General features: G+C 54.4%; 52 protein-coding genes and 6 tRNA genes (1 of these 58 running past the window's edge). 50 read left to right on the forward strand and 8 right to left on the reverse strand.

Features of this window, described 5'->3' with window-relative positions; all coding sequences use genetic code 11:
• Nucleotides 1-12 precede the first annotated feature (12 nt).
• The 14 genes from FRY98_RS07950 (at nucleotide 13) to yajC (ending at nucleotide 9,061) form a co-directional block, all read left to right on the forward strand.
• Nucleotides 13-89, forward strand: a tRNA-Asp gene (locus tag FRY98_RS07950).
• 26 nt (nucleotides 90-115) lie between these two features.
• Nucleotides 116-191, forward strand: a tRNA-Lys gene (locus tag FRY98_RS07955).
• A gap of 18 nt (nucleotides 192-209) precedes the next feature.
• Nucleotides 210-284, forward strand: a tRNA-Gly gene (locus FRY98_RS07960).
• Nucleotides 285-290: 6 nt separating this feature from the next.
• Nucleotides 291-367, forward strand: a tRNA-Arg gene (locus FRY98_RS07965).
• A 12-nt stretch (nucleotides 368-379) separates the two neighbouring features.
• Nucleotides 380-459 (forward strand) — tRNA-Leu (locus FRY98_RS07970).
• A gap of 5 nt (nucleotides 460-464) precedes the next feature.
• Nucleotides 465-538, forward strand: a tRNA-Pro gene (locus FRY98_RS07975).
• Between the two features lie 722 nt (nucleotides 539-1,260).
• A complete protein-coding gene (locus FRY98_RS07980) occupies nucleotides 1,261-1,947 on the forward strand; it encodes a BofC C-terminal domain-containing protein (RefSeq protein WP_225039179.1) in 687 nt (228 codons plus the stop codon).
• Between the two features lie 241 nt (nucleotides 1,948-2,188).
• Nucleotides 2,189-2,692, forward strand: a complete 504-nt coding sequence (gene ruvC / locus FRY98_RS07985) for a crossover junction endodeoxyribonuclease RuvC (protein WP_148451251.1) — start codon at nucleotides 2,189-2,191, stop codon at nucleotides 2,690-2,692.
• On the forward strand, nucleotides 2,689-3,306 hold the full coding sequence (ruvA, locus tag FRY98_RS07990; protein ID WP_148451252.1) for a Holliday junction branch migration protein RuvA: 618 nt from the start codon (nucleotides 2,689-2,691) through the stop codon (nucleotides 3,304-3,306). Before ruvC ends, ruvA begins: the two co-directional genes overlap by 4 nt.
• Nucleotides 3,307-3,336: 30 nt before the next feature.
• Nucleotides 3,337-4,344, forward strand: a complete 1,008-nt coding sequence (gene ruvB / locus FRY98_RS07995; protein ID WP_148451253.1) for a Holliday junction branch migration DNA helicase RuvB — start codon at nucleotides 3,337-3,339, stop codon at nucleotides 4,342-4,344.
• A gap of 64 nt (nucleotides 4,345-4,408) precedes the next feature.
• A complete protein-coding gene (locus tag FRY98_RS08000) occupies nucleotides 4,409-6,505 on the forward strand; it encodes a SpoIID/LytB domain-containing protein (RefSeq protein WP_148451254.1) in 2,097 nt (698 codons plus the stop codon).
• Between the two features lie 7 nt (nucleotides 6,506-6,512).
• The gene (gene queA, locus FRY98_RS08005; RefSeq protein ID WP_148451255.1) at nucleotides 6,513-7,544 is read left to right on the forward strand and encodes a tRNA preQ1(34) S-adenosylmethionine ribosyltransferase-isomerase QueA; all 1,032 of its coding nucleotides are present in this window, start codon (nucleotides 6,513-6,515) and stop codon (nucleotides 7,542-7,544) included.
• 23 nt (nucleotides 7,545-7,567) lie between these two features.
• The gene (gene tgt / locus FRY98_RS08010) at nucleotides 7,568-8,707 is read left to right on the forward strand and encodes a tRNA guanosine(34) transglycosylase Tgt (RefSeq protein WP_148451256.1); all 1,140 of its coding nucleotides are present in this window, start codon (nucleotides 7,568-7,570) and stop codon (nucleotides 8,705-8,707) included.
• A 36-nt stretch (nucleotides 8,708-8,743) separates the two neighbouring features.
• The gene (gene yajC / locus FRY98_RS08015; RefSeq protein WP_148451257.1) at nucleotides 8,744-9,061 is read left to right on the forward strand and encodes a preprotein translocase subunit YajC; all 318 of its coding nucleotides are present in this window, start codon (nucleotides 8,744-8,746) and stop codon (nucleotides 9,059-9,061) included.
• Between the two features lie 63 nt (nucleotides 9,062-9,124).
• Here the strand turns inward: yajC and FRY98_RS08020 are convergent, their stop codons facing one another.
• Nucleotides 9,125-9,937: a phosphatase PAP2 family protein gene (locus FRY98_RS08020; protein ID WP_148451258.1), complete on the reverse strand. Its 813-nt coding sequence runs from the start codon at nucleotides 9,935-9,937 to the stop codon at nucleotides 9,125-9,127.
• A 77-nt stretch (nucleotides 9,938-10,014) separates the two neighbouring features.
• On the reverse strand, nucleotides 10,015-10,407 hold the full coding sequence (locus FRY98_RS08025) for a TIGR04086 family membrane protein (protein ID WP_148451259.1): 393 nt from the start codon (nucleotides 10,405-10,407) through the stop codon (nucleotides 10,015-10,017).
• Between the two features lie 168 nt (nucleotides 10,408-10,575).
• Between FRY98_RS08025 and FRY98_RS08030 the strand changes: the two genes are divergently transcribed.
• Nucleotides 10,576-11,310: a DUF421 domain-containing protein gene (locus FRY98_RS08030; protein ID WP_148451260.1), complete on the forward strand. Its 735-nt coding sequence runs from the start codon at nucleotides 10,576-10,578 to the stop codon at nucleotides 11,308-11,310.
• A 5-nt stretch (nucleotides 11,311-11,315) separates the two neighbouring features.
• Here the strand turns inward: FRY98_RS08030 and spoVB are convergent, their stop codons facing one another.
• The gene (gene spoVB, locus FRY98_RS08035; protein WP_148451261.1) at nucleotides 11,316-12,914 is read right to left on the reverse strand and encodes a stage V sporulation protein B; all 1,599 of its coding nucleotides are present in this window, start codon (nucleotides 12,912-12,914) and stop codon (nucleotides 11,316-11,318) included.
• A 175-nt stretch (nucleotides 12,915-13,089) separates the two neighbouring features.
• Between spoVB and FRY98_RS08040 the strand changes: the two genes are divergently transcribed.
• The 6 genes from FRY98_RS08040 (at nucleotide 13,090) to FRY98_RS08065 (ending at nucleotide 19,664) form a co-directional block, all read left to right on the forward strand.
• Complete coding sequence (locus FRY98_RS08040) at nucleotides 13,090-13,344, forward strand: post-transcriptional regulator (protein ID WP_148451262.1); 255 nt, start codon at nucleotides 13,090-13,092, stop codon at nucleotides 13,342-13,344.
• Nucleotides 13,345-13,474: 130 nt separating this feature from the next.
• A complete protein-coding gene (gene secD / locus FRY98_RS08045; protein WP_148451263.1) occupies nucleotides 13,475-14,728 on the forward strand; it encodes a protein translocase subunit SecD in 1,254 nt (417 codons plus the stop codon).
• Nucleotides 14,718-15,608 (forward strand): protein translocase subunit SecF, encoded by an 891-nt coding sequence (secF, locus tag FRY98_RS08050; RefSeq protein ID WP_148451264.1) that lies wholly within the window; start codon nucleotides 14,718-14,720, stop codon nucleotides 15,606-15,608. Before secD ends, secF begins: the two co-directional genes overlap by 11 nt.
• A gap of 97 nt (nucleotides 15,609-15,705) precedes the next feature.
• On the forward strand, nucleotides 15,706-16,662 hold the full coding sequence (locus tag FRY98_RS08055) for a cation diffusion facilitator family transporter (protein WP_148451265.1): 957 nt from the start codon (nucleotides 15,706-15,708) through the stop codon (nucleotides 16,660-16,662).
• A gap of 30 nt (nucleotides 16,663-16,692) precedes the next feature.
• Nucleotides 16,693-19,098 (forward strand): single-stranded-DNA-specific exonuclease RecJ, encoded by a 2,406-nt coding sequence (gene recJ / locus FRY98_RS08060; protein ID WP_148451266.1) that lies wholly within the window; start codon nucleotides 16,693-16,695, stop codon nucleotides 19,096-19,098.
• Nucleotides 19,099-19,145: 47 nt separating this feature from the next.
• Nucleotides 19,146-19,664, forward strand: a complete 519-nt coding sequence (locus FRY98_RS08065; protein ID WP_148451267.1) for an adenine phosphoribosyltransferase — start codon at nucleotides 19,146-19,148, stop codon at nucleotides 19,662-19,664.
• A gap of 120 nt (nucleotides 19,665-19,784) precedes the next feature.
• On the opposite strand, the gene uraA is transcribed toward FRY98_RS08065, so the two are convergent.
• Nucleotides 19,785-21,080 (reverse strand): uracil permease, encoded by a 1,296-nt coding sequence (uraA, locus tag FRY98_RS08070; protein WP_148451268.1) that lies wholly within the window; start codon nucleotides 21,078-21,080, stop codon nucleotides 19,785-19,787.
• Between the two features lie 301 nt (nucleotides 21,081-21,381).
• On the opposite strand from uraA, the gene FRY98_RS08075 reads away from it, so the two are divergent.
• The 10 genes from FRY98_RS08075 to FRY98_RS08115 all read left to right on the forward strand — a co-directional run bounded on the left by FRY98_RS08075 (nucleotide 21,382) and on the right by FRY98_RS08115 (nucleotide 33,752).
• The gene (locus FRY98_RS08075) at nucleotides 21,382-23,556 is read left to right on the forward strand and encodes a RelA/SpoT family protein (protein WP_148451269.1); all 2,175 of its coding nucleotides are present in this window, start codon (nucleotides 21,382-21,384) and stop codon (nucleotides 23,554-23,556) included.
• Between the two features lie 40 nt (nucleotides 23,557-23,596).
• Entirely contained in the window at nucleotides 23,597-24,055 is a 459-nt protein-coding gene (gene dtd / locus FRY98_RS08080; RefSeq protein WP_148451270.1) for a D-aminoacyl-tRNA deacylase, read from the forward strand.
• Nucleotides 24,056-24,140: 85 nt separating this feature from the next.
• Entirely contained in the window at nucleotides 24,141-24,305 is a 165-nt protein-coding gene (locus FRY98_RS28395) for a hypothetical protein (protein ID WP_170287061.1), read from the forward strand.
• Nucleotides 24,306-24,473: 168 nt separating this feature from the next.
• Nucleotides 24,474-24,980 (forward strand): type 1 glutamine amidotransferase domain-containing protein, encoded by a 507-nt coding sequence (locus FRY98_RS08085; protein WP_148451271.1) that lies wholly within the window; start codon nucleotides 24,474-24,476, stop codon nucleotides 24,978-24,980.
• Between the two features lie 78 nt (nucleotides 24,981-25,058).
• The gene (locus tag FRY98_RS08090) at nucleotides 25,059-25,520 is read left to right on the forward strand and encodes a hypothetical protein (protein WP_148451272.1); all 462 of its coding nucleotides are present in this window, start codon (nucleotides 25,059-25,061) and stop codon (nucleotides 25,518-25,520) included.
• A gap of 618 nt (nucleotides 25,521-26,138) precedes the next feature.
• A complete protein-coding gene (gene hisS / locus FRY98_RS08095) occupies nucleotides 26,139-27,386 on the forward strand; it encodes a histidine--tRNA ligase (RefSeq protein ID WP_148451273.1) in 1,248 nt (415 codons plus the stop codon).
• Between the two features lie 80 nt (nucleotides 27,387-27,466).
• The gene (gene aspS, locus FRY98_RS08100) at nucleotides 27,467-29,245 is read left to right on the forward strand and encodes an aspartate--tRNA ligase (RefSeq protein ID WP_148451274.1); all 1,779 of its coding nucleotides are present in this window, start codon (nucleotides 27,467-27,469) and stop codon (nucleotides 29,243-29,245) included.
• Nucleotides 29,246-29,292: 47 nt separating this feature from the next.
• The gene (locus FRY98_RS08105) at nucleotides 29,293-30,045 is read left to right on the forward strand and encodes a tRNA threonylcarbamoyladenosine dehydratase (RefSeq protein ID WP_148451275.1); all 753 of its coding nucleotides are present in this window, start codon (nucleotides 29,293-29,295) and stop codon (nucleotides 30,043-30,045) included.
• Entirely contained in the window at nucleotides 30,042-30,707 is a 666-nt protein-coding gene (locus tag FRY98_RS08110; protein ID WP_148451276.1) for a YdeI/OmpD-associated family protein, read from the forward strand. Before FRY98_RS08105 ends, FRY98_RS08110 begins: the two co-directional genes overlap by 4 nt.
• A gap of 903 nt (nucleotides 30,708-31,610) precedes the next feature.
• Complete coding sequence (locus FRY98_RS08115; RefSeq protein WP_148451277.1) at nucleotides 31,611-33,752, forward strand: HelD family protein; 2,142 nt, start codon at nucleotides 31,611-31,613, stop codon at nucleotides 33,750-33,752.
• A gap of 50 nt (nucleotides 33,753-33,802) precedes the next feature.
• On the opposite strand, the gene FRY98_RS08120 is transcribed toward FRY98_RS08115, so the two are convergent.
• Both FRY98_RS08120 and FRY98_RS08125 read right to left on the reverse strand, forming a co-directional pair.
• Nucleotides 33,803-34,528, reverse strand: coding sequence for an HNH endonuclease (locus FRY98_RS08120; RefSeq protein WP_148451278.1), 726 nt, complete (start codon nucleotides 34,526-34,528; stop codon nucleotides 33,803-33,805).
• A 140-nt stretch (nucleotides 34,529-34,668) separates the two neighbouring features.
• The gene (locus FRY98_RS08125) at nucleotides 34,669-34,968 is read right to left on the reverse strand and encodes a CD3324 family protein (protein WP_148451279.1); all 300 of its coding nucleotides are present in this window, start codon (nucleotides 34,966-34,968) and stop codon (nucleotides 34,669-34,671) included.
• Nucleotides 34,969-35,354: 386 nt separating this feature from the next.
• Here FRY98_RS08125 and FRY98_RS08130 point away from each other — a divergent pair, with 386 nt between their 5' ends.
• Entirely contained in the window at nucleotides 35,355-36,665 is a 1,311-nt protein-coding gene (locus FRY98_RS08130) for a replication-associated recombination protein A (RefSeq protein WP_148451280.1), read from the forward strand.
• 106 nt (nucleotides 36,666-36,771) lie between these two features.
• Here FRY98_RS08130 and mnmA read toward each other — a convergent pair whose 3' ends face one another.
• Nucleotides 36,772-37,905: a tRNA 2-thiouridine(34) synthase MnmA gene (mnmA, locus tag FRY98_RS08135; RefSeq protein WP_148451281.1), complete on the reverse strand. Its 1,134-nt coding sequence runs from the start codon at nucleotides 37,903-37,905 to the stop codon at nucleotides 36,772-36,774.
• Nucleotides 37,906-38,196: 291 nt separating this feature from the next.
• Between mnmA and cymR the strand changes: the two genes are divergently transcribed.
• Entirely contained in the window at nucleotides 38,197-38,616 is a 420-nt protein-coding gene (gene cymR / locus FRY98_RS08140; protein WP_148451282.1) for a cysteine metabolism transcriptional regulator CymR, read from the forward strand.
• A gap of 730 nt (nucleotides 38,617-39,346) precedes the next feature.
• Here cymR and FRY98_RS08145 read toward each other — a convergent pair.
• On the reverse strand, nucleotides 39,347-39,859 hold the full coding sequence (locus FRY98_RS08145; protein ID WP_148451283.1) for an SHOCT domain-containing protein: 513 nt from the start codon (nucleotides 39,857-39,859) through the stop codon (nucleotides 39,347-39,349).
• Nucleotides 39,860-40,081: 222 nt separating this feature from the next.
• On the opposite strand from FRY98_RS08145, the gene FRY98_RS08150 reads away from it, so the two are divergent.
• The 17 genes from FRY98_RS08150 to FRY98_RS08230 all read left to right on the forward strand — a co-directional run.
• Complete coding sequence (locus FRY98_RS08150; RefSeq protein ID WP_148451284.1) at nucleotides 40,082-40,963, forward strand: glycosyltransferase family 2 protein; 882 nt, start codon at nucleotides 40,082-40,084, stop codon at nucleotides 40,961-40,963.
• Between the two features lie 167 nt (nucleotides 40,964-41,130).
• Complete coding sequence (locus tag FRY98_RS08155) at nucleotides 41,131-42,282, forward strand: cysteine desulfurase family protein (protein ID WP_148451285.1); 1,152 nt, start codon at nucleotides 41,131-41,133, stop codon at nucleotides 42,280-42,282.
• 88 nt (nucleotides 42,283-42,370) lie between these two features.
• Nucleotides 42,371-42,892 (forward strand): PRC-barrel domain-containing protein, encoded by a 522-nt coding sequence (locus FRY98_RS08160; protein ID WP_148451286.1) that lies wholly within the window; start codon nucleotides 42,371-42,373, stop codon nucleotides 42,890-42,892.
• 14 nt (nucleotides 42,893-42,906) lie between these two features.
• Nucleotides 42,907-43,113 (forward strand): hypothetical protein, encoded by a 207-nt coding sequence (locus FRY98_RS08165; protein WP_148452582.1) that lies wholly within the window; start codon nucleotides 42,907-42,909, stop codon nucleotides 43,111-43,113.
• Nucleotides 43,114-43,356: 243 nt separating this feature from the next.
• Nucleotides 43,357-44,793, forward strand: coding sequence for a PTS mannitol transporter subunit IIBC (locus FRY98_RS08170; protein ID WP_148452584.1), 1,437 nt, complete (start codon nucleotides 43,357-43,359; stop codon nucleotides 44,791-44,793).
• Between the two features lie 89 nt (nucleotides 44,794-44,882).
• A complete protein-coding gene (locus FRY98_RS08175) occupies nucleotides 44,883-46,970 on the forward strand; it encodes a BglG family transcription antiterminator (RefSeq protein ID WP_338114594.1) in 2,088 nt (695 codons plus the stop codon).
• A 27-nt stretch (nucleotides 46,971-46,997) separates the two neighbouring features.
• Nucleotides 46,998-47,432, forward strand: a complete 435-nt coding sequence (locus FRY98_RS08180; RefSeq protein WP_148451288.1) for a PTS mannitol transporter subunit IIA — start codon at nucleotides 46,998-47,000, stop codon at nucleotides 47,430-47,432.
• A complete protein-coding gene (locus tag FRY98_RS08185) occupies nucleotides 47,432-48,589 on the forward strand; it encodes a mannitol-1-phosphate 5-dehydrogenase (RefSeq protein ID WP_148452586.1) in 1,158 nt (385 codons plus the stop codon). The genes FRY98_RS08180 and FRY98_RS08185 overlap by 1 nt, the downstream gene beginning before the upstream one ends.
• Before the next feature lie 156 nt (nucleotides 48,590-48,745).
• A complete protein-coding gene (locus tag FRY98_RS08190) occupies nucleotides 48,746-49,813 on the forward strand; it encodes an AI-2E family transporter (RefSeq protein ID WP_148451289.1) in 1,068 nt (355 codons plus the stop codon).
• 431 nt (nucleotides 49,814-50,244) lie between these two features.
• Nucleotides 50,245-52,869: an alanine--tRNA ligase gene (alaS, locus tag FRY98_RS08195; RefSeq protein WP_148451290.1), complete on the forward strand. Its 2,625-nt coding sequence runs from the start codon at nucleotides 50,245-50,247 to the stop codon at nucleotides 52,867-52,869.
• A gap of 134 nt (nucleotides 52,870-53,003) precedes the next feature.
• Nucleotides 53,004-53,264: an IreB family regulatory phosphoprotein gene (locus FRY98_RS08200; RefSeq protein ID WP_148451291.1), complete on the forward strand. Its 261-nt coding sequence runs from the start codon at nucleotides 53,004-53,006 to the stop codon at nucleotides 53,262-53,264.
• 8 nt (nucleotides 53,265-53,272) lie between these two features.
• On the forward strand, nucleotides 53,273-53,689 hold the full coding sequence (ruvX, locus tag FRY98_RS08205; RefSeq protein WP_148451292.1) for a Holliday junction resolvase RuvX: 417 nt from the start codon (nucleotides 53,273-53,275) through the stop codon (nucleotides 53,687-53,689).
• A gap of 12 nt (nucleotides 53,690-53,701) precedes the next feature.
• Nucleotides 53,702-54,019, forward strand: a complete 318-nt coding sequence (locus FRY98_RS08210) for a DUF1292 domain-containing protein (protein WP_148451293.1) — start codon at nucleotides 53,702-53,704, stop codon at nucleotides 54,017-54,019.
• Nucleotides 54,006-54,314, forward strand: a complete 309-nt coding sequence (locus FRY98_RS08215) for a DUF1292 domain-containing protein (protein ID WP_148451294.1) — start codon at nucleotides 54,006-54,008, stop codon at nucleotides 54,312-54,314. The genes FRY98_RS08210 and FRY98_RS08215 overlap by 14 nt, the downstream gene beginning before the upstream one ends.
• 132 nt (nucleotides 54,315-54,446) lie before the next feature.
• Nucleotides 54,447-55,475: an endolytic transglycosylase MltG gene (gene mltG / locus FRY98_RS08220; protein ID WP_211373287.1), complete on the forward strand. Its 1,029-nt coding sequence runs from the start codon at nucleotides 54,447-54,449 to the stop codon at nucleotides 55,473-55,475.
• A gap of 15 nt (nucleotides 55,476-55,490) precedes the next feature.
• Nucleotides 55,491-56,423: a peptidase U32 family protein gene (locus FRY98_RS08225; protein WP_148451295.1), complete on the forward strand. Its 933-nt coding sequence runs from the start codon at nucleotides 55,491-55,493 to the stop codon at nucleotides 56,421-56,423.
• Nucleotides 56,424-56,471: 48 nt separating this feature from the next.
• Nucleotides 56,472-57,671, forward strand: partial view of a peptidase U32 family protein gene (locus FRY98_RS08230; protein WP_148451296.1) — the 5' portion only. The gene runs 135 nt beyond the window's last position; only the first 1,200 of its 1,335 coding nucleotides appear in the window; its start codon is at nucleotides 56,472-56,474; its stop codon lies beyond the right edge, outside the window.

The following is a 57,671-nucleotide window of genomic DNA, read 5'->3' on the forward strand; positions in this document are numbered from 1 at the left end:
CCTAACTAGTGTGGAGCCGTGGTGTAGAGGCCTAACATGCCTGCCTGTCACGCAGGAGACCGCGGGTTCGAATCCCGTCGGCTCCGCCATTTACATCTTTAGATTTCGCTTATGCGAGCCATTAGCTCAGTTGGTAGAGCACCTGACTTTTAATCAGGGTGTCGAAGGTTCGAGTCCTTCATGGCTCACCAGTTTTATTTTTTATCTTTGCGGACGTGGCTCAGCGGTAGAGCATCGCCTTGCCAAGGCGAGGGTCGCGGGTTCGATTCCCGTCGTCCGCTCCATAATACGCGCCCTTAGCTCAGCTGGATAGAGCGTTTGACTACGAATCAAAAGGTCAGGAGTTCGAATCTCTTAGGGCGCGCCATTTTCTTTATAAGCCGGTGTGGCGGAATTGGCAGACGCGCGCGACTCAAAATCGTGAGGGAAACCGTGGGGGTTCGAGTCCCTTCACCGGCATATATCGGGACGTAGCTCAGCTTGGTAGAGCACCTGGTTTGGGACCAGGGGGTCGCATGTTCGAATCGTGTCGTCCCGATTCAAAAACAGTCATCTTCCGGATGGCTGTTTTTTTATTTGGGGCTTTAGCCGGTTGAGCTCGCGAAGCGTGCGCAGCAAAAACCACTTGCTATGCGGGTGATGTAGTGATCTTTACAGTAAAAAAAACGCCTGATGGGTTCGTGATATTAGGAGTGTTCAATGTTCAAGCTACTGTGTATAACGAAAGGAAGAGGTGGTTTAATGGCCAATGGAAGTGATATGTCACATCCAAAGAGGCGCCTAGTGTGCTTCCAAGCTTCCGACTCCAAAAAGATGCAAATCTGCAGGTATTTAAGCCGATCCTCGAGGGGAAAACGAAAAAAGATGCAAATCTGCAGGAATGTCTAGCGAGTTTAGAGAAACGAGCCGGTTTCGTCGAAAATTCCTGCAGATTTGCAGGAATTTTGAAATTTTTGGCCCCAAACAAGAAAAAAACCTGCACATATGCAGGAATTCTATATTATCGAGGTTGTCTGAAGGGGTACCAGTAATAATCGCACCCCTTCAGGGGTAGTCAAAAGCTGCAGCGGTATAGTAGCTTGAACGTAGTGAAAGCAAGCGCCTTTAGACGCGAGCCGGTAATAAGGCTTATAGCCTTAGAGCAAACCACCCGTTCACACGGGGGGGATTGCAAATATCGAGCCGAGTGACGGAAGTCGGTATATTTCAAGAATCACGAGGTCAAAATATACAATAAAACTCCGATAGAAGGGGATCCTCGTGAATAAATTTCATCCTGTAAAGTGGCTAGAGAAACGTTGGAGAGCCTGGAGGCGTACGATTCTTACCTTCTGTGCTTGCGGTATCGTTGCCTTTATGGCATGGCTCGGCTTGCCGCTTTCCGAACAGATGGAGCGCTTGATGACGGAAGAGCCGCTGGCCTTGGAAACCTTCGGCAGCTGGTATGCCCCGGACGGTGGGCAAGATACCGAACGCTGGCTCGAAGATTTAAGGGGAACGAAGCAACTCCGGATTGTTCATTTGAACCAAAATTACACCTGCGGACAAGAAAGCTCGGTTCTGGGGTTGATGCGGCCCGAGGAGATCGAGACGCTGGCCAAACAGCACCCGGAATGGAGCGGACGTTTGGCCCCCGGCGGCGACGTATGGTTTGACGAACAAGTGCAAGGCATGTCGGATATATGCGAACGCGACGGTTATGTAGGTATTGATAAGAAAGGATACCTTAGCCTTTTTGAAGGACCACCGAAAGAAGAAAAAGTCATCCGAACCTTTTTTCAGTTGGACGTGGAGACCATGGAAAGCGCCCTGCCTACCGAAGTCTTGGAGCAGTTACAAAACGGAATTCGCATCCGGGATATCGAGGAGTACAACAGCGTTTTATCCACCTTTAGCGACTATGCGGTGGAAGCATCCGAAGGAGCCATGAAGCCAGCCGGTGATTAGGGTAAGGACGCAGCCGATTGCGGTTAAAGTAGTAAAGAATTCAGGGACGTTGCGAAGCAGCGTCTCTTTTTTGTTGTACGAGTCCCCTTTGAATTTATATAAAGTTTTTCCTCAACCCCTTCAAACTTTTGTTATAATGAAGTGAATACATATGTTCGCTTTACCGGACATATCCCCGAGGGACTTGTCTTACACAATCCATCGGAGATTCGAATCGAGCAGGTTAGGGAGAGATTGGATTTTGCGCATATTGGGAATTGACCCCGGAATCGCGATTGTCGGTTTCGGTTTTATCGATAAGCAGGGAAGCAAGCTGGTGCCCGTCCAGTACGGCTGCATCCAGACAGAGGCCCATACGCCGGAGGAAGAGCGGCTGCTGCATGTGTATGAGGGCATGGTACAGCTGATCGACAAGTACAAGCCCGATGCGGTCGCTTTAGAGAAGCTGTTTTTTAATCGGAATGTAACTACGGCGATGTCGGTTGGACAAGCTCGGGGCGTGATGGTACTGGCGGCGGTGCAAAAAGGTTTGCCGGTTTCGGAATACACTCCGATGCAAGTTAAACAGGCGATCGTCGGATACGGAAAGGCGGAGAAGCGCCAGGTTCAGGAGATGACGAGAATGTTCCTGAAGCTCCAGGCCATTCCAAAACCGGATGACGTAGCCGATGCGCTTGCCGTGGCTATCTGCCATGCCCATTCCAGCACGCTAAATTCCAAGATAAATGAGGTATTGCGGTCATGATTGATTTTTTACGGGGCCAGGTTGCCCATCTTGAAAGTGAATATATCGTACTCGATGTACAAGGAATCGGTTACCGGGTCTTCTGTCCGAATCCGTATGCCTTTGCCGCCAAAAATCAAGAGATCATCACCGTTTACACGCATCATCACGTCCGTGAGGACGCCATCCTGCTGTTTGGCTTCCCGTCCAGGGAAGAACAACGCTTATTCCGTAAGCTTATTGAAGTGTCGGGGATCGGTCCCAAAGTGGCTTTGGGGATTTTAAGCGGAGGAAATCCGGATACCGTGGTTGCGGCGATTCATCAAGAGAATATTTCGTTTTTGACGAAGCTTCCGGGCATCGGCAAGAAGACGGCTCAGCGGATGATCTTGGACCTCAAGGACAAGCTGGAAGGCATGGGTGGTACCGCCTCGCTGTTTGACCCGGTACCGGCCGCCGTCGTGTCTGTGGAGGGGGTTCCGGGGTGGCCGGAAGCCCGGGAAGGATTAAAGGCGCTGGGATATACCGACGCCGAGCTGGATCGCGTGTGGAATACGTTAAAAGATCAGGTGCATGTGGATGAAGCTGTCGATTCGGTAATGAAAAAGGCCCTCAAGCTGCTGTACGCGGGTTGATCATAGGCTGAAGGAAAGAGGTGCTGACAGATGGAAGACCGAATCATTTCGGCGAATCTGATGATGGAAGACCAAGCCGTGGAGCTGAGCCTTCGCCCTCGCTATTTGGCGGAATATATCGGGCAGGAACGGATCAAGGAAAATCTGAAAATTTATATCGAAGCGGCCAAGATGCGCAAGGAAGCTTTGGATCATGTGCTTCTTTACGGACCGCCGGGATTGGGGAAAACGACGCTCGCGAATATTATCGCCAATGAACTGGGGGTCAATCTGCGGACGACTTCGGGACCGGCGATCGAGCGCCCTGGTGATCTGGCCGCCTTGCTGACGAATTTGCAGGAAGGCGATGTTCTTTTTATCGATGAAATCCACCGCCTGCATCGAACCGTCGAGGAAGTGCTCTATCCGGCTATGGAGGACTTTGCGCTGGATATTATGATCGGCAAGGGGCCAAGCGCGCGCTCTGTCCGACTGGACCTGCCGCCATTTACCCTGGTAGGCGCAACAACCCGCGCCGGACTGTTGTCCGCGCCGCTACGCGACCGGTTTGGCGTAGTGAGCCGCCTGGAGTTCTATACCCGGGATGAACTCAGCTTTATTGTGTCCCGGGGCGCCGACATCCTGGGGATCCCGATCCTGGGGAATGCCTCCGACGAAATTGCGCTCCGCTCGCGGGGAACGCCGCGGATTGCCAACCGTCTGCTGAAGCGGGTAAGGGATTACGCGCAAGTCCGCGGCGACGGCATGATTACGCCGGAAATTGCCAAAGAAGCGCTGGAAATGCTGCAGGTGGATCCGATGGGACTGGATCTCATCGACCATAAGATGCTTCGAGCCATGATCATGAGCTTCCGCGGCGGACCGGTCGGCCTGGATACGATCGCGGCGACCATCGGCGAAGAGAGCCAAACGATTGAGGATGTGTACGAACCGTATCTGCTGCAGATCGGTTATTTGCAGCGGACACCGCGCGGCCGGATGGTCACGCCGGCGGCTTATGCCCACTTGGGCCTGCCTTTGCCGGAACCGCCCAAATAAGGGGGGCTTCCCAGTTCAATCTTCGCAATGGGACAGCAACAGCAACTTGGAGGAGGAGTGCGACATGATGAACAAAACGCCGGGAACGTCCCGGAGACCTTGGGGAAAAGGTCTGTTAGCCGGGCTTTTGCTGGCCGGAGCTCTTCACCTTCCCGCTTCCGCGGATAGCGGGACAGGCGCGAATGTGAGGGTCGCTATGTTCTTGGACTTCGGGGGCACATACAAGTCGGTCGTCCCGGCGGTGACTTTGAAAGCGGAATCCGCTTGGGGAGCCGGGCCGGGGACGGCAGGCGACAACTGGATACAGCTGTCTGCCGGAGAATCCGCCCGCTTCAGCGTTTCCGGATATAAGGTAAAGGTCATGGAGAGCACGGACTGGAATGCGATTGCGGCTGCGATAAAAAAACTGCAAGGAACCGCCGATAAGCCGGTCGCAATACTACAGAAGCAAAGCGGAGGCAACCGCTATCTGATATACACCGGCCCTTACGCAAGCGCGGCGGAAGCCCAGAAAGCCGCGGACCGTACCGCATCTGCCCTTTCCGCCTCGCTCAAAGGCCAAAAGCCTTCCGTGCGCGGCGTTCATTATGCTTCCGCAGGCAATTTCGCCAGCAAGGCGGAAGCGGAAGCGGTGCGCGCTTCCCTGGAGGTGCCGAACGCGGAAGCGTTTGTGGTTCTTACCGGGCCACAGCAATACAGCGTCTGGGCAGGGGGCGCGGCGAACGAGGCCGATCTGGCGGAGTTGAAAGGACAACTGGCCCAGACGGCGCCCCAGCTTTCCTGGACGACGGCAAACACGAGCCAGCCCGCTCTGCTTGTCCATAGCGACGTTACGCTGAACCTGGCGGCGCCCTCGCCGATGGAGCATTTTGAACTTAGCGGAACCGATGCGGCTCTGCGGGTTTGGGATGCGGAGGATTCCTTGATCCAAGTCGTGGAACGATCCAACCGCAAGTACCGCGGTGACTTTGAAATTAGCCGGTACAACGGCCAATTGGCCCTGGTCAACGAAGTCCCGCTTGAGCAATATTTGTACTCCGTCGTGGCCGCCGAGGTTCCTACTTCCTGGCCCAAGGAATCCCTGAAGGCGCAGGCGGTGGCCGCCCGGAGTTACGCGATGTACAACGCCTCCAGCAACCGTTTTAAAGTTGCCGGTTTGGTCGACACGACCTTAAGCCAGGTGTATAACGGAGCGGAAAAGGAAGCGGATAGCGTAAAACAGGCGGTGGACAGCACGGCTGGCGAAGTCCTTATGGCGAACGGCAAAGTGATCGAGGGGATTTTCTCCTCCAACAGCGGCGGGGCCACAGCGGATTCTTCGGAAGTCTGGAACAGCATTGACCCGGTTTTCTCCTATGTGCAGAGCAAGGAGGATCAGGCGGCGCAGGCCGGTTTGAAATCCTGGTACTATGTCATTTTGCCGAACGGAAAGACAGGCTATGTCCGGGAAGACCAGGTTGAATTGACGGGAGCCTCGACGGCGGCCGGACTAAAAAAGCTGACCGCGAAGACCAATTCGGTGATGGTCAGACCGCTGCCGTTGGTTCAATCGGGAGTGGATGCCGTCGCCGCAATCAATGCCGGCGACCAGGCGATCGTGCTGGACAAACAGGTCGAATCCAACGCCTATGCCTGGATTCGGGGCCCCTTCAACTCGGAGCAATTGGAGAAAGCGTTGAAAGGGAAGACGAGCACGCCGGTACCTTCGCCCATCACCAGTCTTGAGGTCACTCAAAGAGGGCCGTCCGGCCGCGCCATCGAGGTCAAAGCCAACGGCCAAGTTATTGACGTCAAATATCCCGATGCTTTACGGTCGGCGTTGAACGGCCTGCCGAGCACCCTGTTTGATATTGTGCCTACCGGGCGTTATACTGTACAAGGTGCGGATGGCGTTGCCGCCAGCAAAGCGGTTTCGGACGGCACTCAAATCTTAGCCGCTTCCGGCTCCAAAAACTTGTCCGGAGGGAACCTCGTTGTGATGGACGGCAAAGGTGCGGCCCGCGTGGTGGATGAGTCCCGGTCGTTCTTGTTTATCGGCAAAGGAAATGGCCACGGACTTGGATTATCCCAATGGGGGGCCAAAGGAATGGCCGATGCAGGGTATGATTATCGGAAAATCTTGCAACACTACTATCAAAATGCGACTATTGTCAAGGAATGAAGCCAATATGAATGTAGATCTGTACGATTTTGAATTACTGGAAGAATTGATTGCCCAGACACCGCTGGCGGAACGTACCGCCTCCCGGCTGCTGGCTTTGAATAAACGCGACGGAAGCATCAGGCATCACTCCGCTTTCTCGGAGATCTTGGAATATTTACAGCCGGGCGATACCCTGGTCCTGAATGACACCCGTGTCATTCCCGCCCGGTTATTCGGGGTCAAGGAGGATACCGGGGCCAAAGCGGAGGTTCTCCTGCTGAAAAATCTGGGAGAAGATCGTTGGGAAGCCTTGGTCAAACCCGGGAAAAAGCTGAGAACCGGAGCGGTCATTCGGTTCGGCGAAGAATTGCAGGCGACGATCGAACAAGAAGGCGAGATGGGCGGTCGCGTGCTGCGTTTTTCTTACCAGGGGATCTTTAACGAAATTCTCGACCGCTTGGGGCAGATGCCGCTCCCGCCTTATATCAAGGAGAAGCTGGATGATCGGGAAAGATATCAGACGGTTTACTCGAAGCATGAAGGTTCGGCGGCGGCCCCGACGGCAGGGCTTCATTTTACGGAGGAACTGCTGGATGAGATTCGGAATAAAGGGGTCGATATTGCTTTTGTGACGCTGCATGTCGGCCTGGGAACATTTCGGCCGATGTCGGTCGACCGTGTCGAAGAGCATGTGATGCATGAGGAGTATTACGTTTTACCCCAAGAAACCGCGGATCTCTTGAACGCGACGAAGGCGAGAGGCGGCCGGATCATCGCTGTCGGAACGACTTCCGCACGGACGCTGGAAACGGTGGCGCAGAAATGCGGGGGCGGTCCGGTGGTCGAAAGCAGCGGTTGGACCGGAATCTTTATTTATCCGGGTTATTCATTTGGACTGGTTGATGCGCTGATTACAAATTTTCATCTTCCAAAGTCCACGCTGGTTATGCTGGTCAGCGCCTTAGCGGGCCGGGAGACGATTTTGCGGGCTTACCGGGAAGCGGTTGAGCACAGATATCGGTTCTTCAGTTTTGGAGACGCGATGTTTATTTACTAATGCTACAAGAGGATGGATGATAAATGGCAGCAGCGATTACTTATGAGCATATTAAAACCTGCAAGCAATCGGGAGCGAGGCTTGGGCGTGTGCATACCCCCCACGGCAGTTTCGATACCCCCGTCTTTATGCCTGTCGGAACGCAGGCCACCGTCAAGACGATGAGCCCGGAAGAGCTTAAGGAGATGGATGCGCGAATTATTTTAAGCAACACGTATCACTTGTTCCTTCGTCCCGGGCATGAAATCATTCGTGAAGCGGGCGGGCTGCATAAATTCATGAACTGGGATCGCGCCATCCTGACGGACAGTGGCGGATTTCAGGTGTTTTCCCTGAGTGAAATGCGCAAAATTACGGAGGAAGGCGTTCATTTTCGTTCGCACCTTAATGGAGACAAATTGTTTCTTTCCCCCGAGGTAGCCATGGAAATCCAGAACGCGCTGGGTTCCGATATTATGATGGCCTTCGATGAATGCCCGCCCTATCCGGCGGACTACGAGTATGTGAAGAAATCCCTGGAGCGGACAAGCCGCTGGGCCGAACGCTGCCTGAAGAGCCATGCCCGTCCGCATGACCAAGGGCTGTTTGCCATTGTTCAGGGCGGCATGCATGAAGACTTGCGCAAGCAAAGCGCCAAGGATTTGACTTCCCTTGATTTTCCGGGGTATGCTATTGGTGGACTGAGTGTGGGTGAACCGAAGCATCTGATGTACGAAGTGTTGGATTATACGGTACCTTTGCTGCCGACGGACAAGCCCCGTTACTTGATGGGGGTCGGATCTCCGGATGCGCTGATTGAAGGTGCGATTCGGGGCGTCGATATGTTTGACTGCGTATTGCCGACACGGATTGCCCGCAACGGCACCACGATGACGAGCCAGGGAAGACTGGTCGTCCGAAACGCTCAGTATGCCAAAGACTTCGGACCACTGGACCCGGAATGCGATTGCTACACCTGCCGGAATTATTCCCGCGCTTATCTTCGTCATTTGATCAAAGCCGACGAAACGTTCGGACTCCGGCTGACTACATATCATAATCTGCATTTCCTGATCAAGCTGATGGACAATGTCCGCCAGGCGATCATGGATGACAGATTGCTGGACTTCCGGGATGAGTTTTTCGAAAAGTACGGTCTTTTTGGCAATGAAAAAGGTTTTTAAACAATTCGGATATGCCATGAAAGGGGGAAAAATGGGATGTTCCAACAATTTTACGCGGCAACGTCAACGGCCGGAGCACCGGGAACAGGGGGACTGCTTTCGTTTATCCTGCCGCTCGTTATTATGTTTGCCGTGTTCTACTTCTTGCTGATCCGTCCTCAGAAGAAAAAACAGCAAACCCGCAATACGATGCTTAACGCGCTCCAAAAAGGGGATAAGATCGTGACGATCGGCGGCCTGCACGGGACGATTGTTGAATTGACAGACGATACGGTTGTCATTCGCGTCAACGATGTGACCAAAATGACGTTTGACCGCAATGCCATCAGCCACCGGGTGGATGAAAAGGCCTAAGCGCGTACGGGATCAAATCAAAAAAGAACCTGAAGTTTATAACTTCAGGCTCTTTTTTTTGACCTAGGAAGATAACGAATCCGGGCTTCGGTCGAGGGAACAGGCCCATTTTATGCCCAGCCCGGAAGCCAAAGTGGCCAGAAGCAATCCGCCGATCATATCCGTAAACCAGTGAATGCCCAAATAAAAAATGGAAAAAACAATCACCGCTGCGCTTCCCGTAGCCGCGATCGCCCAGCTCCGGTTTCCCGAACGGATCGCCAGGATGGCCATGGAAACCGAAATCGATGTATGCAGGCTGGGAAAGCAGTTGTTGATACCCGACAACGGACGGTACAGCTCGTTGAATTTCGGAAAAGCCTCCAACATGTAAAACGAAGCCCCCGATGGCGGGTAGGACCATACTTCGTTGACCGGAAACAGCGCGTAAAAGGGGAGGGCGACCAGATAATTCAGCATCACCGTACAGCAAGTGGCATATACGAAGAGCCGCCGGCCGTCTCCCGCATAGATAAACAGCGAGGCTAAAATAAGCGCTTGAAATACGACCAGGTAAAAGAAGGATACGACCAAAGTCACTCCCTGGGCATGAAAAAGCTGCTGAAAAAAGGCAACGAAGTGGCCCTCCAGTTGGAACACCCAGGGCGTAAAATCGGCGGAATAGCTGTAATTTTGTTCCCAGGTCAATTCCAGACTGTTTAGGAGCAGCACGCCCACCATCAGCGCCACCACGAGAAGCATTCTTCGGGATTTGACCAACAAGCTTAACAAAGCGGATACCGCGGCCCATAAAGAACGGGTGCAGCATAGCGTGACAAAAAGAAGAAATACCGCCGCCGTTAGCCAGGAAATTGTAGACATTGAATGAAACTGCACGACCAAGCCCCCTACTAGATAACATCATCACCTATGAAAGATTACCATAGCAGAGAGACGGGAAGTTTGCAGTTCCGTTACTTTTTAGCAAAGTTTACGCCAAAAACCCCGCCGACCGCACCCAGGAACAGCGAAGGGATGAGCAGTGCAAACTCCCGCACGCCCAGGGCATTGTCCAATGCCAAAAAACTGACAAGGAGCAACAGCAGCCCGTACAGCACACCTGTGAGGGAGCCTTGGTACAATCCTTTTTGCCTGGCTTTTTTTCCGGAAACCACCCCTCCGGCGACCAGGGAAATACCGTGTACCAGATAGGTATACAAAGTGAGATCCTCTTCTTCCAAAATTCCCGATTGCAACAGCAACGATAAAATTAGGGCACCGATCATCATCCACAAAAAAGCGTGCCATAACCCGGACAAGGTAGGGTGAGAAAGGCGGAAGGCGAATATACGGCGAATGAGATGCATGGCAAGACCTCCATTCGATATTGATAACCCATTTTATGGCCAAGCCGGGCCCGTTATGACTGGCCGTCCAAAAAATCAGGAATATATTGTTTGGCATGTAAGCGGGAAGCAAAAGCCAGAATACAAGTACGCCCCATACTTTGGTGTAATGACGGGAGGGAACAGGCTATGGCCGGGCATTGGACACATCTGGTACTTGTCGTTTCTCGGACGCTGCTGATGTATGTATTGGTTTTCGGAGTGATGCGGATTATGGGCAAAAGAGAAATCGGTCAGCTGTCCATTTTTGATCTGGTCATTTCGATTATGATCGCGGAGATTGCGGTCTTCGCTCTGGAGGATCTGAAACGCCCTCTATTTGAAGGAATCGCACCAATGATTACGCTGCTGCTCATCCAAATCAGCATCGCCTTCCTTTCCCTGAAATTCCGCAAGGTTCGGCTTTGGTTCGACGGCGAGCCGAGCGTCATTATTCGCAACGGGGATATCAATCAAAAAGAAATGAGGAGGCAGCGCTACAATCTGGACGATTTATTGATGCAGCTGCGTTCCCAAAATATAGACAGCGTGGCCGATGTGGAGTTTGCCGTGCTGGAAACGAGCGGCAAGCTCAGCGTGCTGCCGAAGGATAAAACACAGGCTGGCGAACAGCCCACAAAAGAGGGGAAGAGCAAGGAATCGGAATTCCCGTCACTCGTCCCCAAAGTAAAATACGAAGCTCTACCCCTGCCGCTGATTTTGGACGGAAAAGTGGACGATCACAATTTGAAACGAATCGGCAAAACCCGGTTCTGGTTGAAAAATCAAATTCAGGCCAAGGGAATCACCGATTTCAAGGATGTTTTTTTCTGTTCGATCGATCACAGGGGCAGATTTTACATCAACCGAAAGAAAGAGGATTAGAACATTTAGGCCTTGAACCATCTCCGGAATAAGGGGAGACGCTTCAAGTCGTGTAAATCCACGAGTCCCAACAACCCGGATAAGATGAGGTATAGGATGCCGGAAAGCGAAACGGATGCCAGAAATTGAACTCCTTCGCCGCCGCCCATGGGAACTTCGTGATAGAGATAGGAGGCGGCCCCGGCCATGATGATCATCGCGCAAACGACTTTGGCCAGATCGAGCAGCGGCAGCCGGTAATTTAACGCTTTGGCGACGCTTTGGCCATGAAGCAAAGTGACGATCACAAAGTTGACGATGATGGCCAGAATGGCTCCATAGATGCCCAGCGTCGGGTTGGATGCGAGATAAAAAATGAGAATGATCTTAACGATCGCCCCGATCAGCGTGTTGACGAGAGCCCGCCCCGGCTTATCCAGAGCTTGAAGCGTGGCCTGCAGCGGGGTCTGAACGTAGAGGAGCAGGGCAAAAGGGGCCATTATTTTCAACATGCCCGCAATTTCTCCGTTATTGTAAACCAATTCGCAAAGCGGCCCGGCCAAAACATACATAATCGCGGCAAAAGGGGCTCCGGTGACGAGCGCAAGCCGGATGGATTGATGCAGCCGCAAATGAATCGTCCGATGATCCCCCCGGGCTTGCGCTTCGGCCAAGGAAGGAACCAGGGACACCGCCAGGGCGGAGGTCAAGGCTCCCGGCAGCAGGAGCAGGGGAATAACCATGCCCTGCAGCGCTCCATATTGGGCGGTGGCCACCGCGGTAGCGATTCCGGCAATGGCAAGACTCTGTGCGGTGGTAATGGACTCCAGCAAATAGGATAACGATCCGACCAATCGACCGCCGGTAACCGGGATGGCGATACGCAAAATTTTGCGGAGCGTTGCGGAAAAAGTCTTGTACTTCTCCCCGATTCCGGAGGAAGGTTCGGAAGCTTCAAGAGAACCAGAGGAACCGTTCGTGCCCGGTTCCCGCCGTTTTAGGCGGCGATACTGCCATAGCAGAACCGCCATCCCGGCAATTTCGCCGACAACGACGCCCAGCATGGCGCCGGCGGCGGCATATTCAACGCCCATCGGCAGCAGCAGAAAGGAAAACCACAGGACGCAGATGATCCGGGCTACGGTTTCCAGAATGGAAGATACGGCTGAAGGGATCATGTCCTGCTTCCCTTGAAAATAGCCGCGGAATACGGACGAAACGGCTACGATGACGATCATCGGGCTCATGGCCAGGAAGGTCTGGTAAACCCGCGGATCCGTCAAAATGTAGCGCGTGACTAAAGGAGCCAAAGCGACGCACAAGACCGTAAAGAACAACCCGGCTCCGGTCGCGAAAATCAGGCTTGTACGCAGGATGGCTTTGGAGCGTTCGGGGGTGCCGGCCGATTCCGCCTCGGCCACCAGCTTCGCGACAGCAAGGGGGATTCCACCGGCGATCAGCGTGACGATCACGAGAAAGAACGGGTAACCGAGCTGGTAGAGCCCGACGCCCTCGGCTCCGATCACCCTGGGCAGCAATATTCGCGGTATAAACCCGAGTATGCGGTTGACTATACTAGCGGCCAGCAGTATCATCGTGCCCTGGATAAAGGTCTGTTTATTCAAATGGATTCCCTCTCTCCTTATTAAGCGATCTTGCGGTGGATGCAAGACCCGCGGTTGTTAATAACCATATGCCGGTCCTGTCCCACTTCATGACTTGTCTTTTTTGGTCTTTATGCAGGAATCCAAAAATTAAGGTAGAATGTAATAAGACGGGGAGATGGAAGGAGGCATCACGATGGCTGAAGATGAAATGAGCGAGAAGCAGTTGAACGAAGCGATCGAAAGCCTTTGCGTCAGCAAAGCGGAGGAATTTCGGTTAATCGGCTATGAACAGGTCACCGGCCGGGACATCTGGGAGTGCGTCAGCCAGAAATACGAGAAAGAAGGCTTCCCTCCATTGTATCAGTTAGTGAATGATATCCTTTCTTTGAAAGCGACCCAGTTTATGAACTATTTGACGATTTCCGCATTTCGTGGATCCCGTTTCTGATGAAAGGGGTCTTTTTTGTGATGGAATTTTAACCACTGTTTAAAAACCGACAAAATTTGATAAATTGACGCTCATTTCCGGCATGGCTATAATAGGACTATTGAGAACTGAAAGGGGAAGTAAGCACGGGATGAAAAGAATCTTCGCATTCGTAACCGTCGTGGTTGTGATTTCCGGCATTATGGCCTGGTCAACCCCCGGACTGCTGAAAAGTGTGCATCTCGGACTGGATCTGAAGGGCGGGTTCGAGATTTTGTATGAAGCTTCGCCGATGGAAGGCGGGGAAAAGGTATCCAGACAATCGCTGTTAAAAACCGCCCAGAGCCTGGAAGACCGGGCCAATAAGCTGGGAACCAGCGAACCTGAAGTAACGACGGAAGGGACGAACCGCATTCGTCTTAAACTGGCGGGTGTGACCGATGAGGCCGAGGTTCGCAAGCTGATGAAGGAGCCGGCTTCTCTTACGTTCCGGAGCAAGGATGGAACGGAAAAATCGGAGAACGAATACAACAAGATCGAAATGGTCGGGACGGATTTTGTGGAGAACGCGGCCAAGCTGGAGCTCGGTTCCATGAACGAGCCGATCGTTGCTATCAAAGTCAAGGACAAGAAGAAATTTGCCGAGATTACGGAGCGTTTACTCGGTAAGCCGCTCGCGATTTACATGAACGATAAGATGATTTCCGACCCTATCGTACAAAACGTGCTATCGGATGGTACCGCCACAATCACCGTGGGCGGGGACCGCAAGAAAGCCGAGGAACTTCGCGATGTCATCAACCTTGGCGCGTTGCCGCTGAAGCTGACCGAGAAATATACGCAAAGCGTCGGCGCTACGCTGGGCAAGCAATCCCTCGATAAGACGATTGAAGCCGGATTGATTGCTTCCGCTTTTATTTTGCTATTTATGGTGGGGATGTACCGGGTTCCCGGTCTGATCGCCGCCTTCACGCTGATCGTTCACACGTGGCTGTTAATTCTAGTCTTTGTCTGGGCGGATTTCACGCTCACCCTGCCGGGGATTGCGGCACTAATACTCGGGGTCGGCATGGCGGTTGACGCCAACATTATTACCAACGAACGGATTCACGAAGAAATGAAGAACGGAAAGAGCGTCATGTCCGCTGTCAAAGCCGGGGACAAGCATTCCTTCCGAACCGTTATGGACTCTCAACTTACAACGGTAATCGTTGCGGCCGTCATGTACTGGTTCGGTACCGGCGCGGTTAAAGGCTTTGCGCTGGTCCTGATCGTAGAGATCGTACTGAGTATCGCTACGAATATCTATCTCTCCCGCTTCCTGTTGAACCTGCTGTTAAAAGCCGGTAAACTGTTGAAGCCGAAGTACTTCGGTGTAAAGGAGAGTGAAATTCGTGAGCTTTAAAAACTTGAACTACGTGCATCTTAGTAAATATTTTTATATATTCTCGATTGCTCTGACCCTGGCCGGTATTATTTGCTTGTCCGTATTCGGGCTGAATTACAGCGTCGACTTCCGGGCCGGCTCCAACGTGGACATCACGCTGAGCAAGGGAATCACCGCGGAGCAAGTCCAGCCGATTCTGGACAAGCTGAAGATCGCGGATGAAGCGAGCATAAGCCCTGGTGAGGAACGGATGAACATCCGGTTTACCCAGGTTTTGAATGAGGATCAGGAAATGAAATTGAAGGGGGAAATTTCGAAACTCGATGAAAAAGCCTCCTTCGAAGTGAATACGGTAGATCCGGAAATGGCCAAGGAATTGGCGCGCAACGCGATTTATGCCGTCCTGATCTCCTGTCTGGGCATTATCGTTTATGTCAGCATCCGTTTTGAATGGAGATTTGCCGTAGCGGCGATTATCTCCCTGCTGCATGACGCGTTTATGGTGGTTGCGGTGTTCTCGATTTTCCGCTTGGAAGTCGATTTGACCTTTATCATCGCCGTTTTGACGATTATCGGCTATTCGATCAATGATACGATCGTTATCTTTGACCGGATCCGCGAGAACCTGCGTTTCAGCAAGCTGAAAAACCGCCAGGACCTGATCGAGCTGGTCAACCGAAGCGTTTCGCAGACCATTATGCGTTCGATTTACACCGCCTTGACGGTATTTGTGGCCGCCTTCTTCCTGTTCCTTCTCGGTGGAGAATCGATCCGCATGTTCTCGTTGGCGATGGTTATCGGGCTGTTGTTCGGGGCCTACTCCTCGATCTTTATCGCAAGCCCGTTGTGGTTCGTTTTGAAGAGCAAGCAGAAAAACAAGCCGGCCAAAGCGTCCTAAGAGGCCACTTTGCCTTTTGTTCGGTATGATAGAGCCGCGTCGAATGATGACGCGGCTTTCCCGCTCTATACGTAAAAAGTGTCTCAGGAGGATTCATATGTCACGCGAACAAGCCGTTCCAGCCAATTCCGCAGTATGGCTCGGTATCGCTAATCATATTGTTTTAGCTGTATTTAAGGGTACCGTCGGATTGCTCTTCGACAGCAAGGCGCTGCTGGCCGGAGGGCTGCATTCCGCCGCGGACGGAGCCGCCCTGGTTTGCGGGAAACTCAAGCTCCCAAGACAAACCAAAAGAAACGGGGAATTCCGGCAGTCCGGTGCCGGCAAAGCGGGAGAGCCGCTGCTGGCCATTTTTCTGTCCGTGTTCTTGCTGATGGGCAGCCTGCAAATGGGCATTTCCTCCATCGGCGAAATTTCCCAGGGGGAGATAGCTCCTCCCGGTGCTTTAGCCGGCGTGGCCATTGTGATCTCGATTGCGCTGCAGGAAGCATTGTTTCAATACCAGTACCGTCAACTTCGAAGATCCAAAAGCGAACAGCTGCAGACGCTGGTCGAATCGCACAGACATTCGCTGTACGCCTCGGTCGCCGTTTTGATCGGTGTGTTTGGGGCGATGACCGGCCAGGAGATGGAAGTGCCGCTGCTGCTGTATCTCGACCCGGTCGCCTCGCTGCTCGTATCCGTTATGGTGCTGTGGCGGGTGTATCGCATGATTCTCGGAACCGTTTACGGCTCCCTGATCTCGGACACCCAGGAAGAGGACGCTTCCCTGTTCATTGAAACGGTTCAGCGGGTCCATGGTGTCATCACGGTGGATGAGTTAAAAGCCAAGGAGAACGGTCACTATGTGACGGTTACCGCAAGAATTAGCGTGAATCCGCGAATTACGGTGCTCGAAGCCAATGAGATCGCGACGCGGGCCAAGGTACTGCTGATGACGCGGTTTTCGCATATCAGCGAAGTGAGCATTCAGGTGCTGCCGTATGATCCCGGCTATCCGTATAAAAGCAACTTCGAAGGCCCCAGCGATGATCTGCCGACTCTGCTTCAGTAGGGACGGGTTTTGGAAAGAAGGTGTTTGGTTTTGATTCAACCGAAATATCAATGGAAGACGCTCCCCTGCGACCAGGCCGCCGCGGCGGAGTTGGAGCGGAGGCTGAAACTCCCGCCGCTGGTGGCTTCACTTCTGGTGACCCGGGGATTGGTCAATCCGGAGGAAGCCGCAGCGTTCCTGGCCGGGAGCATGGAAGATTTGCATGATCCGTTTTTGCTGAGCGGAATGAGGGAGGCGGTCCCACGGATCCGCCAAGCGTTGGAGAACCGGGAACGTATATTGATTTACGGCGACTATGACGCCGACGGGGTTTCGTCGACAGCCTTGATGATTTGTTTAATGAGGCATGTAGGGGCCGACTTCGAATATTACATCCCCCACCGTTCCAAAGAAGGGTATGGACTACATATTTCGCCTTTGCAGCAGGCCCGGGAACGCGGAGTGACGCTGGTACTCACGGTGGACACGGGGATCAGCGCTGTCGACCAGATCGCTTTTGCCAAGGAGGCCGGGATGGACGTGATCGTCACCGATCACCATGAGCCGCCGTCCCGTCTTCCGGAAGCTTACGCCCTTATAAACCCTAAACTTCCTTACTGTTCTTATCCCTTTAAAGGACTCGCCGGGGTAGGCGTCGCTTACAAATTAGCCACGGCTCTTCTCGGAGAAGAAGTGCCCGCATCCTGGACGGAACTAGCCGCCTTGGGCACCATTGCGGATTTAATGCCGCTTACGGGCGAGAACCGGGCGATCGTCCGCTCCGGCCTGAGGTCCATGGCCAATTCGCCTTTCCCCGGGATGACCGCGCTGTTAAAAACCGCGGGCTGGAAGTCGGGGGAAGTGTCGGCCATGAACGTGGCCTTCGGGTTGGCGCCGCGCGTCAACGCCAGCGGACGAATGAGTCACGCGGACCGCGCGGTGAAGCTGCTCGTTACCGAAATGGCGGAAGAAGCGGAAGCGGCGGCTCTTGAACTTGACATCCTGAACAAAGAGCGCCAGGAACTGGTGGAGCAAATCGTTCAGGAAGCCCTGCTCGGCCTGGAAGCTAAGGCGGCGGCGGGAAAGCTGCCGGACGTGATTGTCGTGGCCGGGGAAGGTTGGAACGTCGGCGTCGTGGGCATCGTCGCTTCCAAAATCCTGGAGAGATACTACCGGCCGACCCTAGTCCTTGGCATCCACCCCGAGACGGGGGAATGCAAAGGCTCGGCCCGTTCGATTCCAGGTTTCGATATTTACGAGGCCTTAACGGAATGCGCCGATCTTCTGGATCATTTCGGCGGGCATCCGTCCGCTGCCGGAATGTCGCTTTCCCGCGAGCATCTGGCCGAATTTGAGCGGCGGTTGAACGAATTCGCCGCAGGGGTCTTGCTGCCGGAGCACTTTGTGCCGACCATGGTGAACGACCTGGAGTGCTCGCTGTCGGAAATCAGCCTGCGGGCCATAGAGCAGATGGAAGCCCTGGCTCCCTTCGGCATGGGAAATCCCTGTCCGCGTTTGTTGATCCGTGGAGCGAAGCTGGTGGAATGCAAGCCGATCGGCAAGGACGGCAAACATTTGCGGCTTACGGTCGCCCAGAACAACACTACGATGGAAGCCGTAGCTTTCGGAAAAGGCGAGCTGGCGATCATGCTCGCCGAGGAAGCGGAGCTCGATATCGTAGCGGAGGCGGGAATCAATGAATGGAACGGCTCGCGAAAACCGCAATTGCTGATTCAGGATATCGCCGTGTCCCATTTGCAGGTGCATGATTTCCGGGGCTTTGCCAACCCGACAGCCAAACTGAACGAACTGACCGGCGATCTCTTGAAATGCCCGGGATTCCGTACGGAATCGGTGGCGGCGCTGCTCAACCCGGACTCCGAAATTTTGGATCATCCGGAATTGAATCCGGCCTCGCTTTGGGTATATGATAGGAGAGTCGGCGCCGTATCGGCGAATGCCGATGATCCCGAAACGGGAGCCGCGGTAATAACGACGCTCTTCATTCTGGAGCTGCCGAAAACCCCCGTGGAATGGAACCGCATACTGGCCTCATTCGGCGCGTTGGAAAGGGTTTATCTGCTTCATCCGAAAATCCCTGTCCAAGAGCTGCTGGAGCCGCCGAACCGGGATCAGTTCAAGCAGGTTTATGCGCTGCTCCGAAGCTATGCCGCCGAAGGGCAGTCCGAAGACAAGCTGATTTCGGCCATGATGGCACGGACGCGGTTGTCCAGACGCATGCTGACCCTGACGATGGATGTTTTTGAAGAACTCGGCTTTATTGCGCGGTCTTCGGGAATAGTAACCGTGATGCCATCCCCGTCCAAACGACCGCTGGAGTCGTCCGTACGGTACAGGGATTTGGGGCTCCTCGCAGAGACGGAGCAGATGCTGCTTCGGGCGAAGGTTTCCCAGATTTCCGAATGGCTGCGAACCCGGATTCAAGGAGCTTCATAGCTATATATACTTAAATAGCGTCTATGCATACTTAGGAGGAGATTGTATTGGATTTTAAAGATTATATCCGGGTAATTCCCGATTTCCCGCAGCCGGGGATCAGCTTCAAGGACATTACGACCTTGCTGAATGACGGCGAGAAATATCGCCTGGCGATCGAAGAACTCAAGAGCCGGGTATCCCACCTGAAGATCGACCTGATCGCCGGGCCGGAAGCCCGCGGCTTTGTCGTCGGCGCTCCGCTCGCTTATGCGCTGGGGGTTGGCTTCGTCCCGATTCGCAAAAGCGGCAAACTGCCTTATGAAACAATCGAGGTCGGCTACGACCTGGAATACGGCAAGGACAAGCTGGCGATGCATACGGACGCGGTTAAGCCGGGGCAGAATGTCCTCATTGCCGACGATCTTCTGGCCACCGGCGGTACGATCTCGACTTCGGTCGACCTGGTTCGCAAACTGGGAGGCAACGTAGTCGGCACCGCCTTCCTGATCGAGCTTGGCGACTTGAACGGCCGGGCCAAGCTGCCGGGGATCGACGTCTTTTCCCTGGTTCATTACGATTTCTGACGATGGAACTGAGCGATAAGGAATACGTCCATTAACGGACATTTATATTCTAAAAAAATAGAGCTATGCTCCCGAATCGTTTGATTCGGAAAGCATAGCTCTTTTGTGTTTGAGCCATCGTTAATGGGCCGCTTCGTCCTTGTCGTTGGACCAGCCCAGAACTTGAATCAGCTTGAAGAAGAGGCTGAGCAGGATACCGACAATCGTGGCGAGGGCCATCCCCTTCAATTCCACTTTACCCATCACCAGTTTGGTGCCGCTGAGGCCAACGACCAGTACAACGGTGGCGAGCAGCATGTTCGTGGGCTTGGAGAAATCGACTCTCTGCTCCACAAAAATCCGCAGCCCCGATGCGGCGATAACGCCGAACAGCAGCAAGGAGACGCCGCCCATCACCGCGGGAGGAATATTGGCGATAATGGCCGAGAACTTGCCCGAGAACGAAAGCAGAATGGCAAAAACCGCCGCTCCGCCCACGACAAATATGGAGTAGACTTTGGTCAGCGCCATGACCCCGATGTTTTCGCCATAGGTCGTGTTGGGAGTCGAACCGACGAAGCCGGACAGAATCGTCGACAAGCCGTTACCGAAGAGCGAGCGATGCAGGCCGGGATCCTTGGATAAATCCTTGCCTACGATATTGCTCGTTACAAGCAAATGGCCGATATGTTCCACGATCACGACCAGGGCGACGGGAACGATAGTGATAATCACCGAGGGATCCCACTGCGGGGTAGTCATCGTCGGAAGTGTAAACCACTTCGCTTGGGCGATCGCCGCCGTGTTCACCTGACCCATAAAAAAGGCGGTCACGTAACCGACCACAATTCCGATCAGGATATGGATAATTTTTGGGAATCCGCGGAACAGAACGGCGCCGAGCACCGTTACGGCCAGGGTGATCAGGGAGAGCAGGATCGTCGAGGGGTCGGGCGTCCAAGGCTTCGTCAGATCGCTGGAGATCCATCCGGCCATACCTGCGGCAACCGGGATCAATTCCAGCCCGATCAGGGCCACGATTGCGCCCATGGCCGCCGGAGGGAACACGACATCGATCCAGCCGGTTCCCGCATATTTGGCGACCAAGCCCACCACGATGAAGATCAAACCGGTGATAATGAATGCGCCCAGCGCAAGCGCGTACCCATTGCCCGCGTCGGCGTGGGAAATCAGCACGCTCTGAACAGGGGAGATGAACGCAAAGCTCGACCCCAGGTAAGCGGGGATTTTTCCTTTACAGATTAAAATGTAAAGCAGCGTACCGATCCCGTTCATCAACAGGATCATGCCCGGGTCGACGCCGAACAAATTCGGCACCAGCACGGTGCTGCCGAACATCGCAAACAGATGCTGCAGGCTCAGCAGGACGCCGGGGGCGAAGGGAACTTTTTCATTCACTTGAATTTCACGTTGCAAACGGGGTCACTCCTCTATTTTTCCGCTTATTGAAAACCATCCTTAATAGATTATAGAGATTGATGACATTTTTCAACAGAAAAATTCACCCTCGGCGGGATTCCTTTACAGATTCTCCTAAAGCGTAACGTTGCATACTTCGAGTTCGAGCGGCTTATTGGCATCGGATACCATGGGTCAAGAGTTGACGGAAGGGGACACAGGAGTCATAATTATAGGAAATCAAAAATGGGGGAAAAATGTCCTCTTACATGCAGTTATCCCGTTTATTTTCATATAGAAAGGACTCGAGCAGGATTCAATGGGCATAGAGCGATTACTTGAAAAGGCGTCCGCCTATATTAAAGAACCCGATTTGGAGCGCATCCGGGAAGCCTATGATTTCGCGGATCAGGCCCATCACGGACAAGTGCGGAAATCCGGCGAACCTTATATTCTGCACCCCTTGGCGGTGGCGGAAATTGTCGTTAGCATGCAAATGGACATTTTGTCCATCATTGCGGCGCTTCTTCACGATGTCGTGGAAGACACTACGGTTTCCCTTAAGGAAATCGAGGAGCACTTCGGCAAGGACTGCGCCCTGCTCGTGGACGGATTGACGAAGCTGGAACGCATCAAGTTCCGGTCCAAGGAAGAGCAGCAAAATGAAAACTACCGGAAAATGTTCATCGCCATGGCACAGGATATCCGGGTGATCGTCATTAAGCTGGCCGACCGTCTCCATAACATGCGCACGCTGAAATACCAATCCGAAGAAAGTCAGCGCCGCATCGCCTATGAAACGCTGGAGATCTTTTGTCCGATTGCGAACCGGCTCGGGATTTCGGCGATCAAGTGGGAAATGGAAGATATCGCGCTGAGATACTTGAATCCGCAGCAGTACTACCGGATCGCTAATTTAATGCGCAAAAAAAGGGCGGAACGCGAGGAATACATCGAAAGCGTCATTTCGCGGATTGCCGAAAAGCTGGATGAGATGGGCGTGGAAGCCGATTTATCCGGCCGTCCCAAGCACATTTACAGCGTCTACAAGAAGATGACGACGAAGAACAAGCAGTTCAACGAAATATACGATCTGCTGGCGATTCGGATTATCGTTGACAATATTAAAGATTGTTATGCGACCCTGGGAATTATCCATACCTTATGGAAACCGATGCCGGGGCGTTTTAAGGATTATATCGCGATGCCCAAGGCCAATATGTATCAGTCGCTCCATACGACGGTCGTCGGACCGAACGGCGAGCCGACGGAAGTGCAGATCCGCACTTGGGAGATGCATCGAACGGCGGAATACGGGATCGCGGCGCACTGGGCCTATAAGGAAGGGCCCGAAACCGGAGGGCCGGAGAAGAAAATGACCTTCTTCAACGAAATTCTGGAGCTTCAACACGAAGCCAAGGATGCGTCCGAATTCGTGGAGTCGTTGAAGATGGACTTCTTCACGGATCTGGTTTTCGTGTTTACGCCATCCGGCGAAGTCATCGAGCTTCCGTCGGGTTCCGTTCCTCTGGACTTCGCTTATCGGATTCATACCGAGGTCGGCAACCGGACGATCGGCGCGAAGGTCAACGGACGGATCGTGCCGCTGGACCACCGGCTGAAGACCGGAGATATCGTTGAAATTTTAACATCGAAGCATTCGTACGGGCCGAGTCAGGACTGGCTCAAGATCGCCCAGTCCTCCCACGCGCGCAGCAAAATCAAACAGTGGTTCAAGAAAGAGAAGCGCGAGGAGAATGTCGAGAAGGGACGCGAAGCGATCGAGCGCGAACTGAAGCGTGCGGGAATTGAACCGTCCGCCTGGATGTCGGACGACAAGATGATGGAGGCCTGCAAGAAATTTGCTTTTAACGATGTGGACGATATGCTGTCGGCCGTCGGATTCGGCGGAATCACGGCCGCGCAGATCGTGACCAAGCTTACCGAGAAGCTCCGCAAAGAGCAGGAGGATAGCCATTCGATCGAACTGACTTCCGAAGTGAAGGAAGTGAAAGCCGCCGAGGAACGGAAGCCCCGCCCAACCAACGGGGTGGTCGTCAAAGGAATCGACAACCTGCTTGTACGGTTTGCCAGATGCTGCAACCCGGTGCCGGGCGACGACATCGTCGGCTATATTACCCGCGGACGCGGCGTTTCCGTGCATCGCAGCGATTGTCCGAATATCCCGGGCGGTAACGACGGGGAAGAAGCGGCCCGCGTCATCGAGGTGGAGTGGGAGCACGCCATCGAGGCCAACTACAGCGTGGACATTGAGATTACGGGCCATGATCGCCGGAATTTCCTTAATGAGGTGCTGCAGGCGGTCTCCGAAAGCAAGACGAACATCTCGGCGGTCTCCGGACGCTCGGACAAAAACAAAATGGCCTTGGTGCATATGACGATTTTGATCCGGAATACCGATCATTTGCAGTCGGTCGTGGAAAAAATCAAGCGCGTGAAAGATGTTTACACCGTGCATCGCATCATGCAGTAACGCCAAGAACACACTTTTTATTTTGAGGAGTCAACAAGCAATGAGGATCGTAGTTCAGCGCTGCAAACGGGCCAAGGTTACGGTTGCCGGCGAAACCGTAGGTTCGATCGGACCCGGGTTGATGCTGCTCGTCGGGGTAACCCACGAGGACACGGAGAAGGACGCCGCTTACCTGGCGGAGAAAATCGCCGGCCTGCGCATTTTCGAAGATGGCGACGGGAAGATGAATCTTAGCGTATTGGACGTGGAGGGTGCCATTTTGTCGGTATCCCAATTCACGCTATACGGAGATAGCCGAAAAGGGAAACGGCCGAGCTTTGTGGCTGCGGCTCGTCCGGAAACGGCGGCTCCCCTGTATGACCGGTTTAACGAGCTCTTGCGTCAAAAAGGGCTTGTCGTCGAAACCGGCCGGTTCGGGGCGGATATGGACGTGGAACTGACCAACTGGGGGCCGGTCACCCTGATTCTTGAGCATCCCGCGCCTGCGGACGGACGGTAACGGGGTTAGGGGATAGATCGGCAACCTATTGGACAACCTTAAGATGGCAGTGAAATTCTCCCTCTAAAGGAGTCCGATCCAACCGATGCGCCAATCCATGAAATCCAGGGTCTGGCAGAGTCTGCCGCTCATGCCCGCGGGACACCGCGGCGAAGCCTGGACGGCGATGCGCCTGGCCGAAGAAGAACAACTTCATCACGTCCGTCAGATCAAGCCTTCCGGCGAGTTTATTCCCAGACCCGGAAGCTGACAAGGAAATGCCCCGGAACCCTCCGGGGCATTTTGTTTTTTCGCCGGGAATTTCCTTGGATTTATCCTTTGACTCTTTCCGGAAGCGCGGGCGATCTTTGTTCCTGTTATAATCTCCGTTCGTTCGGGTAATAACAAAGCAAAAGAACTTTCGGGAGGGAATGGAGAAATGAGCAAGGTAGCGTTTTTGCTGGCAAACCAGTTTGAAGATTCGGAAATGCAGGTACCGTATGAAGAAGTGAAAAAGGCCGGCCACCAAGCCGACATCATCGGACTAAAGGCCGGCAAGACCCTGAAAGGCAAGCAGGGGAAGGCGGAATATACGGCGGAGAAGGCCATATCCGAGGTGAGCGCCGAGGATTACGACGCCGTCGTCATACCGGGAGGCTCCTCTCCGGAAAACCTGCGGCTCAATGCCGACATCAAGAAATTTGTGACTCAGGCCAACGCCTCGGGCAAACCGATCGCGGCGATTTGCCACGGTCCGCAGATTCTGATCAGCGCCGGATTGCTTAAAGGAAGAATCGTTACCTGCTATCCGCCGCTGCAGGATGATATGATTAACGCCGGGGCGGAGTTCCGCGACGAGGAAGTCATTGTGGACGGCAATTTTGTCACATCGCGGACGCCGAAGGACGAGCCGGCGTTCGTCCGGGAGCTGTTAAAGAAGCTGTAACCGGTCATCCTGGAGCGGTTGACATACATGAATGGTCGGGGCGGCAAATCCAATTGCGGTTCTAAAGGAGAGATCGACATGTCCAAACATATTCAGGCTTACTTTAAGACGGAAGACCAGGCGGAGGGAGCAAGGACCAGCTTGCTTCCCTATGAAACGGAACAAGTCGAGGTCGGATCGCTGGATCGGACGATCGGCCGAAACAGCAATATTCTCGTTCCGCTGCTCCCCCTTAACGGATCCGGGGTGAATACCGGCGGAACCTACGGATCGGTCGGCGTGCCGGGCACCGTATCCGCGCAGGGTGTCGTCCCCGTCGTGGCCATGACGGACCGTACCGACGATAACGAGACAGCGGGCGGGGAACGGACGCAAGCGGAGGCTGCCGAACCGGATCCCGTGGTGGATGTGGCCCATGCGGACGATGGGGATTACGAGGATCTGAAGGTTGTGTTAACCGCGAAGGTCAGGGATTCCGATTACGACGCTATCGTTAGAAAACTTCGCATGCAAGGCGCCTATGTGGAGCATTTGGATTAGATTGTGTTGGTTTCATCCGGAAACAACAGCGGAAGATCTTTGTAATGTAACTGTAATATTCGGTTCATGTTCCTTTAACAAAGCCTGTTTATAATAACAGCATGACCCCCTTTTAATATATTTACCTTTTGGACCTGTGCCCCGTTGGTGCAGGTTTTTTTCTTTGGATTGGGCTTGACTTTGTTACTGCAATTCCTTAAAATCAGGAAATATACAGTTTCAAACCGATTTGATGACGGGACAAAGTACTTCAACCCCACACCCGCAGAGAGGAATCCCTGCCCGTAAGGCCGCAATGTTCGAGAAGCGGCCCCGCAGGCCAGGCTGGAAGGATTCCGGTGATGATTGAACGAAAGACTTCCCCGAGAACTGACGGCGAAAATGCGCGAAGTCCATAGGACTTGAGGCAGAGTAGACGTACGGCGCAGGCGGGCGTTAACCGCTTTTGAGCGGATCTTTGGCGGCGAAATGCGGCGCCGGAATCCGGAATGTGGGTGGCACCACGGGTGAATGGGTAACCAATCTCTCGTCCCTGTTTGTGATGAACAGGAGCGGGAGTTTTTTTATTTCCAAAACTTCGCAAACCAAACAGAATCAAGAGAGATGGAGGATGGGATTATGGCGTTTCAGAAACCGACGGGCACACAGGATTTGCTCCCGGGCACGGTGGAAAAGTGGCAATGGATCGAAGACAAAGCCCGCGATCTTTGCCGCCGTTTCAATTACCGGGAAATCCGGACGCCGATGTTCGAGCAAACCTCGCTATTTGAACGGGGAGTCGGCGAAACGACGGATATCGTGGAGAAGGAGATGTACACGTTTCAGGATAAAGGGGAGCGCTGGATGACTCTGCGTCCGGAAGGCACGGCCGGCGTGGTACGCTCTTATGTGGAGAATAAATTGTACGGCGAACCGGACGTGACGAAATTGTATTATATCGGGCCGATGTTCCGCTATGAGCGTCCGCAGGCGGGCCGCCAGCGCCAATTCCACCAGTTCGGCGTCGAAGCCTTCGGCGCGACGGACCCGGCGATCGACGCGGAGGTCGTGGCTCTGGGCTTTCAGTATTGCCGGGAGCTGGGATTGAAAGAGGTGAAGGTGGAGATCAACTCGGTAGGAAATCCGGCCAGTCGGGCCGCTTATCGCGAGAAGCTGCTGGCGTTTCTGACACCGATGAAGGACACGCTCTGTAAGGATTGCCAATCGCGGATGGAGCGAAATCCGCTGCGCGTGCTGGATTGCAAAGTCGACCAGGATAAATTCGGAGGGGCCCCGTCGATCCTGGACAGCCTGGATGAGGAATGCACCGCTCACTTCGCCAAGGTTCAGGAACTGCTGACCGCGATGGAAGTGGATTATGTCATCAATCACCGGCTTGTCCGCGGCCTGGATTATTACACGCACACCGCGTTCGAATATAAAGCGCAAGGGATCGGAGCGATCGATACGATCGGCGGGGGAGGCCGGTATAACGGCCTCGTCGCCGACGTCGGCGGGCCGGACCAGCCGGGAATCGGCATGGCGCTTGGACTCGAGCGGATCGCGCTGATCTTGGAGAAACAGGGGATCGGCCCGGACGCGGTCAAGCCGCTGGATGTTTACCTGGTATCGCTTGGCGAAGCGGCGGACAAGGAGATCACGACGCAGTTGTTCAAGCTGCGGCAGGCCGGCTTCTCGGGCGAACGGGACTATTTGGGACGCAAAATGAAAGCCCAAATGAAGTCCGCCGACCGGATGCAGGCCCGGTATACGGCCATTCTGGGCGACGATGAACTGGAGCGCGGCGAAATTGCCCTGAAATCGATGGAAACGGGCGAACAAAACACTGTAAAGCTGGCGGAGTGGATCGACTTGCTGCGGAAGTAAACGAAGGAGCAAGCGAAGGATCTTCTACGTTGGAAATTTTTATTATAGCACCATATTAAAAGTGAAGGAGTCATACCTGTATGAAACGTACGCATCAATGCGGATCCCTGACGACCGCAAATATCGGAGAAACCGTTACCCTGAACGGCTGGGTCCAAACCCGCCGCGACCTTGGAGGCGTCTTGTTTATCGACCTGCGCGACCGCAGCGGGATCGTTCAAATCGTCTTTAATCCGGCTTACTCCGGAGAAGCGCTGCAAACGGCGGATAAAGTCCGCACCGAATATGTGCTGGCCGTCCGCGGCGAAGTTGTAAAACGGGATGCGGAGACCGTCAACCCGAATCTGCCGACCGGCGAAGTTGAAGTCCGCGTAACGGAAATCGACGTGCTGAACTCGGCCAAAACGCCACCTTTCTTCATCGAAGACGGGATTGAGGTCGATGAGGCTTTGCGCCTGAAATACCGTTATCTGGACCTGCGCCGTCCGGAAATGCAGAAGACGCTCTGGCTGCGTTCCAAAGCGGCCAAAGTGTTCCGCGATTTCCTCGACGGCGAAGGCTTTATCGAGGTGGAAACGCCGATTTTGACGAAAAGCTCGCCGGAAGGCGCCCGGGACTATCTGGTGCCGAGCCGTGTGCACCCCGGCGAATTCTTCGCCCTGCCGCAATCCCCGCAATTGTATAAGCAATTGCTCATGGTCAGCGGCGTGGAACGTTATTACCAGATCGCCCGCTGTTTCCGGGACGAGGATTTGCGGGCCGACCGCCAGCCGGAATTTACGCAAGTCGACATCGAGACGTCGTTCCTTAGTCAGGACGAGCTTCTGGACATGATAGAAAAACTGGTGGCCCGCCTGTTCAAGGAAACCAAGGGCTTGGACATCGAAACGCCGTTCCAGCGGCTGAGCTATGCCGACGCGATCGGCAAATACGGTTCCGACAAACCGGATTTGCGCTTCGGGCTGGAACTGGTGAACGTCAGCGATCTGGTCGCCACCAGCGGGGTCAAAGTGTTCGCTTCCGTCATTGAAAAGGGCGGCGAAGTCAAAGTATTGAACGCCAAGGGCTGCGGAACTTGGAGCCGGAAGGAAATCGACGACCTCGGCCCGTTTGCCGCCCGCTACGGCGCGAAAGGCCTGGCGTGGATTCAGGTGAAAGAAGGGGAATTCCGCGGTCCGATCGTCAAGTTCTTCACCGAGCAGGAAATCGAGGCGCTGAAGGAGCGCACGGGCGCGGAAGAAGGCGACCTGCTTCTCTTCTCGGCGGATAACAAGAAGGTCGTGGCCGACGTTCTGGGCGCGCTTCGGCTGAAGATCGGACGTCAGCTCGGATTGATCGACGACAGCGTCTACAAATTCGCATGGGTCGTCGACTTCCCGCTGCTCGGCTGGGACGAAGAGCAGAAGCGTTATGTGGCGGAGCACCATCCGTTCACCCGTCCGCGCGAAGAGGATCTTCCGCTCTTCGATACCGATCCTGGACAAATCCTGGCCCAAGCGTATGACCTTGTCCTGAACGGCTACGAAGTCGGCGGCGGTTCCATGCGGATCTATAAACGCGAGGTGCAGGAGAAAATGTTCAATGCCATCGGTTTATCGCCGGAAGAGGCCCAAGATAAGTTCGGTTATCTGCTGGACGCCTTTGAATACGGTACGCCTCCACACGGCGGTTTCGCCTTCGGCTTCGACCGTCTGGTGATGCTGCTGGCCGGCCGCTCCAACCTGCGCGAAACGATCGCTTTCCCGAAAACGCAAAGCGCTGCCGATCCTTTGATGAATGCTCCGTCCGAAGTCAAATCGGCTCAGTTGGAAGATCTGCATATCAAGGTGGCCAAAAAGCCGGCTGAAGAGAAGAAGTAAGTTCGGAATAAATCGAAGCCAAACCTGGATAGGAGGTTAGCCTACACATGCTTCATCAATTTTCACGAACAGAGCTGGCCATCGGCGCCGAGGGTCTGGATATCCTGAAGAAGAGTACGGTGGCCGTCCTCGGCGTCGGCGGCGTCGGCGCCATGGCGGTCGAGGGGCTGGCCCGGACCGGGATCGGCCGGATCATCATGATCGACAAAGACGTAGTCGACGTCACCAACATTAACCGCCAGATCCATGCCTTGACGACCACGATCGGCCAGAAAAAAGCGGATCTGATGTGCGAACGGGTTAAGCTGATCAATCCCGAGTGCGAGACGATCGCTTTGAACATGTTTTACACGGAAGAGACGTATGAAGAGTTGTTTAAATACGACATCGATTACGTGCTTGACGCGTCGGATACGATCATGTACAAAATCCATCTGATCAAGGAATGCCGGAAACGCAAAATTCCGATCTTGTCGAGCATGGGTGCGGCCAACAAAATGGACCCGACGAAATTTCAGGTCGCCGATATTTCCAAAACCCATATGGATCCGATGGCGCGGGTGATCCGCACCAAGCTGCGGGAAGACGGCATCAAGAAGGGCGTCAAAGTCGTGTTCTCCACGGAACAGCCGGTGAAACCCCGCGCGGACGTCACCGAAAAGATCGCCCCGGCCGGAGCGAAAATTCGCAAAGCGAAGCAGCCGCCGGCGAGCAACTCGTTTGTACCGCCGGTCGTCGGCTTGATCATGGTCAGCGTGGCCGTACGCGAGCTGTTGGAGGCCGGAGGAGTACGCGTATGATTCCGGAGCTGATCAAGAAGCTGCGGCTTCCCGAGAGCGGCCGTGCGCTGGTGCTGAACGCGCCGGAGGGATATGTGGAGCAGTTGGGCTTAAGCCCGGCGCATACCGTTTTGGACGAAAGCCTGGCCGGAAGCTACGACTACGTACAGATGTTTTTTCGTTCGATCCGGGACGTGGAGGAAGAGGCTCCGGCTGCGCTGCGTGCCATCAAGCCGGACGGGCTGTTGTGGCTTTGCTATCCGAAGGGAGGCGCCAAGGCGGGAACCGATCTGACCCGGGACAAAGGTTGGGAGACCGTCAAAGCCTCCGGGTACGACGGCATCGCGCTGGTGTCGCTGGACGCGGTATGGTCCGCGATGCGGTTTCGGCCGGCGGAGCTGGTAAAGCTGAGGCCGACCTCCACCCGGCGGACGGCCGGGGCGGAAGGGGCCAAGGCGAAGCGCGCTCCGGCGGCGCCGGTCGAGACGCCGGAGGATTTGATGGCGGCGCTCGGGAAGGAGCCGCGGGCCGCGAAGTTTTTTGACGAGCTGGCGCCGTCTCACCGGAAAGCGTATATCGAGTGGATCACGGCCGCCAAGCGAGCGGAAACGCGGGAGAACCGGGTCGCCCAAACGATAGAGAAGCTGAAGCTGGGCTTGAAACGTCCTTCGGACAAAGCATGACGTTAAAAATGCATAAGCGGACGCAGATTAGCGCAGGTTTGATGGGAACATCGAACCTGCGCTTTTTTGTGCGAACGGGCTAGCTGCCGGGTGTCTCCCGTCAGGCAACCTTGATAACATCGAATGCCTGCATATCTGCATGTTTTTTTGTTGTTCGGAACAAAAAAATGTAAATCCCAGCAATTCTGCTGGAATTTTTAACGAAACCTGCTCGTTTCTCTAAAATCGCTATAAATACCCACTAGCGTTGCATTAACCCGAAGGGTCTAATGGCCGTAATCGCCTCCCTTTGAAGCCGGGCGAGAGGATAACGGTCATTTAAGGCGCTATTTTGTCGAAATCGTCCTCTCCGTGTGAAATAGAGGTTTTTTGGGGCCTTATTTTAGAGAAGTCGGGCAAAAACCGGATTTTTGGGTTCGCACCAGGGAAATAAGGCCTTTTTTGACCGCTATTTTTCCCGAAAACGCATATTGGGTCGAAATAACGGCCCAAAACCCCGCTATCATAACAGGCGGCAAGAAAGATTGCGGATCGGCAGCACCATGTTAGTTTTAATGCAACGCCAGTGATAAATGCTTGCAGATTTGCATCTTTTTGGAGTTGGAGTGTTTAGGTACGCGCTGGAGTCTTGATAATCATGGGCTAAAAATACGAATCTGGATGTCTGTGGGCATGAGGCTACGTGCTTATCGAGAGTCTCACTCCAAATCGGAGTTGAAGCAGCATATTTTCATTTTCCCTACGATGTCTGATGGGGCACTACTAGCTTTGGCAGACAGATTCGCTTTTTTCCGTCCTCACATGCTATAATATAAATCCTTTTGACTTCGGAGCAGGACAGCCAGAGCCACACCGAATCGGCCGGAGCGCAGACGGAATACTAAACCTTAGGAGGTAACTGAAATGGAACAGTTTCAAAGTGCCTATCAAGAAGAAAAAGAACGGCTGGACCGGACGCTGGACGAGGTGGAAGCCAGGCTTCGGGAGCTCCGCAGCATCCCCGTGTATACGGGCCATGATTTTACGGAGCAAATTTTGGAATCGGGCCGGGAAGCCCAGCGGCAGCAGTTGGAAAAATCCGTCCGCGAGCCTTACTTCGGCCGCCTGGATTTTGAGGAACGGGGGAAGGAGGCGTCCCCTCTGTACATCGGCAAAGTGGGGGTGGCTGACGCCGACGGAAGAAAGCCGCTGATCATCGATTGGCGCGCTCCGGTGGCCAGCCTGTTTTACTCGTTTACCGGCGGGGACTCGGCGGCTTATGAGGCGCCCGAAGGGTTGATCGAGGGGCTTGTGTATTTGAAGCGGAATATCGTCATCCGCAAGGGCATTCTGGAGCGGGTCGTGGACACGTTCAACAAGGACAGCGAGGGCCCGGCCGTATCCGACGAGTTCCTGGTGTACCGCCTCGGCGAAAACAAAGACAACCGGCTGCGTGACATCGTTTCCACGATTCAAGCGGAGCAGGATCTGATCATCCGGGCGGCCAAAAACACCGCTCTCATTATCCAGGGCGTGGCCGGAAGCGGAAAAACGACGGTGGCGCTGCACCGGCTCGCTTTTTTGCTGTATCAGTACAAGGAGCAAATCAAGGCGGAGCGGATGGTTATTTTTGCACCGAACCATATGTTTATCGACTATATTTCAGAGGTATTGCCCGAGCTGGGGGTTGGAGACATCCAGCAGAGCACCTTCGGCGACTGGGCGGCCCGGGTCCTCGGATTGGAAGAGGCGCCGACCGACGGCGCGGATACGCTGACCCGCTGGTTCGACCGCGGAGAGCCTAACGGGGAGCGGCCGGACGACGAAGCCCTTCCCGGCCGGTACAAGGGAGCGCTCGCCTTCCAAGCGGTTCTAGACCGCTATCTGGAGCGGATCGAGAGCGGCTGTGTACCCGATGGGGATTTTGAGCCCTGGGACGGAAACCGGCTGCCCCGGGAAACGATCCTGCAATGGTTTGAGGGCGAATACAAGCATTATCCGGCAGCCCGCCGCAAAGAGCGGGTGTTGGCCCGGATTCACCGTTGGATCGAGATGGAGCTGAAGAAATCGCCTTCCCCAACCGCGCTGAAAGAACGCAAGAAAAAAGCGCAGCAGCGGGAAAAGGCTTATGCCAAAAAGTGGCCGGAGCTCGAGGCGGCGGCGCTGTACAAAAACTTGTTTTTAACGTTTGGCGGGAAAAAAGGGGACGGCTCGGACGGGGAGATCGTTTCGGCCATACCGGCGGGAATCTATAAAGAAACGAGGGATTATCTGAAAAAGGGGCAGGTCAAAGACGAGGATTTGGCGGCCATGCTTTACTTGCATTCCCGAATTCAGGAAATCGAGGGGAACCTGACCTTCGACCACGTCGTTATCGACGAGGCCCAGGATTTCAGTCCGTTCCAAGTCGCGGTATTGGATCGGTTCGTTAAAGGGCATTCCTTCACGATTCTCGGCGATCTGTCGCAGGGCATCCATTACTACAAAGGGGTCCGGACTTGGGAGGAGATGCAGGCCTTGTTCGCTCCCCAGGAGACCGCTTATTTCGCGCTGACCCGAAGCTACCGGTCGACGATGGAGATCATCGAATTCGCCAATGAGATTTTGAAAAAGGGAGTAGGCACCGACCTGTTGGCGGTTCCGGTATTCCGCAGCGGAGAGCCGGTGAAATTGAAGCCGGCGGTTGGCGAGGAGCGCCTCGCGGCAATTTCGGAAGCCCTGGATCAGGTGCTGGCCGGCACGCACCGTACGGTGGCGCTGCTGACCCGCACGATGTCCGAGGCGGAGGAGCTGCATCGCGATCTGATGGACCAAGGGCGGGACGTTCATTTGATCGACGGGGACCAGCGGCAGTATGCCGGGGGAATCTCCGTGCTGCCGGTCTACTTGTCCAAAGGCCTGGAGTTCGACGCCGTCCTCGTAACGGATGTGGACCGCTCGCGTTACGGCCCGCAGGATGCCCGGCTGCTGTACGTCGGCTGCACGCGGGCTTTGCATGAGCTGTGGCTGATGCACGGCGATCAACTGCCGGAGTATGTTCCGGACAAAGTGTCAGCCGATGTTTAAGCTGCATGGGTAGAGCGCGGGGGCCATTGGGGACCGGCGGAGACTTGGCTTCAGCGACCGTCGATAAAGTCCTCCAGGCTGCGGTCGGCCTTGCTCTGATTGCATTCGCTGCAGGCGCAGACGCAGTTCATCGGCGTCGTATGTCCGCCCTTGGCCTTCGGCAGAAGGTGGTCGATCGTATCCCCATAGGCGCCGCAGAAAAAACAAGTATACCGGTCCCGGGTCAAAATGTAGCGGCGGAAAGCCTTGTTGCTATACAAGCGGCGGATCGTATGGCGGTTGACGACAACGGCGGTGTGTTCCTTCACCAGGGTAACCGCAAGCTCAAGGTCGACTTCTTGGTTCCAACGGCTCCCTTTGTCGGTCCGGCCGCGCATCCAGATTTTCCCCTCGCGGTTAGGGCGCAGCACCGAGGGATCCGGGCCCGGGGCCGAAACGGGGGGAGCGGGTAGAGCGCGCTTCATCAGGGGACGGATTGCCGTCCCTTCGGTCGGAGTATCCGCCATCTTCCCCCTGGGCGCAGCCGCAACCGCGGCCGCTTTGAGCTCGATCGGCCGGGGGACGGGCTGCTCCAGCCGTTTCAAATCGGCGCGGCAGCTTCGGCAGGTGCCCCGGCGGGCTCCCTTGGCGGAGCGTTTCCCGGTACGCCGCAGGAAATGGGAGACCGGCTTGGTTTCGCCGCAGCGGGCGCAGCGTTTGAAATGTTTGGGAAGCGCCCCGTTGTTCGTTTCGGGGGCTTCGGCTAGTTCGTCCGGGTTATTCGGGCCGGTCCGCATAGGAGTTCACCTCGTTCGCAAGTGCATCATAAAATTCGTTATAAGTATATTATACCTTCCTGCGGCCTTAAGTCCTAAACATACCTTTATTTTTGCGCAAATCAAATAGGCCGTCCCGGCATAATCCGGGCGGCCTATCTCTATTCGGTAACCGCTGCGGTTTCCCTCAGGGAAATCCGCATTTTGCAAATGATCTTGCGGATGCTTTCGTCGGACAGAAAAAATCGCTCCGCCAGATCGCTGACGGTATGCCCCGAATGATATAAGCGATAGATTTCTTCATTTCTTTTGGCCATCGATTTGCGGGTTCCGCTGAGCTCCCCCCATAATGCCCGGGAACGTTCCGGCTTGGGGATATAGAGCAGTTCGCCTTGGATATAATTCTGAAGTTCTTTCAGCAGCCTAGGGGGAAGCACATCCTTCCCGTTTTTGTAGTTCACGATCATGATCCTCCTTGATCCTGGGTATGGAAGTTTGGCGGACAAAATGAGTTTGCATGGTCGTAAATCCCCCTTTCGGCGTAAAATTTGGTTTGCCCTGATTTTGGCAATGCTTGCGTCTATCTTAACACACTTGGTTTCAAACGGAAATAAGAGGGGCTATACAGCCCCCCTCGCATGAGCTTCCGCGTTATGCGGAAGCCACCTCACTCACTGAAATCACTTCGATCAGCCCCCTTTCCAGTGATTCGTCGGCCCGACATCTATATTAACTCATATTCGGGGCGGGGAAGAAAGCGAAAGAACGTTTATAAATGTTTTTTACCGTTCATGTGCTAGAATGAGTATGGTGTAGTCGATAACAAAAGATCCGAGGAAGTGAGTTTATGGATTTATTCTCTTATTCCCGGGAAAGCGATCCGTCGGGACGGCTGCTGGCCGACCGAATGCGGCCGACAACCCTGGACGAATATATCGGGCAGGAGCATATCGTCGGACCGGGGAAGCTGCTGCGTCGCGCCATTGAGGCCGACCAGGTTTCCTCGATTCTGCTGTACGGCCCTCCGGGCTGCGGCAAAACGACGCTGGCCCATATTATTTCCCACCACACCCAGGCCGAATTTGTACGGCTCAATGCGGTCGACGCTTCCGTGAAAGATGTCCGGGAGGTCATCGAGAAGGCGCAGAACGATAAGGCGTTCTACGGCACGAAAACGATCCTGTTCCTGGATGAAGTCCATCGCTTCAACAGTTCGCGGCAGGACGCCCTCCTTCCCGCGGTGGAGAGGGGGACGATTATCTTTATCGGCGCGACGACCGAGAATCCGTTCCACTATGTGAACGGGGCCTTGTTAAGCCGCTCGACGCTCTTCCAGCTGGAGCCGCTGACGAAGGAGCATTCGCTCATCGCCATGCGCCGGGCGCTGGACGATGCGGAGAAAGGTCTCGGCTTCATGAAGCTCGAGACCGATGAAGCGGCGCTCCGGCATATCGCGGAGATGGCCAACGGCGATATCCGCCGGGCCCTCAACGCGCTGGAGCTCGCCGCCATGACGACGCCGCCCCGCGGGGACGGCACCGTCCATATCACGCTCGAGGTGGCGGAGGAGTCGATTCGCCGCCCGCTGGTCAAGGCGGACGAGTCGACGCAGTACGATGTCCTCTCCGCGTTCCACAAAAGCATCCGCGGCTCCAGTGACGCCGCGTTGTTCTGGTTTCTCTACGCCGTCGAGAAACTGGGGATGGACCCGATGACGTTCATCCGGCGGCTGATCGCCGCCAGCAGCGAGGACATCGGGCTCGCAAATCCGCAGGCCATGGTGCAGGCGGTCAGCGCCCTGGAGGCTTACCGCCACAACGGGTGGCCCGAGGCCAAACTGAACATCGCCCAAGCGATCCTGTTCGCGGTCGAGAGCCCGAAATCGAACGGCGTGGTGGCGGCCATTGGCAATGCGATGGCGGCCATCGAAGAGGTCAGGAGCGCGGAAGTGCCGCTGCACCTGCGGGACGGCCATTACAAAGGGGCGGTCAAACTGGGGCACACCGGCTACAAGTACCCGCACGACTATCCCGGCCACTATGTAAAGCAGGACTACCTGCCGGCCAACCTCGCGGGCCGCTCATTTTACCATGCGACGGAGCAGGGAAACGAGAGCAAGATCCGGCATAATCAAGAGCTCCGGCGCAGAGGGGAATAGGGTACGGGTTCCGTTCTCTTGAGACCAGACCAGGACTTACAAAAAATCCCCGCCCTCCAGGCTGTGTGCAGCCGGAAGGCGGGGATTTTATCGGAAAGCGGTCGGATTAACGGTGACGGCCGAGCTCCGGCACGGGCAGCTTCTCGGGCGCTTCGATAATGCCGCCGCCCAGGCACACTTCGCCATCGTAAAAGACGACGGCTTGTCCGGGGGTAATCGCCTTTTGCGGCTCATCGAACTGAACGAACAGCGTTCCGTCCTCCCGCGCGGTTACCGTTACCCATTGGTCGGGCTGACGATAGCGGAATTTGGCCGTGCACTTGAAAGGCCCCTGAGGCAGTTGATCCTGCCCGGCGATCCAGTTCACGCCCGACGCGGTCAGCCCGGTCGAATAGAGGCTCGGATGCTGGTCGCCCTGAACGACGTACAGGATGTTCCGTTCCAGGTCTTTCTCGGCGACGAACCAGGGTTCGCCGGTACCCGAACCGCCTATGCCGAGGCCTTGCCGCTGGCCGAGCGTATAGTACATCAAACCGTCGTGCCGGCCCTTGATCTCGCCGGAGACGATATCGACCATATCGCCGGATTTGGCCGGCAGATAATGGCTCAAGAACTCGCGGAAATTCCGCTCGCCGATGAAGCAGACCCCGGTGCTGTCTTTTTTCTTCGCGGTATAAAGTCCGGCCTCTTCGGCAAGGCGCCGTACCTCCGGCTTCGGCAGATGACCGATCGGGAACATCGCTTTGGAGAGCTGCTCCTGGTTCAGCGCGTTCAAAAAGTACGTTTGGTCCTTGTTGTTGTCGACGCCGCGCAGCAGCTTGTACACGCCCGCTTCTTCCACGACGCGCGCATAATGCCCGGTGGCCACATAATCGGCGCCGAGATCCAGCGCTTTGTTCAAAAATTCGCCGAACTTGATTTCCCGGTTGCACATAACGTCCGGATTTGGCGTGCGCCCGCGCTTATATTCATCAAGAAAATAGGCAAATACTTTATCGTAGTATTCTTTTTCAAAATTGACGGTATAGTACGGGATATCAATCTGTTCGCAGACGCGGCGCACATCTTCGGCATCCGCCTCGGCCGTGCAATAACCGAATTCGTCGGTATCGTCCCAGTTCTTCATAAATATGCCGATAACATCGTACCCTTGCTGCTTTAACAGCAGGGCGGTTACCGAGGAATCGACGCCGCCGGACATGCCGACAACGACGCGGGTTTCGTGATTGGGTTTGCTCATCTTTTTTCACTCCTTTAGGCCCCTGGGGCCATATTGTTATTTTACCATAGATCCGAAAAACGGATACGGGGCTGCTCCTGATCGGGTATGGCAGCCGCTGCGGAACCGATTTGAAAAGGTTAAATTGCGGACATAAAATACAGGATTCCGGTCGGATTTGTTTTCCAAAAAGAGGCGGGATATGTTACGATAAACAAAGATTAATGATAGGAATAGACAGCAATATCTATCCTTAATTGATCAAAGTTCAATTATATAAAGATTATTTGAAAATTGAAAGAGGTGGCTTCTTTGAAGATTTCCACGAAAGGACGCTATGGCCTGACGATCATGATGGAGTTGGCCGCTAAATTCGGTGAAGGACCGACCTCCCTCAAGAGCATTGCGGAGAAGAACCAGCTGTCCGAGCATTATCTGGAGCAACTGATCGCCCCGCTGCGCAATGCCGGTTTGGTCAAGAGCGTTCGCGGCGCGTACGGCGGGTACATTTTGTCCCGCGAGGCCAGCGAAATTACGGCAGGCGACATCATTCGCGTGCTGGAAGGGCCGATTTCTCCGGTGGATTTTACGGAGGAAGACGATCCCGCGAAACGGGATTTGTGGCTGCGAATTCGCGACAGTATCGCCGAAGTGCTGGATTCCACAACCTTGGAGAATCTGATCTCCTTTGAAGAGAAGGGCGCGAAGGAGAACTACATGTTCTACATCTAACAGGGATTAGAAATCCCGTCTATTCAAAGAGATTGGAAATTGCTTGACAAAAATTGTAATCCGCACCTTGCCGCAATTGGTTATTGATGACTCGTTCAAAGTCATCCCCGAGTTGTTGTTGGCATTTTTGGATGACGTCAAGATAAATAAGAGTTGTTGTCTAGTGCCCCATCAGCCATCGTAGTGGGAGTTTTTAAGACTCTTCACCTCGGCGTAGCGGGCTTAATTATGCATGCCCCCACCACAATTTCTCTAGGCCTTCGCTGTAGCTGCAATAGCGGCCTTTTGGGCCGTTATTTCGGCCAAATTCGCTTTCGCGGGTAAAATAGCGGCCAAAAGGGGCCTTATTGCTCTGGTTCGGGTCCCAAAATCAGGTTTCGGCCCGCTTTTCCCAAAAATAAGGCCCCAAAGGACCTCTATTTCACACGGAAAGGACGATTTCGACAAAATAGCGCCTCAAATAGCCCTTATTTCCCCGTCCGGCTCAAAGGGAGGCTGTTACAGCCGTTAGTCCCCTCGGGTTAATGCAGCGCTAGTGGGTTTTGACACGATTTTTCCTAAAATAGAGCCTTAAAAAAGCCGCTATTTCCAAGCGCTGAGCCGAATTCGACAAAATCAGGGCGTAAAAATGTCTGCTGGGGCACTAGGCATAACCGGAACAATTGAGAAAAAGCGAGAACAATGAATTAAGCCCACAGGCCTAATGGCTGTGGGCTTTTATGCTCAATGCTCATACTTGAGACAAGATCTCTTTCTTTTTGAGTTCAAATTCCTCTTCGCTGATGATTCCTTGCTCCTTTAGTTTTGCCAGTTTTTCTAGTTTTGTAAAGGCGTCTTCACTGGTTGGGGCGGCTTGTGCGACCGATACTGCCGGATTTGGTTCGCTCTGTAATTTATAAATTAGTTGTTCTATCTTCTTAAAATCATCAAAATTGCCACGAATCATTACCGTGTTTTCATCTTTAGCATAATCAAAAGCGGAACCGAATCGCTTCGTATCATCACCGGAGCCACTAGCAATAATCTGAAAATGACCGGCTGCCAACATGCTTGGTTTTTTTGTCTGAATGGAGGTTATGCTTTTGATCATGTACGTCTTTAAGGATTTCCGTTCGAGCAACTTTCCTCTCTGTAAATAAACTACGTTCTTAGTTACAGCAATCAGTCCATTTATACCTTCGGCAAAAGCAATGATGTCCTTTTGATCTACAGATTCGAGTAATTTCCCCATCAAATTTGACATATTCGACTTTCCTCCCCATTTTTTGAAATAATGATACCAAATATAGTAAGGCACATCTATTACTTTTTTACCAAATTTATATCACTATCATAAAATGAGTACCTCTATAGTAGAAGTTGGCCTTGGAGAAATTTCTTAAGGATTTTCGGGCAGGGAAGTCCAATCGGGACAAGCATGCCTCTCATAAGGTATAGCAAGCGCTTTGAAATGGAGGTGGAGGCAGTGCCACGGGCATCTATAATCATGCCGGTGTATAACAATGCGGCATTCGTCCAGGAAGCCATTCACAGCATGCTGGTTCAAACTTATAAGGACTTTGAGCTGATCGTCATCGACGACGGGTCTACGGACGGTTCGGCCGAGCTTATCGATCGGTTTAAAGACCCGCGGATTCGCAAAGTTTTGCATCGTCAAAACCGCGGGGTTGTCTCGGCTCTTAATGAGGGATTAAGCTTGGCGACGGGAGAGTATATCGTCCGCATGGACGGCGACGATGTTTCCACACCGGACCGGTTGGACATTCAGATTTCGTTTATGGATCAGAACCCGGATATAGGCCTTAGCGCGGGAGCGTTCACCAGCTCCGCAAACGTAAAGCCCAAAATCAATCCGTCCTCCCATGAGGAGATCAAGACCTGGCTCTTGTTTCATTGTTGCATCGCCCATCCGACGGTTATTATGCGGAACCGTATCGTTCACCGGCTGGGAATCCGGTACGACAGCAATTATCCCCATGCCGAGGACTATGAGTTGTGGAACCGGCTGGCGTTTCAGACGAAATTGGCGAATCTGCCGGTTAACATGCTGTATTATCGTATACATGGCGGACAAGTGTCTCATAGGCATCGGGCGATCCAGGACGATTCGGCCCGGAGAGTCCGGCAAAGACAGTTTTCGCGCTTGGGTTTACACCTTTCGGACGAAGAAAACCGAATTATGCTCGATTTTATACACTTCAATATTAATCCGGCGGATTATCCCGGTTATTTTCGGGCCGTTGGCTTCGCTCGCTGGCTGCTTGAACAAAACGCGAAGCATCGGGTTTACGATCAGGAGATGCTGAATATGGCGTTATCCCGTTGCATTTCCCATCTGCCGTATTAAACGACGATCACCTCCTCCGCGGTTCCCGGAGGAGGTTTTTGTTGCGGGCTCCGAAATGGGCAACACTCACGCTAATAGGCAGTAGTTTTTTTGACTAAAATAATATAGAATAAAACACGCTTAAACGACTGCCTAATTTTATATGATCAAAGGTGGCTTGCCATACTATGAAAACCATATATTTGGACCACGCGGCTTCCACGCCCGTTCATCCGGAAGTGGCGGAGGCGATGGTCACCGTCATGCGCGAGCAATACGGGAACGCTTCGAGCATCCATGCCTACGGCCGCGCCGCCAAGAGACTCGTGAACGGGTCGCGGGACCGGCTGGCCGCTCTGGTCGGCTGCCGTCCGGACGAGCTCGTGTTTACGAGCGGAGGAACGGAGAGCGATAATCTGGCTCTGTTCGGCGCGGCGGAAGCGCGGAAGGATCGCGGCCGTCATATTATTACGACGGCGATCGAGCATCATGCGGTTTTGCATGCCTGCGGGCGTTTGGAGAAGCAGGGCTATGAGGTTACATATCTGCCGGTCGACCGCCAGGGTCAAGTACATCCGGAGCAGGTTCGGGAAGCGATCCGTCCCGATACGATTCTCATCAGCGTGATGTATGCCAATAATGAGGTCGGCACGATTCAGCCGATCGAGGAGATAGGCGCACTGGCTGCGGAGAAGGGCATCGTCTTTCATGTGGACGCCGTTCAGGCTTTAGGAGCGCTGGAAATCCGGCTCGGGGAGTTGCCGGTCGACTTGATGAGCTTTTCCGCGCATAAAATCAACGGACCGCAAGGAGTAGGGGCGCTTTATGTCAGCCGGGAACTGGTGATCGAACCGATTCTTTTCGGAGGCCTGCAGGAGCGAAAACGCCGGGCCGGCACGGAGAATATGGCCGGGATCGCCGGATTCGCCAAGGCCGCCGAGCTGGCGGCGCAGCAACTTCCCGGACGCGCGGCACGGGATGAAGAGCTCCGCCGGATTTTCCTCGATGCGCTGGAGACAGAGGTCGGGGCGGGGCGATTCCATGTGAACGGACACCCTACCCGGCGGCTCGCCCATATCGTCAACGTCAGCTTTCCGGAATGCGACACGGAGACGATGCTGATGAATCTGGATATGGAGGGCATCGCGGTGGCCAGCGGGTCGGCGTGCTCTTCGGGATCGCTGGAGCCCTCGCACGTACTGGAAGCGATGAATTTGCCGATAAATTTTTTGAACTCGGCGATTCGATTTAGCTTTGGTTTGGGTAATACTACTGAAGAAATGAAACTTACCGCCGAAAAAGTTGGAACCATCCTGAACCGTCTTCGTAAAAGAAGATAATGGGCGTCTTTTGTAGTTTTTTCGGAGGGAGGTCAGTTTCGGAGAGTTCTTGCAGCAAGAGATTGCCACAGTAGGAGGAGCCGTGCTCATGAAACTTCAAGAGATGGTAGGCTTGGCCGTATTCGATGTGGAAGACGGCAAACAGATCGGGAAAGTTCTCGATTTCCTGCTGGATGATGACTGGAGAATCACCGGCATTCAGCTGGAGGGGAAAGCGATGTTCACCTCCACGGTGAAGGTGGTGCTCTGGGAAGATATTGTAGCGTACGGTGAAGATGCCGTGATGATACGCAATCAACAGGCGATCCGCAAATGGGATGCCGAGAATATACAGCTTACCTTTTCCACGGGTAACGGCAAATTGAAAGAACTTCCGCTCCTCACCGAGGACGGGATTTTGATAGGTCATGTGACAGATGTTTATTTTGACCAAGAAATGGGAAATACAATTACAGGAATAGAAGTCAGCGACGGGTTTATCTCGGATCTGATGGAAGGGCGAAAAGTGCTGCCTTTTACCCCCGGCATGACCAAGGGCGAAAACGCGATCATGGTCCCTCCAAACAGTGAGCAGCGGTTGGAGAAGGCGATGAATTCTGTTAATGGATAGGTGATGTGTAGATGATGAAGTGTCCAAACTGCAGTTCCAAGGATATCGGCAAGATCGGCTCCCATCAGTTTTATTGCTGGGGGTGCTTTATCGAATTAACGGTAAATGGCGAGAAAATGTCGGTTTACCAAGTGGAAGAAGACGGAACCCTCAGTTCTTTGGATGATTTGTTTTTTGGAGAAGAGGTTTCTCAAGATCTTCCCCAAATCCATCTGTCCTAGCAGCACGTAGATAACTTAAAATCATCATAGTAGAAAGCTCTCTCCTCCCAGAGGAGAGGGCTTTTTTGCGTTTTCCGGAAACCCGGCGGATTGAGATTTTAAATGTTGTCAACATTAATCATGACGGAATCGGGTTTTGATTTGATTGAGTGTGAAAGCGCTGTGAATTAGGATGAAATTAAGCAAGCGGTGCACAAACACCGCTGCTATGAAGACAGTTCAACAAAAGGAGGCATCCTCGTGATGGGTATAGAAACGAATCAAAAAACCGGAGGGGCAAGGGTTAAAGTGCAGCAGGTCGGGCGGCTGCTCAGCGGAATGGTTATGCCTAACATCGGCGCGTTCATCGCCTGGGGCCTGATTACCGCATTGTTCATTCCAACGGGCTGGATTCCGAATGAGAAGCTGGCCGCGCTCGTGGGGCCGATGATTAATTTTCTTCTGCCTCTGCTGATCGGGTATACCGGAGGACAAATGATCCACGGAAAAAGAGGCGCCGTCATCGGGGCGATTATGACGCTCGGCGTCGTGGTGGGTTCGGACATTCCGATGTTCCTCGGCGCGATGATTGTCGGTCCGCTGGCCGCGTGGATATTGAAACAATTCGACAAATTGGTGGAAGGCAAAATTAAATCCGGCTTTGAAATGCTGGTCAACAACTTCTCGCTGGGAATTATCGGCGCCATCCTCGCCATCGGTGCTTATACGGGGATCGGTCCGGTTATTCAGGCGATCAGCAAGACGTTATCGGCGGGGGTTGACGTTCTGATCAATCTGCATCTGCTGCCGCTGGTCAACATTATTATCGAGCCGGCTAAAGTTTTATTCCTGAACAATGCCATAAACCATGGCATTCTAAGCCCGATCGCTGCGGAGGAATCCGCAAGGTTGGGGAAATCGCTGATCTTTATGCTGGAATCGAACCCGGGGCCGGGCCTTGGCATTTTGCTTGCTTACTGGCTTGTGGGCCGCGGTTCGGCCAAACAATCCGCTCCGGGAGCGGTCGTCATTCATTTCCTGGGCGGGATTCATGAAATTTATTTCCCGTACATTTTGATGAAACCTATCTTGATTTTGGCTGCGATCGGCGGCGGGGTAACCGGAACGTTTACGTTCCAACTGCTTAACGCGGGACTTGTGGGCTCCCCATCCCCGGGAAGTATCTTCGCCTATATCGCCATGGCGCCGAAAGGCGGTCTGGTGCCGGTTCTTGCCGGCGTGGTCACCGCGACCGTCGTTTCCTTCCTGCTCGCCGCTTTACTGCTGAAGACAGGCAAACAGAATGAGGAAGAATTGGATCTTGAGCAGGCGACGGAAAAAATGCGGGAAATGAAAGCGGCAGGCAATGTCCCCGCGGCCGCTCAAGCCGCGTTGGAGCAGGAGGCCGCCAACCGCAAAGACAACGTGAACAAAATTGTGTTCTCTTGCGATGCCGGTATGGGCTCGAGCGCGATGGGCGCTTCCATCCTGCGCAAAAAGATGCAGCAAGCCGGTATTCAAGTGACCGTTGTGAACTCGGCGGTCAGCGAAATCCCGGCGGATGCGGACATCGTCATCACGCAGAAACAGCTGACGGAGCGTGCGAAGGCGAACAAGCCGGACGCCGAGCATATTTCGATCGACAACTTCCTGAAGAGTCCGAAATATGACGAACTGGTGGAGCGCCTGAAAGGGGAGTAAACCGGCAACAACTTATGTTTGGACCATGACGCTGGAGATGACATTCTCCGGCGTTTTATCTCAAATTCACATTCAAGCGAGGGATGAATATGGGGAAATTTACCGCCAGGCAGCGCCAGATTCTCATGTTCCTCCTTGGCAGGAAGAACGGGGTCACCGCGGCGGAGATCGCCGCCGAAACCTCGGTTAGCGTCCGGACGGTACACCGGGAACTGGACGATATGGACCGGAGTCTGGCGGGGTTTGGCATTCTGCTTCTCCGCAAATCCGGCACCGGGATCGCTCTTCGCGCTCTGGACGGCGGCCCGCCCGAAGAAGAGCAATTGGCGAAAGTCCGTGAGGAGCTGCTGTCGGGAAAACCGGCGGACTATTCGGGCGATGAACGGAAAATCATGCTGCTGTGCGATTTGCTCGAAACGGAGGAGCCGATCAAGATGTTCGCTTTGGCCCACAGCTTAAAGGTGACCGTGGCGACGGTGAGCCATGACCTGGATGAGCTCGAGAGCGAATTGAACAAACTGGGCTTGCAACTCGTACGGCGGCGGGGATACGGGGTTGAGATTCAGGGGGCCGAGATCCAAAAGCGGGCCGCCATCGTTCATGCGGCCTCCAATGAACTAACCTACTCGGACCTGGTGGGAGCCCCGGCCATCCATGAGAACGCGGGGGCCCGACGCCTGTTGGAACTGATCGGCAAATCCGATCTGCTTACGGTGGCGGAATGCTTTTGGGACATGAATTGGCCATGGACCGAAGAGCTGAGCGAAGGGGCTTATACCGGGCTGCTGACCGCCTTGTCCGTAACGGTGAATCGGCTTCGCCGCGGGAAGACGGTCACGGTGGCGGAATTTCAATCCGGGGCCCGGGAAGAACTGGAGCAGAGCTTACTGAATCAAGCCGGGGATTTGGCAAGGCATCTCGAGAAAACCTTCGCCATCTCGGTAACCGGAGAAGAAACGGCATATATCGCCAGCCTGTTCCAGCGGGCCAGGGAAGATTCTCCCGAACTCGCTCATCTCGATCTCGAGGTCGTCGACATCATTGAGAGGCTGATCGATTTAATCGTGGAGCGGACCGGGATTCCTTATCAAGAGGACCGTTCGCTTAGGAGCGGGCTGCTGGAGCATATCCGGCCCGCGTTGAAAAGAATCCGGGAAGGGGCGCGCATACGAAATCCTCTGCTTTCCGCCATCCGGAAGGATTATGAGGAACTGTTCGCCACCGTTCGGGAAGCTGTCGACGAACTTGCGGGGGATCTGCAGGTACCCGACGAGGAGATCGGTTTTCTGGTTATGCATTTCGGAGCCTCGGCGGAACGGCTTCACCAGCCGGGCCGGAACCTGCGGGCGATCCTGGTATGCTCCAGCGGGCTAAGCTCTTCGAGGCTGCTCGCTACCCGTTTGGCCAAGGAAATGCCGCAAATTCAGGTGCTGGGGAACGCCTCCTGGTATGATGCGGCCCGGCTGCAGGAGGAAAACTACGATCTGCTGATTTCCACGATCGACCTGCCGCTTCCCGGCGACCGGTACGTTCGGCTTAGCCCTCTGTTGACGCGGGAAGACCGCGAACGCCTACTTTCCCACATCCAGCAATGGACCCTTCAAAAGAGAAGGCCTCCGGAAACCGGCGAGCCGCTTCAAAAGGAAGGCGCGATGGCCCGGCTCGGGACGCTCAACGCCACGCTTAGCGAAATTCACTCGCTGCTTCAGGGCTTCGGTCTATATGAACTGAACAATGAAGGAGCCGGGCTCGGGGAAATCGTTACGGAGGCGCTGGAGCTGGTGAACGGTGCGGAATCCGCATCCGGGGGAAAGCTGATCGCCGATATCCCCGCGGTCGCCGAGCGGCTGCTCGAACGCGAACGTTTGGCCACCCAGATGATCCCCGGGACCGCTCTCGCTTTGTTTCATACAAGAAGCCCGTATATCCGGGCGCGCGCGCTTTCGCTGTTCCGGTTGAAGTCGCCGTTGGCCCTGGATTCGGAGGGAGAGGCCAAAGTCATTTTGCTGATGCTGGCCCCGCAGGAGCTTTCCAAGGAAAGCCTGGAGGTGCTCAGTGAAATCAGCGCTCTGCTGCTGAACTCGCAGCTTGTGTCCCTGCTTGAATCGGGGACGGATGCGGAGATCCGCAATTATTTGGCCGCGGAACTGCTTAGCTTTTTTGAGAACAATGGATGATTTCATAACGAAAAAGGAGAGAGAACAATGAGCATACTGTCGACAGATAAAATTGTACTCCACGCTGCCGCTAAAGATAAATACGAGGCGATTCGACTGGCCGGCGAACTGCTGGTGCAAGCGGGACACGTCACGGCGGATTATGTGGAAAAAATGATAGAACGGGAAAATATTGTCTCCACCTATATGGGGGCCGGTTTGGCCATTCCCCACGGGACGAAAGAGGCAAAATCGATGGTGTTATCGACCGGCCTGTCTATCGTCCGCTTTCCGGAAGGCGTCGATTTCGGCGGCGACGAGCCGGCGTTCGTCGTCATCGGGATCGCCGGAGCCGGAGGGGAGCACATGGAGATTTTGACCCAGGTCGCGATGATCTTCTCCGACGATGACAGCATCGACCGCGTGATGAACGCGGCCACCAAGGAAGAAATTATGGAATTGTTCGGAGGCGAATTGGCATGATGAAAGCCGTCCATTTTGGCGCGGGAAACATCGGAAGAGGCTTCATCGGGCTGCTTTTGTCGCAGGCGGGATATGAGGTGGTATTTGCGGACGTCAACGAACAGGTCGTCGCCGCGTTAAAAGAGCGCGGGGAGTATTCCGTCGTCCTGGCCGGAGAGCGGCGGGAAACGACCGTGGTTCGGGGAGTGACGGCGTTGAACAGCAACGCGGACAATGAAGCGCTGGTCCGGGCGGTGGCGGAAGCCGATCTGGTGACCACGGCCGTCGGGGTTTCCGTTCTGAAGCATATCGCCGGCACGGTTGCCGAAGGTATAGCCTTGCGGCTGCAGCATTCCGAGGCCAAGCCGCTGCATGTCATCGCCTGCGAGAACGCGATCGGCGCCAGCTCGCAGTTGAAGGAGCTGGTCTATAGCCGGCTCGACGAGGAAAACCGGATGCGTGCGGACCGGAGCGTCGCGTTTCCGGATGCGGCGGTGGACCGGATTGTGCCTCAGCAGAGCCACAAAGATATTTTGAAGGTTGTCGTAGAGCCCTTCTTCGAGTGGGTCGTCGAGGCCTCGGCCATGCTGCCGGGCTATCGCCCCATCGGCGGAGTCAAGTATGTGGACCGGCTTCTGCCGTATATCGAACGCAAATTGTTCACGGTCAATACGGGCCATTGCTCGGCCGCCTATATGGGCTACCTTCAGGAGTACGACACGATTCAGGCGGCGATGAACGATGGGGAAGTCGCCGGCCATGTGGCCTCGGTTCTGCAGGAGACGGGAGCGGTGCTCGTAAAGGAGCATGGCTTTGACGCGGAAGAGCACAAGGCTTACATCGCCAAAATCCTGGAGCGTTTCCGCAACCCCGCCCTGACGGACGAAGTTTCGCGGGTGGGGCGTTCGCCGATCCGCAAGCTGTCGCCGGGCGACCGGTTGGCGCGGCCGGCGATGAAGGCCTTCGAGCAAGGCCTGGAATACCGCTATTTGGCGCGGACCATGGCGGCGGCCTTGCTGTTCCGGGCGGGCGACGATCCGGAGGCGGCGGAATTGCAGACCGCGCTTCAAACCTCGGGTCCGTCGGAAACGATCGCCAAGTATACCGGAATTGCCCCGGATCATCCGGTTCATCGTGAAATTATGGAGCAGTTCGAACTGCTGCAAAATTGGGCGTAATTTCCGTCCCGACTCATTGGAATGCGAGTCGCCGCCTCTCCCGGTTTTGGGATTTGTCCAAAAACGCGGACGGGCGGCGATTATTTTTACCATCCCCCGCATATACTTTCATCATAGCTGGTCCGACTCCGAATGGCGGGAGGGGGTTACTGTGAAGTGGAGCCGTTCACCAAAAGCAAAGTGTTCCGTTATGCCGTCTGGGTGCTGTTGGGGCTGGTCATCCTTTATTTTGTATGGCTGCTCCGTCCTATGTTTACCGTGGTTTATGGATTTCTGAAAGCCATACTCTCCCCGTTTATCATCGCCATGATCATCTCCTATGTCCTGAATCCCGTCGTCAGACTGCTGGGCGGACGGAAGGTGCCGAGAACGGTCGCGGTGTTGTTGATCTACGCGGTATTTTTGACCAGTCTGTCCGTGATCTTAATGAACGTCATCCCGATGTTTGTCGAGCAATTGGAGGAACTGGGGGAACATTTGCCCGAGCTGACGCTGCATACCCAGCAGTTGATGAACCGTTGGGATAACACGCTTGTGCCGGGGAGTATCCGGATGGGGATGAACAACTGGTTTTTTCAATTCGAACAGCGGCTGGCGACGGCGATCTCGAGTTTTCTGAACAATATCGGAACTACGATCAGCGTCGTGTTTAACGCGTTCATCGTACCGTTTCTTATTTTTTACATGCTGAAGGATTTTGAAAATTTTGAACGGATCATCCTGAAGTATTTGCCGAGATCGCGGAGGAAATCCATCGTGTCCCTGTTAAAAGAAATCGATGAAGCGCTCGGGAATTACGTCCGTGGACAACTGTTGGTTTGCGTGATCATCGGCGTGCTTGCTTACATCGGATACGTCATCATCGGCATGCCCTTTGCGCTCCTGCTCGCCGGGGTGGTCGCCGTCTGCAATATTATCCCTTACCTCGGCCCGTTCCTTGGAGCCGCCCCCGCCCTGGTGATGGCTACGACCATCTCCTGGAAAATGGTGCTCATGGTGCTGCTGGTAAACATGATTTGCCAAATGATCGAAAGCAACGTCATTTCGCCTCAGGTCGTGGGACGAAGCCTGCATTTGCATCCGATGCTGATCATTTTCGCCCTGCTGGTCGGGGGGGAAATCGGCGGCATTCCGGGGTTGGTGCTGGCGGTTCCTTTCTTTGCGGTGGGCAAGGTGGTCATTCAGCATTTCTACGCATATTACGTTAGAAGAAAGACCGTATAAGCTTAGGAATATCCTTGATTGACAGCCTGTTTAACGCCTTATATACTATTACTGATTGTTGGAATCGAAAAAAACGTTGACGAAATAAAGTATGTCCGTGCCCGATTTTCCCAGAGAAGGTGTTCCTTCGTTTCTCGGCGGCCAGCAGGCCGGTTTGAAGCGATTGGCTGAAAGAACCCGATAATCCCCGGACAGAAACGCTGATTTCCGAGTGCGAGGCCTAAAGCTCGCCGGGGGGTTCCCGTTACCGGACCGACAAAGGCGATCGCCTCTTTGCTGAAATGATCTTCGGATCAGAACGAAGGGAAGGGCGATAACCAGGGTGGTACCGCGAGACAATCGTCCCTGATCTTCAGGGGCGTTTTTCTATTTTTCGGGAGCTTTAAAGGCATGCAAGGTAAACATAAAATCAAAACGAGGAGGAAATATAAATGAAAGCAAGTGAAATTCGCTCCAAGTGGTTGGAGTTTTTCGCCAGCAAGGGGCATAAAATCGAGCCGAGCGCTTCGCTCGTGCCGCATAACGATCCGTCCCTGCTCTGGATCAACGCCGGAATGGCGCCTTTAAAGGCCTATTTTGACGGTCGGGTGAAGCCGGAGAATCCGCGGATCGCCAACTCGCAAAAATGCATCCGCACCAACGACATCGAGAATGTCGGAAAGACGCGGCGCCACCATACGTTTTTCGAGATGCTCGGCAACTTCTCCATCGGCGATTATTTCAAGGAGGAGACCATTACCTGGGCCTGGGAATTTCTGACCGGCAAGGAGTGGATCGGTTTTGATCCGGAACGGCTGTCCGTGACGGTGTACCCGGAAGACGAGGAAGCGTACAAGCTGTGGAATGAAAAGATCGGCATTCCCGCCGAGCGCATCATTAAGCTGGAGGATAACTTCTGGGATATCGGCGAAGGCCCATGCGGTCCGTGTACCGAAATTTTCTATGACCGCGGCGAGGCGTACGGCGATCTGTCCGATCCGGAGTGCTATCCGGGCGGAGAAAACGAACGGTTCCTCGAAGTATGGAATCTGGTATTCTCGCAGTTCAACCATAACAAGGACGGCAGCTACACGCCGCTTCCGAACAAAAACATCGATACGGGCGCGGGCCTGGAACGTTTTGCTTCGATCCTGCAAAACGTGAATTCCAACTTTGACACCGATCTGTTCCAGCCAATTATCGCCAAGACGGCCGCCCTGGCTAAGGTAACCTATGGCACGAACGAAGAAACGGACGTCGCTTTAAAAGTGATTGCCGACCATATCCGTACGGTCACTTTTGCCGTCTCCGACGGGGTCCTTCCTTCCAACGAAGGGCGCGGCTACGTTATCCGCCGTTTGTTGCGGCGCGCTGTGCGTTACGGCAAATTGATCGGCTTGGATAAGCCGTTCATGTTCCAGCTCGTGGAGACCGTGGGCGAGATTATGGGTTCGTACTACGGCGATATCGTGACGAAACGCGAATTTATCGAAAAGGTCATCCACTCCGAGGAAGAGCGGTTCCATGAAACGCTGACGGACGGACTGGCTATCCTGGCCGAAATGAGCTCGGAAGCCAAAGCGGCTGGACGGACGCAGATCAGCGGCCCGGACGCTTTCAAATTATACGACACTTATGGGTTCCCGCTGGATTTGACGGAGGATTTTGCGGCGGAGCACGGGCTCACGGTGGATCGGGAAGGCTTTGAGGCGGCGATGGAAGAGCAGCGCGAGCGCGCCCGTTCCGCTCGGAACGACAGCGGCAGCATGAAGGTGCAGGGCGGAGTCCTTTCCGATTTTACGACTAAAACGGATTTCGTTGGATATAATGAGCTTGAAGTTACAACCGAGATCGTCGCTCTGATCTCGGAGGATCAATTTGTCGAGGTGCTGCGCGCCGGCGAATCGGGGCAGGTGATTTTGGCCCGCACGCCATTTTACGCGGAAAGCGGCGGTCAGGTGAGCGACCGGGGGACGATCTCCGGCGAATCGGGAACCGCGGCGGTGCAGGGGCTGTTCAAGGCGCCTCATGGACAGCATGTCCATCAGGTGAGCGTTACTTCCGGCGAGCTTCGAAGCGGCGCGAAGGTGAAAGCGGAAGTGAACCGGGAGATGCGCCGGGATATCGTGAAGAACCATACGGCGACCCACTTGCTGCACAAGGCGCTCAAAGAAACGCTGGGCGAGCATGTCAATCAAGCCGGGTCCCTGGTCGAACCGCAGCGGCTGCGCTTTGACTTCTCGCATCTGGGCAGCATTTCGCCGGAAGAGTTGGCCGAAATCGAGCGCCGCGTCAATGAGCAGATCTGGAACGCCCTCGATGTCGTCATCGAACTGAAACCGATCGATGAGGCGAAGGCGATGGGGGCTATGGCGCTGTTCGGCGAGAAATACGGCGATATCGTCCGCGTCGTTCAAGTCGGCGAGTACAGCCTGGAGCTGTGCGGCGGCTGTCATGTCAACAACACGGCGGAAATCGGCCTCTTCAAGCTGGTGAGCGAGAGCGGAATCGGGTCCGGCGTGCGGCGCATCGAGGCCGTAACCGGCCGCGGAGCGTACCTCTTTATGGATGGCCAGCTTGACCTGTTGAAACAAGCGGCCGCCCAGTTAAAGGCCAATCTGGGCGACGTGCCTAAGCGTATCGACGCTTTATACGCTCAGCTTAAGGAGCTCAGCCGCGAGAACGAATCGCTGCAGGGCAAGCTCAGCGCCATCGAAGCCGGCGAGTTGACGGACAAAGTAGTCTCCGTCGGCGCGACGAAGCTTCTCTCCGCCAAGGTTCAAGCCGGAAGCATGGATGCGCTGCGCGGGCTGGCGGACGAGTTGAAGGCGAAGCTGCCGGATGCGGTGATCGTTCTGGGTGCGGCGATGGACGACAAGGTGAACTTCGTCGTGGTTGTTCCGCAGGATGAAGTGAAGCGGGGACTTCACGCCGGGAAGCTTGTCAAGGAAGTCGCCGCCGTTTGCGGCGGAGGCGGAGGCGGGCGCCCCGATATGGCGCAGGCCGGCGGGAAGGACAGCTCTAAGCTGGACGAAGCCTTGAAATTGCCGGAGCAATGGATTTCCGCGCAGGCCTAAAATTCTTGTTTTTTTCTCAAATATGTAAACGGGATTATCCAAAATTTCCTTATGGGGCCCATGATATGGTATAGTAAATACAGGAAGAACATCAGCCGGACAATGGCGCCGGTCTGAAGAAGCGAGGTGTCATCATGGACTCCATGGATAAAACCGTTAAGTTTAACGTTGCCGGCGACGAACAGGAAGCGTCGGCGAAGGAAATTCTTCTTGCGGTTTATGAGGCGCTGCAAGAGAAGGATTATAATCCGATTAACCAGATGGTCGGTTATTTATTGTCGGGAGACCCGGCCTATATTCCGCGCCACAACAACGCAAGAAGCCTGATTCGCAAGAAAGAGCGCGATGAGCTGATCGAAGAGCTGGTCAGATATTATCTTGCAGGCCATCGTTAGGAGATTGCATGAAAATTTTAGGGTTGGATTACGGGGATCGGCGGATCGGCGTCGCGGTGAGCGACGCCTTTGGCTGGACCGCCCAGGGCCTTACGGTTATTGAACGCCGGCGTGAAGGCGGCGAACTTGACCGGATCGCCGAACTGGTATCCGAGCATGAAGTCGAGGAAGTCGTCGTTGGGCTTCCGAAGAACATGAACGGCAGTGTGGGACCCCGAGGTGAAATATGCATGGCCTTTGCCGAGGAACTGAAGACGCGTCTTCAGATTCCCGTTCATTTATGGGATGAGCGTTTAACTACGGTATCCGCGCAGCGTACGCTGATCGAAGCGGATGTCAGCAGGAAGAAGCGCAAAGGGGTCGTCGACAAGATGGCCGCAAGTTTGATTCTGCAAAATTATTTGGACTCGAAGAGTCAAAGGTGAGGGTGATCACACATGTCTAAAGATCGTATCGGCCATGAAGAAGAACCGGAAATTATTTATATCCCCGACGAAGAGGGCAATGAAGAAGAATTCGAAGTCATCATGAAATTCGAAGTCGACGGTTCGGACGCGAAGTATATGATGGTCGTTCCTCTGGATTCCGCCGAGCAAGGAGAGGACGAGAGCGAAGAAGTATACGCATTCCGTTACGAGGAAGACGGGGATGACCTGAAGCTGTACACGATCGAAAGCGATGAAGAATGGGAAATCGTCGAGGAAACCTTCAATACGCTGATCGATGAGTTTGACGGGGAGGATGACCGTGACTGAGTTTTCCGCAGATCAGGTTGTTTGGTCCACGCGTGTTCAAGACGCCTTCGGTCCATTAGTCGAATTGGAAGACGAAGAGGGCAAAGTATCCTACTACAACGTTGAGAAGGAATTTCAAATCGCCGGCTCTACGTATGTGGTCCTTCGCCTTGAGAACGGCGGAGCCGACGACGAACCCGAAATTTTGAAACTGGTCGCTACCGCGGACGGTTCGCTGGAACTCGTTACCATCGACGATGACGAGGAATGGGAGAACGTATCGGAGCTGTACGATGAATTGACCTTCCCGGAATAGACCGGGGAGGTCGGATTGTGTTACTATAGATCGGAACCAAGAAAGGGCGGGATAACCGCTCTTTTTGAATTGTTCTCATATTTACGGAAACGAATAGGGGTTGAGTGATTGAAGAAGGGGTTAAAATGGCTGATGTCGCTCCTCGCGGTGGCGGTTGTTGTTGCCGCTGCGGGAGGAGTTTATATCTATAACGGAATGCAGCCGATGAAACCGTCGGACAAGCCCGTCAAGCTGACGATCGCACCCGGGACGGGTACGGGAGGAATCGCGGATCTGCTGGAGGATCGGGGACTGATCAAAAATTCCTTTCTCTTTCTTTCCTATCTGAAATGGAAAACCGAAGGCGGCCGCTTTCAGGCGGGGACTTATGAGCTGACGCCGGGCGTGACTTACGACGAAATCATCGCCAAGCTCAATCGGGGGGACGTAGTGGCGGAAGAGATGATCCGATTTACGATTCCGGAAGGCTTTACCGTCGAGCAAATGGCGGACAGACTGGCCGAGCAGGGGATTGCGGACAAGGAAGCTTTCTTGAACTTGGCGAAGACGCCGGCAGAGATTCATAACGCCTTGTTGGCGGATCTTCCGGAGGGAAATGAGCTGAATTACAAGCTCGAGGGCTACCTGTTCCCCGAAACGTACGAGATGAAGAAAGGCAGTACGGAAGCGGATATCGTGCAGCGGATGTTTGAAGAAACGGAAAACCGCCTTGACCAAATTCCGAATTTCCGCGAGAAGCTGACCCAGCGGGGAGTCGATTTAAATGAGCTGATGACGGTGGCATCGCTGGTGGAACGCGAAGTCGTCGTCGATTCCGAACGGGCCCTTGTGGCCGGCGTGATCTATAACCGGTTGGCCAAGGGGATGAAGCTGGAAATCGATGCGACGGTGCAGTATTTGCTCGGAAAACCGAAGGAAAGACTCCTGCACTCCGATTTGCGGAGCGTGGATAGCCCTTATAATACTTATTTATACGAAGGGCTGCCCCCGGGCCCGATTGCGGCTCCCAGCCTGAAATCGATCGAGGCCGCTTTGGAGCCGAAAGCATCCGAGTATTTGTTTTATGTGACCAAAAAGGACGGCAGCGGAGAGCATCTGTTTGCCAAAATGTATAAAGAGCATCTGAAGAACATCGAGAAAAGCAAGGCTACGGCCAAATAACTGGGGTGGATAATCATGGGGTACAAACCGGAACTGCTCGTTCCCGCAGGTTCATTAGCGGAGATCGGGGCCTATCTTGAGGCAGGGGCGGACGCCGTCTTAATCGGCGAGACCCGATACGGCATGCGCTTGCCCGGAGATATCCGGGCAAATGAGGTCGCAGAGGCGGTCCAGCTTGGCCATAAGCACGGTGCCAAGGTTTACGTCAGCGTCAACAAACTGCTGCATAACGACCAATTGGAGGAACTGCGCGATTATGTCAAGGCGCTTGGCGAGGCCGGCGTGGACGCGATTCAGTTCGGCGATCCCGCCGTGCTACAAGCGGTACGTGAGCTTGCCCCGCAAATCGCATTACACTGGAATGCCGAAATGACCTCGACGAACTACTCGACCGCGAACTACTGGGGGAGTAAAGGAGCTACCCGCGCCGTACTGGCCCGCGAGCTGAACATGGACGAGATTACGGAAATGCAGCCTCACCTGCAGGTCGAGGCGGAGGTACAGGTTCACGGAATGACGAATATCTACCATTCCAAACGCCGGCTGGTCCAGAGCTATATGATGCATCAGGGACGACCGGTAGAGGGCGGCGATCTGGGGAAAGAGCGCGGGTTGTTCCTCATCGAGGCGGAACGGAAAGAAGAGAAATTTCCGATTTACGAGGATGACAACGGTACGCATATTATGAGCTCGGACGATATATGTATTTTGGAAGACCTGCATGTATTGCTGGCGGCCGGTGTGGCGAGTTTCAAAATCGAAACCCTGCTCAAAAGTCCGGCATACAACAAAGTGGTCATTCAAGCTTACCGCAAGGCGATCGACGCGTACATCGCGGACCCCGACCAGTATGAAATGGACGAGGCCTGGATCGAGAGCATCCGCCGGGTCCAAGATCCGGAGCGGGAATTGTCTTTTGGCTTTTTCTACAAAGAACAGGTTTATTGATCATTCGCATGCATCGCCATGCATAATCACGCAAAGAGGTGAACGAAGATGCAAACCGCGGAGAAACATATCCGGAAATACACGGGAAAACGTTACCGTTTGGAGAAGCCCGAGCTGCTTGCGCCGGCAGGCAATCTCGAGAAACTGAAATTCGCGATACATTATGGGGCGGATGCCGTGTATATCGGAGGACAGAAATATGGCCTTCGTTCCAATGCCGATAATTTCAGCTTTGAGGAAATGCGCGAAGGGGTCGAATTTGCCAAAAAATACGGTGCCAAAGTGTTCGTGGCAACTAATATTTATGCGCATAACGAGGATTTGGCGGGGATTGAGGAGTATCTGCGCAACCTGTATGACGCGGGGATTTCCGCCGTTATCGTCGCCGATCCGATCATCGTGGATACGGCCCGGCGGGCGGTTCCCGGCTTGGAGGTGCATCTCAGCACCCAGCAATCGACGGTGAATTGGCAGGCCGTCAAGTTCTGGAAGGAAGAAGGTCTCCCGCGCGTCGTTCTCGGCCGCGAAACGAGCCTGGAAGAGATCGAGGAGATTAAGAAGCACGTCGATATTGAAATTGAAGCTTTCATTCACGGGGCGATGTGTTCTTCTTATTCGGGACGCTGTGTTCTGTCGAATCATTTTACCGACCGGGATTCGAACCGGGGCGGCTGTTGCCAATCCTGTCGCTGGAAATACGACCTGTTCGAAGATGGCCGTCCGGACGAGGCATGGATTTCCGAAGAGGAAGCGATGGGAGATCCCGTGCTGCAGCAGTTCCAGCTTGGGGTAAACCAGCTGCCGCTATTCGATGAGCAGGACAACGCCTTCACGATGGGGTCGAAGGATCTATGCATGATCGAACATATCCCCGATCTGATCGACGTCGGTGTGGACAGCTTCAAGATCGAAGGGCGGATGAAATCGATCCACTACGTGGCCACGGTCGTTAACGTTTATCGCCAGGCGATCGATGCCTACATGGACGATCCGGAAAATTACGTATTGAAGCCGGAGTGGGTCGAGGAGATCAACAAGGCGGCGAATCGTCCGCTCAATACCGGGTTTTTCTATGATACTCCCGATCACGAGGACCATATTTACGAGCCGGAGGAGAAGGCCGCGCCTTACGATTTTGCCGGCCTGGTTATGGATTATGACGCGGACACCGGCATGGCCGTCATCCAGCAGCGCAATCACTTTAAGCCCGGCCAGGAAGTGGAATTCTTCGGCCCGGGCGGCACGTTC

Source organism: Paenibacillus faecis, from assembly GCF_008084145.1.
GTDB lineage: Bacteria > Bacillota > Bacilli > Paenibacillales > Paenibacillaceae > Fontibacillus > Fontibacillus faecis.

Bases quoted from the DNA above. Each gene is read 5' to 3' on its own strand.
- yajC (WP_148451257.1), top strand. From the start codon at position 8,744: ATGTTCCAACAATTTTACGCGGCAACGTCAACGGCCGGAGCACCGGGA.
- FRY98_RS08000 (WP_148451254.1), top strand. From the start codon at position 4,409: ATGATGAACAAAACGCCGGGAACGTCCCGGAGACCTTGGGGAAAAGGT.
- FRY98_RS08130 (WP_148451280.1), top strand. From the start codon at position 35,355: ATGGATTTATTCTCTTATTCCCGGGAAAGCGATCCGTCGGGACGGCTG.
- FRY98_RS08185 (WP_148452586.1), top strand. From the start codon at position 47,432: ATGAAAGCCGTCCATTTTGGCGCGGGAAACATCGGAAGAGGCTTCATC.
- ruvX (WP_148451292.1), top strand. From the start codon at position 53,273: ATGAAAATTTTAGGGTTGGATTACGGGGATCGGCGGATCGGCGTCGCG.
- FRY98_RS08120 (WP_148451278.1), bottom strand. From the start codon at position 34,528: ATGCGGACCGGCCCGAATAACCCGGACGAACTAGCCGAAGCCCCCGAA.
- FRY98_RS08110 (WP_148451276.1), top strand. From the start codon at position 30,042: ATGATTCCGGAGCTGATCAAGAAGCTGCGGCTTCCCGAGAGCGGCCGT.
- aspS (WP_148451274.1), top strand. From the start codon at position 27,467: ATGAAACGTACGCATCAATGCGGATCCCTGACGACCGCAAATATCGGA.
- hisS (WP_148451273.1), top strand. From the start codon at position 26,139: ATGGCGTTTCAGAAACCGACGGGCACACAGGATTTGCTCCCGGGCACG.
- FRY98_RS08105 (WP_148451275.1), top strand. From the start codon at position 29,293: ATGCTTCATCAATTTTCACGAACAGAGCTGGCCATCGGCGCCGAGGGT.
- FRY98_RS08225 (WP_148451295.1), top strand. From the start codon at position 55,491: ATGGGGTACAAACCGGAACTGCTCGTTCCCGCAGGTTCATTAGCGGAG.
- FRY98_RS08175 (WP_338114594.1), top strand. From the start codon at position 44,883: ATGGGGAAATTTACCGCCAGGCAGCGCCAGATTCTCATGTTCCTCCTT.
- FRY98_RS08025 (WP_148451259.1), bottom strand. From the start codon at position 10,407: ATGCATCTCATTCGCCGTATATTCGCCTTCCGCCTTTCTCACCCTACC.
- ruvB (WP_148451253.1), top strand. From the start codon at position 3,337: ATGGAAGACCGAATCATTTCGGCGAATCTGATGATGGAAGACCAAGCC.
- FRY98_RS08170 (WP_148452584.1), top strand. From the start codon at position 43,357: ATGGGTATAGAAACGAATCAAAAAACCGGAGGGGCAAGGGTTAAAGTG.
- FRY98_RS08075 (WP_148451269.1), top strand. From the start codon at position 21,382: ATGGGCATAGAGCGATTACTTGAAAAGGCGTCCGCCTATATTAAAGAA.
- FRY98_RS08160 (WP_148451286.1), top strand. From the start codon at position 42,371: ATGAAACTTCAAGAGATGGTAGGCTTGGCCGTATTCGATGTGGAAGAC.
- FRY98_RS08145 (WP_148451283.1), bottom strand. From the start codon at position 39,859: ATGTCAAATTTGATGGGGAAATTACTCGAATCTGTAGATCAAAAGGAC.
- tgt (WP_148451256.1), top strand. From the start codon at position 7,568: ATGGCAGCAGCGATTACTTATGAGCATATTAAAACCTGCAAGCAATCG.
- FRY98_RS08030 (WP_148451260.1), top strand. From the start codon at position 10,576: ATGGCCGGGCATTGGACACATCTGGTACTTGTCGTTTCTCGGACGCTG.
- FRY98_RS08180 (WP_148451288.1), top strand. From the start codon at position 46,998: ATGAGCATACTGTCGACAGATAAAATTGTACTCCACGCTGCCGCTAAA.
- secD (WP_148451263.1), top strand. From the start codon at position 13,475: ATGAAAAGAATCTTCGCATTCGTAACCGTCGTGGTTGTGATTTCCGGC.
- FRY98_RS08210 (WP_148451293.1), top strand. From the start codon at position 53,702: ATGTCTAAAGATCGTATCGGCCATGAAGAAGAACCGGAAATTATTTAT.
- FRY98_RS08165 (WP_148452582.1), top strand. From the start codon at position 42,907: ATGAAGTGTCCAAACTGCAGTTCCAAGGATATCGGCAAGATCGGCTCC.
- FRY98_RS28395 (WP_170287061.1), top strand. From the start codon at position 24,141: ATGCGCCAATCCATGAAATCCAGGGTCTGGCAGAGTCTGCCGCTCATG.
- FRY98_RS08215 (WP_148451294.1), top strand. From the start codon at position 54,006: ATGACCGTGACTGAGTTTTCCGCAGATCAGGTTGTTTGGTCCACGCGT.
- mnmA (WP_148451281.1), bottom strand. From the start codon at position 37,905: ATGAGCAAACCCAATCACGAAACCCGCGTCGTTGTCGGCATGTCCGGC.
- alaS (WP_148451290.1), top strand. From the start codon at position 50,245: ATGAAAGCAAGTGAAATTCGCTCCAAGTGGTTGGAGTTTTTCGCCAGC.
- ruvA (WP_148451252.1), top strand. From the start codon at position 2,689: ATGATTGATTTTTTACGGGGCCAGGTTGCCCATCTTGAAAGTGAATAT.
- FRY98_RS08115 (WP_148451277.1), top strand. From the start codon at position 31,611: ATGGAACAGTTTCAAAGTGCCTATCAAGAAGAAAAAGAACGGCTGGAC.
- FRY98_RS08040 (WP_148451262.1), top strand. From the start codon at position 13,090: ATGGCTGAAGATGAAATGAGCGAGAAGCAGTTGAACGAAGCGATCGAA.
- FRY98_RS08090 (WP_148451272.1), top strand. From the start codon at position 25,059: ATGTCCAAACATATTCAGGCTTACTTTAAGACGGAAGACCAGGCGGAG.
- FRY98_RS08200 (WP_148451291.1), top strand. From the start codon at position 53,004: ATGGACTCCATGGATAAAACCGTTAAGTTTAACGTTGCCGGCGACGAA.
- mltG (WP_211373287.1), top strand. From the start codon at position 54,447: ATGTCGCTCCTCGCGGTGGCGGTTGTTGTTGCCGCTGCGGGAGGAGTT.
- dtd (WP_148451270.1), top strand. From the start codon at position 23,597: ATGAGGATCGTAGTTCAGCGCTGCAAACGGGCCAAGGTTACGGTTGCC.
- FRY98_RS08085 (WP_148451271.1), top strand. From the start codon at position 24,474: ATGAGCAAGGTAGCGTTTTTGCTGGCAAACCAGTTTGAAGATTCGGAA.
- queA (WP_148451255.1), top strand. From the start codon at position 6,513: ATGAATGTAGATCTGTACGATTTTGAATTACTGGAAGAATTGATTGCC.
- FRY98_RS08055 (WP_148451265.1), top strand. From the start codon at position 15,706: ATGTCACGCGAACAAGCCGTTCCAGCCAATTCCGCAGTATGGCTCGGT.
- FRY98_RS08155 (WP_148451285.1), top strand. From the start codon at position 41,131: ATGAAAACCATATATTTGGACCACGCGGCTTCCACGCCCGTTCATCCG.